At 69.2% G+C, this 55,618-nt stretch carries 56 protein-coding genes and 2 pseudogenes; 37 read left to right on the top strand and 21 right to left on the bottom strand.

The features are described from left to right. The first annotated feature begins 142 nt into the window (after positions 1–142). From A5680_RS11515 to A5680_RS11500, 4 genes are all read left to right on the top strand, one after another. A complete protein-coding gene (locus tag A5680_RS11515) occupies positions 143–1,201 on the top strand; it encodes a YncE family protein (protein ID WP_231977613.1) in 1,059 nt (352 codons plus the stop codon). A 128-nt stretch (positions 1,202–1,329) separates the two neighbouring features. Further along, positions 1,330–2,961: a long-chain fatty acid--CoA ligase gene (locus tag A5680_RS11510; protein ID WP_067819326.1), complete on the top strand. Its 1,632-nt coding sequence runs from the start codon at positions 1,330–1,332 to the stop codon at positions 2,959–2,961. A 34-nt stretch (positions 2,962–2,995) separates the two neighbouring features. Continuing rightward, positions 2,996–3,880 carry a class II glutamine amidotransferase gene (locus A5680_RS11505; protein WP_067819350.1) on the top strand — a complete coding sequence of 295 codons (885 nt, stop codon included), beginning with the start codon at positions 2,996–2,998 and terminating at the stop codon, positions 3,878–3,880. A gap of 3 nt (positions 3,881–3,883) precedes the next feature. Beyond that, positions 3,884–4,753 carry a patatin-like phospholipase family protein gene (locus A5680_RS11500; protein WP_067819322.1) on the top strand — a complete coding sequence of 290 codons (870 nt, stop codon included), beginning with the start codon at positions 3,884–3,886 and terminating at the stop codon, positions 4,751–4,753. Between the two features lie 26 nt (positions 4,754–4,779). Here A5680_RS11500 and A5680_RS11495 read toward each other — a convergent pair whose 3' ends face one another. Continuing rightward, positions 4,780–5,841, bottom strand: coding sequence for a patatin-like phospholipase family protein (locus A5680_RS11495; protein WP_156675073.1), 1,062 nt, complete (start codon positions 5,839–5,841; stop codon positions 4,780–4,782). 90 nt (positions 5,842–5,931) lie between these two features. Beyond that, entirely contained in the window at positions 5,932–6,366 is a 435-nt protein-coding gene (locus tag A5680_RS11490; protein WP_067819317.1) for a lipoprotein LpqV, read from the bottom strand. Between the two features lie 112 nt (positions 6,367–6,478). Here A5680_RS11490 and A5680_RS11485 point away from each other — a divergent pair, with 112 nt between their 5' ends. Both A5680_RS11485 and A5680_RS11480 read left to right on the top strand, forming a co-directional pair. Continuing rightward, positions 6,479–7,066 (top strand): cysteine dioxygenase family protein, encoded by a 588-nt coding sequence (locus tag A5680_RS11485; protein WP_067819313.1) that lies wholly within the window; start codon positions 6,479–6,481, stop codon positions 7,064–7,066. Beyond that, a complete protein-coding gene (locus A5680_RS11480) occupies positions 7,066–7,503 on the top strand; it encodes a rhodanese-like domain-containing protein (RefSeq protein ID WP_067819310.1) in 438 nt (145 codons plus the stop codon). Before A5680_RS11485 ends, A5680_RS11480 begins: the two co-directional genes overlap by 1 nt. On the opposite strand, the gene A5680_RS11475 is transcribed toward A5680_RS11480, so the two are convergent. The 3 genes from A5680_RS11475 to A5680_RS11465 are packed head-to-tail and all read right to left on the bottom strand — an operon-like array spanning position 7,504 to position 11,104. Continuing rightward, positions 7,504–9,243: an alpha/beta-hydrolase family protein gene (locus tag A5680_RS11475; protein ID WP_055404028.1), complete on the bottom strand. Its 1,740-nt coding sequence runs from the start codon at positions 9,241–9,243 to the stop codon at positions 7,504–7,506. 7 nt (positions 9,244–9,250) lie between these two features. After that, on the bottom strand, positions 9,251–10,042 hold the full coding sequence (locus A5680_RS11470; protein WP_055404027.1) for an enoyl-CoA hydratase: 792 nt from the start codon (positions 10,040–10,042) through the stop codon (positions 9,251–9,253). Positions 10,043–10,054: 12 nt separating this feature from the next. Next, positions 10,055–11,104 carry an enoyl-CoA hydratase/isomerase family protein gene (locus A5680_RS11465; protein WP_156349611.1) on the bottom strand — a complete coding sequence of 350 codons (1,050 nt, stop codon included), beginning with the start codon at positions 11,102–11,104 and terminating at the stop codon, positions 10,055–10,057. 177 nt (positions 11,105–11,281) lie between these two features. On the opposite strand from A5680_RS11465, the gene A5680_RS11460 reads away from it, so the two are divergent. From A5680_RS11460 to A5680_RS11450, 3 genes are all read left to right on the top strand, one after another. Beyond that, positions 11,282–12,133: a Bax inhibitor-1/YccA family protein gene (locus A5680_RS11460; RefSeq protein ID WP_055404042.1), complete on the top strand. Its 852-nt coding sequence runs from the start codon at positions 11,282–11,284 to the stop codon at positions 12,131–12,133. 140 nt (positions 12,134–12,273) lie between these two features. Continuing rightward, a complete protein-coding gene (locus tag A5680_RS11455; protein ID WP_067819307.1) occupies positions 12,274–13,434 on the top strand; it encodes an NAD(P)/FAD-dependent oxidoreductase in 1,161 nt (386 codons plus the stop codon). Continuing rightward, positions 13,431–14,324, top strand: a complete 894-nt coding sequence (locus tag A5680_RS11450; RefSeq protein ID WP_156675072.1) for an RNA polymerase sigma-70 factor — start codon at positions 13,431–13,433, stop codon at positions 14,322–14,324. Before A5680_RS11455 ends, A5680_RS11450 begins: the two co-directional genes overlap by 4 nt. On the opposite strand, the gene A5680_RS11445 is transcribed toward A5680_RS11450, so the two are convergent. Next, on the bottom strand, positions 14,321–15,538 hold the full coding sequence (locus A5680_RS11445; RefSeq protein ID WP_055404024.1) for an acetyl-CoA C-acetyltransferase: 1,218 nt from the start codon (positions 15,536–15,538) through the stop codon (positions 14,321–14,323). The genes A5680_RS11450 and A5680_RS11445 overlap by 4 nt on opposite strands. Positions 15,539–15,624: 86 nt before the next feature. After that, on the bottom strand, positions 15,625–16,587 hold the full coding sequence (locus tag A5680_RS11440) for an SGNH/GDSL hydrolase family protein (RefSeq protein WP_156669558.1): 963 nt from the start codon (positions 16,585–16,587) through the stop codon (positions 15,625–15,627). 243 nt (positions 16,588–16,830) lie between these two features. On the opposite strand from A5680_RS11440, the gene A5680_RS11435 reads away from it, so the two are divergent. From A5680_RS11435 to A5680_RS11420, 4 genes and pseudogenes are all read left to right on the top strand, one after another. After that, the gene (locus A5680_RS11435; protein ID WP_067819298.1) at positions 16,831–17,898 is read left to right on the top strand and encodes an alpha/beta hydrolase; all 1,068 of its coding nucleotides are present in this window, start codon (positions 16,831–16,833) and stop codon (positions 17,896–17,898) included. Positions 17,899–17,965: 67 nt separating this feature from the next. Continuing rightward, positions 17,966–19,360 carry a cystathionine beta-synthase gene (locus A5680_RS11430; protein WP_067819295.1) on the top strand — a complete coding sequence of 465 codons (1,395 nt, stop codon included), beginning with the start codon at positions 17,966–17,968 and terminating at the stop codon, positions 19,358–19,360. A 138-nt stretch (positions 19,361–19,498) separates the two neighbouring features. Beyond that, positions 19,499–20,086: pseudogene (locus A5680_RS11425) on the top strand (RDD family protein); the annotation flags it as partial. A 47-nt stretch (positions 20,087–20,133) separates the two neighbouring features. Next, positions 20,134–21,294, top strand: a complete 1,161-nt coding sequence (locus A5680_RS11420; protein WP_055404952.1) for a cystathionine gamma-synthase — start codon at positions 20,134–20,136, stop codon at positions 21,292–21,294. A gap of 40 nt (positions 21,295–21,334) precedes the next feature. On the opposite strand, the gene greA is transcribed toward A5680_RS11420, so the two are convergent. Together greA and A5680_RS11410 are read right to left on the bottom strand one after the other, a co-directional pair. Further along, complete coding sequence (gene greA, locus A5680_RS11415) at positions 21,335–21,829, bottom strand: transcription elongation factor GreA (RefSeq protein WP_055404951.1); 495 nt, start codon at positions 21,827–21,829, stop codon at positions 21,335–21,337. 212 nt (positions 21,830–22,041) lie between these two features. Further along, a complete protein-coding gene (locus tag A5680_RS11410; RefSeq protein ID WP_055404953.1) occupies positions 22,042–22,476 on the bottom strand; it encodes a DUF4307 domain-containing protein in 435 nt (144 codons plus the stop codon). Positions 22,477–22,589: 113 nt separating this feature from the next. On the opposite strand from A5680_RS11410, the gene mca reads away from it, so the two are divergent. From mca to A5680_RS11390, 4 genes are read left to right on the top strand one after another with little or no spacing between them, the layout of a single operon-like run. Next, positions 22,590–23,462 (top strand): mycothiol conjugate amidase Mca, encoded by an 873-nt coding sequence (mca, locus tag A5680_RS11405; protein ID WP_055404950.1) that lies wholly within the window; start codon positions 22,590–22,592, stop codon positions 23,460–23,462. Beyond that, positions 23,459–23,767 (top strand): hypothetical protein, encoded by a 309-nt coding sequence (locus A5680_RS11400; protein ID WP_055404949.1) that lies wholly within the window; start codon positions 23,459–23,461, stop codon positions 23,765–23,767. Before mca ends, A5680_RS11400 begins: the two co-directional genes overlap by 4 nt. Beyond that, entirely contained in the window at positions 23,754–25,766 is a 2,013-nt protein-coding gene (locus tag A5680_RS11395) for a thioredoxin domain-containing protein (RefSeq protein ID WP_055404948.1), read from the top strand. Before A5680_RS11400 ends, A5680_RS11395 begins: the two co-directional genes overlap by 14 nt. Positions 25,767–25,777: 11 nt before the next feature. Beyond that, positions 25,778–26,149 carry a nuclear transport factor 2 family protein gene (locus tag A5680_RS11390; protein WP_055404947.1) on the top strand — a complete coding sequence of 124 codons (372 nt, stop codon included), beginning with the start codon at positions 25,778–25,780 and terminating at the stop codon, positions 26,147–26,149. Here the strand turns inward: A5680_RS11390 and A5680_RS11385 are convergent. Next, a complete protein-coding gene (locus A5680_RS11385) occupies positions 26,136–26,915 on the bottom strand; it encodes a hemolysin III family protein (protein ID WP_067819292.1) in 780 nt (259 codons plus the stop codon). The genes A5680_RS11390 and A5680_RS11385 overlap by 14 nt on opposite strands. Positions 26,916–27,072: 157 nt before the next feature. Here A5680_RS11385 and A5680_RS11380 point away from each other — a divergent pair, with 157 nt between their 5' ends. From A5680_RS11380 to A5680_RS11370, 3 genes are all read left to right on the top strand, one after another. Continuing rightward, positions 27,073–27,861: a (2Z,6E)-farnesyl diphosphate synthase gene (locus A5680_RS11380; protein WP_055404945.1), complete on the top strand. Its 789-nt coding sequence runs from the start codon at positions 27,073–27,075 to the stop codon at positions 27,859–27,861. A gap of 19 nt (positions 27,862–27,880) precedes the next feature. Beyond that, positions 27,881–29,260: a hypothetical protein gene (locus tag A5680_RS11375; protein WP_055404944.1), complete on the top strand. Its 1,380-nt coding sequence runs from the start codon at positions 27,881–27,883 to the stop codon at positions 29,258–29,260. Between the two features lie 195 nt (positions 29,261–29,455). After that, entirely contained in the window at positions 29,456–29,881 is a 426-nt protein-coding gene (locus tag A5680_RS11370) for a hypothetical protein (RefSeq protein WP_067819288.1), read from the top strand. 3 nt (positions 29,882–29,884) lie between these two features. Here A5680_RS11370 and coaA read toward each other — a convergent pair whose 3' ends face one another. Continuing rightward, on the bottom strand, positions 29,885–30,823 hold the full coding sequence (gene coaA, locus A5680_RS11365; RefSeq protein WP_067819285.1) for a type I pantothenate kinase: 939 nt from the start codon (positions 30,821–30,823) through the stop codon (positions 29,885–29,887). A gap of 114 nt (positions 30,824–30,937) precedes the next feature. Between coaA and glyA the strand changes: the two genes are divergently transcribed. From glyA to A5680_RS11340, 5 genes are all read left to right on the top strand, one after another. Further along, positions 30,938–32,218: a serine hydroxymethyltransferase gene (glyA, locus tag A5680_RS11360; RefSeq protein WP_055404941.1), complete on the top strand. Its 1,281-nt coding sequence runs from the start codon at positions 30,938–30,940 to the stop codon at positions 32,216–32,218. A gap of 82 nt (positions 32,219–32,300) precedes the next feature. Further along, entirely contained in the window at positions 32,301–33,128 is an 828-nt protein-coding gene (locus tag A5680_RS11355) for an acyl-ACP desaturase (protein WP_055404940.1), read from the top strand. Positions 33,129–33,343: 215 nt separating this feature from the next. Beyond that, on the top strand, positions 33,344–34,645 hold the full coding sequence (locus tag A5680_RS11350) for a PhoH family protein (protein ID WP_067819282.1): 1,302 nt from the start codon (positions 33,344–33,346) through the stop codon (positions 34,643–34,645). Between the two features lie 131 nt (positions 34,646–34,776). Then, on the top strand, positions 34,777–35,652 hold the full coding sequence (locus A5680_RS11345) for a polysaccharide deacetylase family protein (protein ID WP_067819279.1): 876 nt from the start codon (positions 34,777–34,779) through the stop codon (positions 35,650–35,652). An 85-nt stretch (positions 35,653–35,737) separates the two neighbouring features. Next, positions 35,738–37,192: an adenylate/guanylate cyclase domain-containing protein gene (locus tag A5680_RS11340; RefSeq protein ID WP_067819276.1), complete on the top strand. Its 1,455-nt coding sequence runs from the start codon at positions 35,738–35,740 to the stop codon at positions 37,190–37,192. 6 nt (positions 37,193–37,198) lie between these two features. On the opposite strand, the gene A5680_RS11335 is transcribed toward A5680_RS11340, so the two are convergent. From A5680_RS11335 to glpX, 3 genes are read right to left on the bottom strand one after another with little or no spacing between them, the layout of a single operon-like run. Continuing rightward, positions 37,199–38,116, bottom strand: coding sequence for a hypothetical protein (locus A5680_RS11335; protein WP_067819272.1), 918 nt, complete (start codon positions 38,114–38,116; stop codon positions 37,199–37,201). 16 nt (positions 38,117–38,132) lie between these two features. Further along, the gene (locus tag A5680_RS11330; RefSeq protein ID WP_067819269.1) at positions 38,133–39,551 is read right to left on the bottom strand and encodes a class II fumarate hydratase; all 1,419 of its coding nucleotides are present in this window, start codon (positions 39,549–39,551) and stop codon (positions 38,133–38,135) included. Positions 39,552–39,588: 37 nt separating this feature from the next. Next, complete coding sequence (glpX, locus tag A5680_RS11325; RefSeq protein WP_156669636.1) at positions 39,589–40,641, bottom strand: class II fructose-bisphosphatase; 1,053 nt, start codon at positions 40,639–40,641, stop codon at positions 39,589–39,591. 55 nt (positions 40,642–40,696) lie between these two features. On the opposite strand from glpX, the gene A5680_RS11320 reads away from it, so the two are divergent. The 3 genes from A5680_RS11320 to A5680_RS11310 are packed head-to-tail and all read left to right on the top strand — an operon-like array spanning position 40,697 to position 43,754. Next, a complete protein-coding gene (locus tag A5680_RS11320; protein WP_067819266.1) occupies positions 40,697–41,395 on the top strand; it encodes a DUF4245 domain-containing protein in 699 nt (232 codons plus the stop codon). A gap of 13 nt (positions 41,396–41,408) precedes the next feature. Continuing rightward, positions 41,409–42,206 (top strand): dienelactone hydrolase family protein, encoded by a 798-nt coding sequence (locus A5680_RS11315; RefSeq protein WP_067819263.1) that lies wholly within the window; start codon positions 41,409–41,411, stop codon positions 42,204–42,206. A gap of 6 nt (positions 42,207–42,212) precedes the next feature. Beyond that, positions 42,213–43,754: a carboxylesterase/lipase family protein gene (locus tag A5680_RS11310; RefSeq protein ID WP_067819260.1), complete on the top strand. Its 1,542-nt coding sequence runs from the start codon at positions 42,213–42,215 to the stop codon at positions 43,752–43,754. Between the two features lie 8 nt (positions 43,755–43,762). On the opposite strand, the gene A5680_RS11305 is transcribed toward A5680_RS11310, so the two are convergent. From A5680_RS11305 to A5680_RS11285, 5 genes are all read right to left on the bottom strand, one after another. Further along, positions 43,763–44,908 carry an AI-2E family transporter gene (locus tag A5680_RS11305; RefSeq protein ID WP_067819257.1) on the bottom strand — a complete coding sequence of 382 codons (1,146 nt, stop codon included), beginning with the start codon at positions 44,906–44,908 and terminating at the stop codon, positions 43,763–43,765. Positions 44,909–44,987: 79 nt separating this feature from the next. Then, complete coding sequence (locus A5680_RS11300) at positions 44,988–46,091, bottom strand: NAD-dependent epimerase/dehydratase family protein (protein ID WP_067819254.1); 1,104 nt, start codon at positions 46,089–46,091, stop codon at positions 44,988–44,990. 73 nt (positions 46,092–46,164) lie between these two features. Further along, complete coding sequence (locus A5680_RS11295; RefSeq protein WP_067819251.1) at positions 46,165–46,404, bottom strand: exodeoxyribonuclease VII small subunit; 240 nt, start codon at positions 46,402–46,404, stop codon at positions 46,165–46,167. Continuing rightward, positions 46,394–47,644: an exodeoxyribonuclease VII large subunit gene (gene xseA, locus A5680_RS11290; RefSeq protein WP_067819248.1), complete on the bottom strand. Its 1,251-nt coding sequence runs from the start codon at positions 47,642–47,644 to the stop codon at positions 46,394–46,396. The genes A5680_RS11295 and xseA overlap by 11 nt, the downstream gene beginning before the upstream one ends. Next, positions 47,641–48,228 carry a lipid droplet-associated protein gene (locus A5680_RS11285; RefSeq protein WP_055405113.1) on the bottom strand — a complete coding sequence of 196 codons (588 nt, stop codon included), beginning with the start codon at positions 48,226–48,228 and terminating at the stop codon, positions 47,641–47,643. Before A5680_RS11285 ends, xseA begins: the two co-directional genes overlap by 4 nt. Positions 48,229–48,316: 88 nt before the next feature. Here A5680_RS11285 and A5680_RS11280 point away from each other — a divergent pair, with 88 nt between their 5' ends. Continuing rightward, positions 48,317–49,315, top strand: coding sequence for a 4-hydroxy-3-methylbut-2-enyl diphosphate reductase (locus tag A5680_RS11280; protein ID WP_055405114.1), 999 nt, complete (start codon positions 48,317–48,319; stop codon positions 49,313–49,315). An 11-nt stretch (positions 49,316–49,326) separates the two neighbouring features. Here A5680_RS11280 and A5680_RS11275 read toward each other — a convergent pair whose 3' ends face one another. After that, positions 49,327–50,472, bottom strand: coding sequence for a DUF6542 domain-containing protein (locus A5680_RS11275; protein ID WP_197499776.1), 1,146 nt, complete (start codon positions 50,470–50,472; stop codon positions 49,327–49,329). Positions 50,473–50,591: 119 nt separating this feature from the next. On the opposite strand from A5680_RS11275, the gene ychF reads away from it, so the two are divergent. The 4 genes from ychF (at position 50,592) to A5680_RS26255 (ending at position 53,117) form a co-directional block, all read left to right on the top strand. Next, entirely contained in the window at positions 50,592–51,665 is a 1,074-nt protein-coding gene (gene ychF, locus A5680_RS11270; RefSeq protein WP_067819243.1) for a redox-regulated ATPase YchF, read from the top strand. A 40-nt stretch (positions 51,666–51,705) separates the two neighbouring features. Beyond that, complete coding sequence (locus tag A5680_RS11265) at positions 51,706–52,284, top strand: dihydrofolate reductase family protein (protein WP_067819240.1); 579 nt, start codon at positions 51,706–51,708, stop codon at positions 52,282–52,284. A gap of 117 nt (positions 52,285–52,401) precedes the next feature. Continuing rightward, positions 52,402–52,830, top strand: coding sequence for a hypothetical protein (locus A5680_RS11260; RefSeq protein ID WP_231977612.1), 429 nt, complete (start codon positions 52,402–52,404; stop codon positions 52,828–52,830). Positions 52,831–52,976: 146 nt separating this feature from the next. Then, complete coding sequence (locus A5680_RS26255) at positions 52,977–53,117, top strand: hypothetical protein (RefSeq protein WP_231977611.1); 141 nt, start codon at positions 52,977–52,979, stop codon at positions 53,115–53,117. Between the two features lie 41 nt (positions 53,118–53,158). Here A5680_RS26255 and A5680_RS11255 read toward each other — a convergent pair whose 3' ends face one another. Next, a complete protein-coding gene (locus A5680_RS11255) occupies positions 53,159–53,653 on the bottom strand; it encodes a nitroreductase family deazaflavin-dependent oxidoreductase (protein WP_055405119.1) in 495 nt (164 codons plus the stop codon). A gap of 78 nt (positions 53,654–53,731) precedes the next feature. Between A5680_RS11255 and A5680_RS11250 the strand changes: the two genes are divergently transcribed. The 4 genes and pseudogenes from A5680_RS11250 to A5680_RS25180 all read left to right on the top strand — a co-directional run. Then, entirely contained in the window at positions 53,732–54,103 is a 372-nt protein-coding gene (locus A5680_RS11250; RefSeq protein WP_067819234.1) for a hypothetical protein, read from the top strand. Positions 54,104–54,182: 79 nt separating this feature from the next. Continuing rightward, a complete protein-coding gene (locus A5680_RS11245; protein ID WP_067819231.1) occupies positions 54,183–54,581 on the top strand; it encodes a VOC family protein in 399 nt (132 codons plus the stop codon). Between the two features lie 97 nt (positions 54,582–54,678). Then, on the top strand, positions 54,679–55,041 hold the full coding sequence (locus tag A5680_RS11240; protein ID WP_067819228.1) for a hypothetical protein: 363 nt from the start codon (positions 54,679–54,681) through the stop codon (positions 55,039–55,041). A gap of 74 nt (positions 55,042–55,115) precedes the next feature. Continuing rightward, positions 55,116–55,618 (top strand): annotated as a pseudogene (locus A5680_RS25180) (hypothetical protein); the annotation flags it as partial.

The following is a 55,618-nucleotide window of genomic DNA, read 5'->3' as shown; positions in this document are numbered from 1 at the left end:
GGCCGGTAGACTCGCAAAAACCAGTCGCTTCAGCGCCTTTCGGTGCTGAGATCCTCCTGGATCCGGAGGCCGATCGTCGCGCAAGTCCGGCGACTTCGCCCCCGTGCCGACAACATAGCAAAGGCGGTGCAGCGTGAGCGGTATGAATGACCGCAAGGCCTTCTCCGACGACCGGAATGAGCGGACGTTCCGATTCCACGACGCCCCGGTGGTGCAGATCCCGGTGCGAAACGGTCCGATCAGTGACATCCGCATCGACGGTGACGGCAGTCGGCTCGTGGTGGCCAACCATGGCGGCGACACGGTGTCGATCATCGACACCGATTCCCGTCGGGTGGTGCAGACGCTGGGCATCGACGAACCGTTCGCGATCGCCCTGAGCGGTGGGGACGCCCCACGCGCCTACATCAGCGCGGCGTCGGCGGCGTATGACTGGATCGCCGTCGTCGACCTCACCACCAACGCGCACGTCGCGACGCATCCGCTGGCGTCGCACGTCAGCGACCTGACCGTGAGCGCCGACGGGCGCTTCGTGTACGCCAGCCGCAACGGCGCTACCGGCGCCGACGTCGCGGTCGTCGACGCCACCACGGGCGACTTCGAGGTGGTCGACCTCGCCACCACCCCCGGGACCACCGCCGACTGCGTCCGCATCAGCCCCGACGGGCGGCACGTGTACGCCGCCACCAACGGGGCGTCCGGCGGCCAGCTGGTCGTCATCGCGACCGGGGCGCGGTCCGACGGCCGCGTCGTCGGCTCCTATGACCTGGGTCTGCCCATTCGCGACGTCGCGCTGAGCGCCGACGGCGGCACGGCCTACATCGCCAGTTGTGGCCCCGTCGTGGGCGCGGTGCTCGACGTCATCGACACCCGGACCCGCAAGATCACCGGCACGCGCAAGCTCAGCGAGGTGGCCGGCCCGCTCACCCGCTTGGCGCTGAGCTGCGACGGCCGACGCGCCTACCTGGTCAGCGACGACCGCGTCGTGGTGGTGTGCACGCGAACGCACGACGTCATCGCCGACATCGGCGCGGTCAAGCACCCGTCCTGCGTGGTCGAAAGCCCCGACGGCCGATACCTCTACATCGCCGACCACGCCGGCGCGGTCACCGTGCTGCCGATCGCCGCGGGCCCCGGGCCGGCCGAGGCGCCGACCACCGGACTCCGCGAGCTGCCCCAGCGCGAGCCCGTCTTCGCGTAGCGGCGATCGCCGGCGCCGGCGAGGCTTAGGGTGGAGGCTGCCGACGGCGCTTCGCCGCCGGCCCGCGGCGCGGTCGAACCGCGTCCCGCGGGTTGACATCAGGCGACGCTTGAAAAGGCGGTACCTCAATGGACAGCACGATGCAGGACTTTCCGTTGACGATCACCGCGATCATGCGGCACGGCTGCGGCGTGCACGGCGCGCGCACGGTCACCACCGCTACCGATGACGGCTACCGGCGCGCGAGCTACCGGGAACTGGGTCAGGACGCCGCGCGGCTGGCGAACGGATTGCGCCGCCTCGGCATCACCGGGGATCAGCGGGTTGCGACGTTCATGTGGAACAACGCCGAACACCTGGCGACCTACCTGGCGGTGCCGTCGATGGGCGCCGTGCTGCACACGCTGAACATCCGCCTCTTCGCCGAACAGATCGTCTATGTCGCCAACGAGGCCGAAGACCAGGTGGTGCTGGTCGACGCGTCGCTGGCCAAGCTGCTCGCCCCGGTGCTGGGCGACCTCAAGACCGTGCACACGGCGATCGTCGTGGGGGAGGGGGACACCTCCGCGTTCGAGGGCTCGGGCAAGACCGTGCTCCGGTACGCCGACGTGCTCGCCGGCGAGCCCACCGAGTTCGACTGGCCGGAGATCGACGAGAAGTCCGCGGCCGCCATGTGCTACACCAGCGGCACCACCGGCAACCCCAAAGGCGTGGTGTACAGCCATCGTTCGAGCTACCTGCACACCATGGCGGCCTGCACCACCAACGGCATCGGCGTGGGTTCCGTGGACAGCGTGCTGCCGATCGTGCCGATGTTCCACGCCAACGCGTGGGGCCTGCCCTATGCGGCGCTGATGGCCGGCGCCGACCTGGTGTTGCCCGACTGCCACCTGGACGCGCGGTCGCTGATCCGGATGGTGGAGGACGAGCGGCCGACCCTCGCGGGCGCGGTGCCCACCATCTGGAACGACGTACTGCATCGCCTCGAGGACGAACCCGATCACGACATGTCGTCGTTGCGGCTGGTGGTCTGCGGCGGCTCGGCCGTACCGGTCTCGCTGATGCGCACGTTCGAGGAAAAGCACGGCGTGCAGATCCGGCAGCTGTGGGGCATGACGGAAACCTCCCCGATGGCCACCATGGCGTGGCCGCCGCCGGGAACGCCCGACGACCGGCACTGGGCGTATCGCGCCACCCAGGGCCGGCCGGTCTGCGGGGTGGAAATGCGGATAGTCGACGACGACGGGCAGGTGCTGCCCAACGACGGCGAGGCCGTGGGCGAGGTGGAAGTCCGCGGCCCGTGGATCGCCGGCTCCTACTACCTGACGGCCGACGACTCCAAGTTCGACTCCGGCTGGCTGCGCACTGGCGACGTGGGGCGGATCGACGAGCAAGGATTCGTCACCCTGACCGACCGGGCCAAGGACGTCATCAAGTCCGGTGGCGAGTGGATCTCCTCGGTCGAATTGGAGAACGACTTGGTCGGGCATCCGCACGTGGTCGAGGCCGCGGTGGTCGGCGTGCCCGACGAGCGGTGGCAGGAACGGCCGCTGGCCGTCGTGGTGGCCAAGGAAGGCGCCGCGGTCAGCGCGGAGGATCTGCGAAAGTTCCTGGCGGAGAAGGTGGCTCGGTGGTGGCTGCCCGAGCGGTGGGCGTTCGTCGAGGAGATTCCCCGCACCAGCGTGGGCAAGTACGACAAGAAGGCCATCCGGGCGCGCTACGCCGAGCATGGCTACTGGGTGGTCGAGGCCCGGGACTGAGTTCCGGACTCGACGCTTGGGTACCGTCGAGACCATGTGTCGACTCTTCGGGCTCCATGCCGGGACGCGGGTCTGCTCGGCGACGTTCTGGTTGCTGGACGCCCCCGACAGCCTGGCCGAACAGAGCAAGAGGAACCCGGACGGCACGGGGTTGGGTGTCTTCGACGAAGGGCGCCGGCCACGGCTGGACAAGCAGCCCATGGCGGCCTGGGAGGACGCCGCGTTCGCCGCCGAGGCCCACGAGCTGACCGGCACGACGTTCATCGCGCACGTGCGCTACGCGACGACCGGTTCGCTCGACGTCCGCAACACCCACCCGTTCCTGCAGGACGGGCGGATCTTCGCGCACAACGGCGTGCTGGAGGGGCTCGACGTCCTCGACGAACGGCTGCGCGAGGTCGGCACGGACGCTTTGGTCCTGGGCGACACCGATTCCGAGCGCGTGTTCGCGTTGATCACGGCCTCGATCCGCGCGCTCGACGGCGACGTGGCCGCGGGCGTGGCCGACGCCATGAAATGGCTCGCGGCGAACGTGCCGATCTACGCGGTCAACGTGTTACTGAGCACGGCGACCGACATGTGGGCGCTGCGGTACCCCGAAACCCACGAACTCTACGTCCTGGACCGGTCCGGCGACGACCCCACCCAGGCCCCCGAATTCGACTTGCGCACCAAGCGAATTCACGCGCGATCGGAGCATCTGTGTACCCGCCCGTCGGTGGTGTTCGCCACCGAACGCATGGACACCGACCCGCGCTGGCGTCTGCTCGATCCCGGTGAGCTGGTCCACGTCGACGCCGCGCTGCGGGTCGAGAGGAGCGTGATCCTGCCCGACCCGCCCGCGCACCCGCTGCGGCGGGCGGATCTGAGCGCTTCGGTTCAGGACGCGCAGCACGCGCTGCCGAGCGCTCGGCGATAACCCGTGGCGAACAGACGGGCGCTTGTGCTGGCGGGCGGGGGAATTGCGGGAATAGCCTGGGAGACAGGCGTTCTGCGCGGCATCGCCGATGCGTCGCCGGCGGCGGCGGAACTATTGCTGGGCTCGGACGTGCTGGTGGGGACCTCGGCGGGTTCGGCGGTCGCCGCGCAGATCGGCAGTGGCAGCACGCTCGACGCGCTGTTCGACCGGCAGGTCGCCGAATCGTCGGCCGAGATCGATTCGGGTGTGGACGTCGAAACCATCACCGCGATGTTCCTGTCCGCCCTGGCCGAGCCCTACCCGGATCCCTCGGACCGGACGCGGCAGCAGCTGCGGCGGATCGGTGCCGTGGCCGTGGCGACGCAGACCGTTCCGCCGCCCGTGCGCCGCGGGGTGATCGCGCAGCGCCTGCCGTCGCACGACTGGCCGGACCGGGAGCTTCGGGTGACCGCAATCGACGTCGCCACCGGCGAATTGGTGGTTTTCGACCGCGATTCCGGCGTCGACCTCGTCGACGCGGTGGCGGCCAGCTGCGCGGTACCCGGCGCGTGGCCGCCGGTGGCGATCGCGGGCCGGCGCTACATGGACGGTGGGGTTGGCAGCACGATCAACCTCGGCGTGGCCGCCGATTGCGACGCGGCGGTGGTGCTGGTGCCCTCGGGTGCGGACGCGCCGTCGCCGTTCGGCCCCGCGCCGGCCGCGGAGGTCGCCTCCTTCGCCGGCGCGGCGCTCGCGGTTTTCGCCGACTCCGGCTCGCTGGCCGCGTTCGGGTCCAATCCGCTGGACCCCAAGTGCCGCGTCGACTCGGCGCTGGCCGGACGCGAGCAGGGCCGTCGCGAGGCGTCCGCCGTCGCGCGGTTCTTGGGTGTGTGATCAAAACCGTTGCGGTAGTGTGGGTTTCAGTCCTCGGTCGCGGGTAGCGCGGCGCGGTCGTTCTCGAAGGCGTCCAGCGCCTCGTCGGCCAGCGCGCGGCCCACGGCGATCACCTCGGCCGCCCGGTGAAACTCCAGGCCCCGGCACGTCGAGCGGGGGATCTCGATCAACAGATCGGGCGGGTAGACCGCCAGCGTATGGCGCGCCAGCGCGGCCTGGGCGATGTCGATCGTCCGATTCATCACCTCGAAGCTGCCCAGCTTCGGGATCTCCGGCCCGATCTCGGCCAGTTCAGCGGCCGTATCGTCTTCGGCCCCAGGCGATTCCGCGTCCAGATCCTCCGACCAGCTGTCCGCTTCCCCGGTGGACCCGCCGAACCTGCCCAGCACGGCTCGCGCGGTCGGCCGGTCGAGCAGCGACCGGGCGGCGGCGGTGTCGAGCAGCGCGGAGGTGCTGCGCACCATGCGATTCAGCCACTCGGCCGTGGCGCCGGCCTCGTCGTCGCGCGCCGCGATCGACTCGCTGCCGGACAGGCTCACCGCGATGGTCACGTCCGCGTTGACCGCCGACAGGGGGGCCATCGGCAGCGGGTCCAGGATGCCGCCGTCGGCCAGCAGGCGCCCGTCCACTTCGTGCGGGGCGATCACGCCCGGGATGGCGATGGATGCGCGGATCGCCTCGTCGACGGGACCGCGCTGAAACCACACCGACTTGCCGGCCAGCAGGTCGGTCGCCACCGCGGTGAAGGGGATGGGCAGCTCCTCGATGGCGACCGGCCCGAGAATGTCGCGCACGGCGTCCAGGATCTTCTCGGCCCGCATCACCCCGGCCGCGCTGATCGAAAAGTCGAGCAGCCGCAGGATGGTGCGCTGGGTCAGGGATTTCGCCCAGTCGGCGAATTCGTCGCGGCGCCCGGCCGCCTCCAGCCCGCCGACCAGCGCGCCCATCGACGAGCCCGCGATCCCGACGATCTCGTAGTCGCGGGCGCGCAGCGCCTCGATCACCCCGATGTGGGCGTAGCCGCGGGCCCCGCCGCTGCCCAGCGCCAGGGCCACGCGGGTGGGTGAGGATCGGCGTCCCTCCGGCATGCCTTCATTTTGCGCGGCGCGAGCGCCCGGCACCGGCCGGGTGGGCACTTTATGTACCCGTGAATTCAATCGCGCACGAGTTCGAACGGGCTAGCCGCATTCGTCGTTGGCGGCGGCCCGCGCGGCCGTGATCACGGCCGCCTGCCGGGCCGGCGTCAGGTCCGCCCAGCGGGCGTTCCAGCTGCCCGCGGTGCCCGACGGTGCGGCCTGGACCATCCCCAGATAGGGCTCGAACAGCGACTGACCGGTCCTGGGCTGGGCGTCCATCCACACTTTCGCGGCGTGACAGGCCTGGTAATACTCTTCCTCGGTCGAATTCGCGGGAACGTCGACCCGGGTCGTCACGCCGGCGGGGGACAGCCCGACCGCCCCCGGCGGCGCCGCGCCGGGGCCCGCCGGCCGCGCCGGCGAGGACGCGGGCGTGCCGGTCGGGGCGCCCGGCGAGCACCCCGCGACCGCCGACAACCCGACCGCAACGACGACGACCGTGCCCCACAGTCGGGGTCGATGACCGCACCAGCGCACCCTGCCAATCTATGCAACACTGGCGGCCGTGATGGAGCGCTTCGGATTTTGCGAGTGTTGTCGGCCCTAACCCGCCGCCGCCCGTCCGAACCCCTTTCTCTGGAGCTCCACCATGTCGTTGCCCTTAGCGAGCCGTGCGCCCGTCGCCGCCCCGGCCGCGTTGCGCCCGCGCACCATCTCGTCCCCGGCGTCCGGGCCCACCCGCCTGCGGGTTCCCGACCTCCTGCACGCCACCGACCAGGCCGCCGACGATGTGCTGAGCGGACGGTGCGACCACTTGCTGCCCCCGGGCGGGATCCCCGAGTCGCGCCGCTGGTTCACCCGCATCCACGGTGACGAGGAGCTGGACGTCTGGCTGATCAGCTGGGTCCCCGGTCATCACACCGAGCTGCACGACCACGGCGGATCCCTGGGCGCGCTGACGGTCGTGTCCGGGTCGCTCAACGAGTTCCGGTGGGACGGCCGCGCCCTGCGGCACCGCCGATTGGACGCCGGCGATCAGGCCGGGTTTCCCCTGGGTTGGGTGCACGACGTGGTGTGGGCGCCGCGCCCCGTGTCGGTGTCCGTCCCACCGCGGCCGTCGCTCAGCGTGCATGCCTACTCGCCGCCGCTGACCGCGATGTCCTACTACGAGGTGACCGGCCGAAATCGGTTGCGCCGCCAACGGACCGAACTGACCGACCAACCGGAAGGACCGTGATGAGCCGCATCGACGTCGTGTTGAGATCCGCCCGGCGCCGCCTCCGTCGTCTTCCCGCCGCCGAAGTGCCCGACGCGATCCGGCGCGGGGCGGTGCTGGTCGACATCCGGCCGCAGGCCCAGCGTTTGCGCGAGGGCGAGATCCCCGGCGCGCTGGTGATCGAGCGCAACGTCTTGGAGTGGCGCTGCGACCCGACCAGCGATGCCAGGCTGCCCGAGGCCGTCGGCGACGACGTCGAATGGGTGATCGTGTGCTCGGAGGGCTACACGTCCAGCCTCGCGGCGGCCGCGCTGCTCGACATCGGCCTGCACCGCGCCACGGACGTCGTCGGCGGCTACCACGCGCTCGCGGGTGCCGGTGTGCTCGAACAACTTTCTCCGGCCCCGGTGGACGCCGGGCCGGGACCGTTCGCCGACTCCGGGCGCCGCTGGCTCTAGCTACCCGGTGGAGGTGGCCTCCGAATGCAGCAGCGGCCGTAGCTTGTTGGTCTTCTCCGGCGTCCAACCCGGCGGGGAGAGCACCGCGGCCCAACCGTCGGCCGCGTCGGCGACGTAGTGGTGGCCGTGCCCCTCGGGCACGTCGACCGCCACCGCCATGTCCGCCGACACCTGCAGGAACGTCACCACCGGGATCCAATGTGTTTCGGGCAGCACGTCGTAGCCCCGCCGCTCCCGCAGCCAATCGGGTTGGCTGAACAGCAGATCGGGGGACCACCAGGCGATCGGATCCGAGGCGTGCTGCAGATAGACCACCCGCGGTCGGTCCCACGCGGAGTACGGGCGGCCCAAATTGCTTGGGCGCGCGACGAACCGGACGTACTTGCCGTGGTCGTAGATCGGCAGCCACTCCGGGGAACCGGCGTCGCGCGTGGACGTCAGGTCGGTCCAGATGGTGTTCTGGAACGTCGGTCCGCTGAACAGGGCGCCGTCGGTGCGCGCGAGGACGTTGTTGAGGCTCATGAACGGCGCCTCGCCGCCGAAAGATCCCAGGCTTTCGCCGAAGACGACGAGCTTGGGCCGTTGGGCCTCGGGCATCTGGCGAATCAGGCGATCGACGGCCTCGAACAGCGCCTGCCCGGCGTGCCGGGCGTTCTCCTTGTCCACCAGGAAGGACAGCCAACTCGGCAGGAACGAGTACTGCATGCTGACGATCGCGGTGTTGCCGTTGTACATGTACTCGAGCGCGTCGGCCTCCGCCTCGTTGATCCAGCCGGTGCCGGTGGTCGTGGCGACGGCGACGACCGCGCGCTGCAGTCCGCCGGTGCGCTGCAGCTCGCGCGCGGCGAGTTCGGCGGTCGCGGTGATGCCGTCCGCGGAGTTCAGCCCGGCGTAGGCGCGGATCGGTTCGGCCGCCGGCACGCCGTTGAACGCGCTGAGCTGGGCGACCGTCGGCCCGGCCTCCACGAAGATGCGACCTTGGTGGCCAAGGGATTCCCACGACACGAGCGACTCGGGGCCACCGGATCGCAGCGGCGTCTTCGGCGGCGCGGTGTCGGGATTCATCTCGTTGTTCGCCGAGGCGAAGGTGTTGTTCATGGTGCGCATCGCGAACTTGAGCACGACACCGTTGAGCAACGTGATGGTGAGCACCACCAGCAACGCCACCACAATGGTCGCTGACAGCCGGAACGGCGCGATGCGGTCGACCTGAGCGACCAGGAACCTGACCAGCAACCGGATGAACTGGCCGATCTCGACGAGCGTGAACAGCACCACCAGGGACAGCCCCGCGGCCACGGGGTAGTCGTACCACTGCAGGTGCGCGACGCCCATCAGGTCGCGCACGTTGTCCTGCCAGACGTGGAACCAGATCGCCATCAACACCATGCCGAGCGCACCGACCGGGATCAGCACCATCCACGCCCACCGCGGCGGCGGCGGGCTGTGATCCTTGGCGCGCATGTAGCGGACCAGCCACACGGCGAAAACGCCCAGCCCGTAACCGATGGCGCCGGAGATCCCGCTGACCAACGCCTGGAACAGCGCCCCGCGGGGCAGCAGTGACGGCGTCATGGAGAACCAGATGAAGACGAGCCCGACCGTGGTGCCGGTGAACGTGTAATGGCGTACCCACCAAGGCTTTCGGGTCGAGGGCGGTGCTTCGGCTTCCGGGGCGGCCTCGGGTCCGGCCTCCGGGCCCGGGGCTTGTTCGGTGACGGCTGATCCGGGTTCGCTCATCGCAGGCCTACCGGTGCGTGAAGTTGGGAGTGCGCTTTTCGATGAACGCCGTCATGCCTTCGGACTGGTCCTCGGTCGCGAAGGTGGAGTGAAAGAGCCGACGTTCGTAGAGCAGCCCCTCGGTCAGGGTCGATTCGAACGCGCGGTTGACGGCCTCCTTGGCCATCCGGGCCGCCGACCGCGACATTTGGGAGATGGTGGTGGCGACGGCCTTGGCCTCGGTCAGCAGGTCGTCGGCCGGCACTACGCGCGAAACCAGGCCGCTGCGTTCGGCTTCGGCGGCGCCGATGGTGCGCCCGGTCAGGATGAGGTCCATGGCCTTGGCCTTGCCGATGGCGCGGGTCAGCCGCTGCGAGCCGCCCATGCCGGGCAGCACGCCGAGTTTGATCTCCGGCTGACCGAATTTCGCGGTGTCCGCGGCGATCAGCAGGTCGCACATCATGGCGAGCTCGCAGCCGCCGCCGAGCGCGTGGCCGGCCACCGCGGCGATGGTCGGGGTGCGCACGGCGGCCAGTTTGGCCCAGGGGGCGAAGAAGTCCGCGTCGAACGCCTCGGCGAACGTCAGGCCGGCCATCTCCTTGATGTCGGCGCCCGCGGCGAACGCCTTGGCCGATCCGGTGATGATGATCGCGCCGATTCCCGGATCCTTATCGAATTCCGTTGCCGCCGCAGTGACTTCGTTCATCACCTGGGTGTTCAGCGCGTTGAGCGCCTTCGGCCGGTTCAGGGTGATGATGCCGACGCGCTCCTCGCGCTCGACCAGGATCGTTTCGTAGCTGCTGGAGGTCGTGTCTGTCACCGAATCGCCTTTCTAGAAACTCAGGTCGTCGTCGACCGGGGTGAAATACGCTTCGACGTCGGCCGCGGTCACCTCGGCCAGCGTCGCCGGCGACCATTGCGGGTTGCGATCCTTGTCGATCAGCTGCGCCCGGATGCCCTCCACCAGGTCGTGTGACCGCAGCGACGCCGACGACACCCGATAGTCCTGAACGAGAACGTCTTTCACCGTGTCGAGTTTCGCGGCGCGCCGGATGGCCTCCAAGGTCACCGACAACGAGATCGGCGATCGGGTGGCGATCAGGTCGGCGGCCGCGCCGGCGGGGCCGCCGCGCCCGCGAAGCGCGGCGACGATGTCCTCGACCGTGTCGCCGGCGTAGCAATCGTCGATCCAATCCCGTTGTGCGGCAAGCTCACTGGGCGGCGGCTCAACGGTGTGCCGGGACAGCGCGCTGTCGACCCCGTCGGCGACGATCGCGCGGGTGAACGCCTCGAGCTCACCGTGCGGCACGTAGTGGTCGGCGAACCCCATCGCGATGGCGTCGGCGCCGGTGAACGGCGCCCCGGTGAGCGCGGCGTGCCGGCCCAGCCCGCCGGGCGCCCGGGAGAGCAGGAACATCCCGCCGACGTCGGGCACGAAGCCGATGCCCACCTCCGGCATCGCGATCTTGGAGGTATCGGTCGCCACCCGGGTGTCCGCGTGCGCGCTGACGCCGACCCCGCCACCCATCACGATGCCGTCCATCAGCGCGACGTAGGGCTTGGCGAAGTCGGCGATCTGGGCGTTGAGCTGATACTCGTCGCGCCAGAACCGCCGCGCCTCGACCCCGTCCTTGCGGGCGCTGTGGTAGATCGAGACCACGTCGCCGCCCGCGCACAACCCGCGTTCGCCGGCGCCGGAGAGCACCACCGCCCGCACCGCGTCGTCGGCCGCCCAGCGGGTGAGAACGGCGCTCAGCGCGTCCACCATCGGCTGGTTGAGCGAGTTGATCGCCTTGGGGCGGTTGAGCGTGATCAGACCGACGTTGCCGTCGACACGGGTGAGAACTCCATCGGATCCGTCGGTCACGCCCTGGCCTCCCATCGCCGCCATCCTCGACGAAAAATCTAGATCGTGACGACCGGCGCGATACCCGCGGGTAAGGGTTATCTTTAACGCGACGACAGCAGCAAATACTCCAGGTCGGCCGGGAACCCGGACGGGACGCTGATCGTTGAGATTGTGTTCGCACAGCTCGAAGCCAATAGAGAGGATCCGACGGTGCGGGAGACAAGCAATCCGGTATTTCGTTCGTTGCCCAAGCAACAGGGCGGATACGCGCAATTCGGCACGGGCGCGGCCCCGATGCCCGGGTACGGTGCCGACCCCTACGCGGCCCCCTACCAGGCCCCTTACCAGGAGGCCAGGGCCTCGCGTCCGCTGACCATCGACGACGTCGTCACCAAGACCGGCATCACGCTGGCCGTGTTGGCGGTGTCCGCGGTGGTGTCCTACTTCCTGGTGGCGTCCAACCTCGCGCTGGCGATGCCGCTGACCATGATCGGCGCGCTCGGCGGCCTGGGCCTGGTGCTGGTCGCCACCTTCGGCCGCAAGCAGGACAGCCCGGCCATCGTGCTCAGCTACGCCGTGCTCGAGGGGCTGTTCCTGGGCGCCGTCTCGTTCGTGTTCGCCAACTTCTCGGTCTCGCACGCGAACGCGGGCGCCCTGATCGGGGAGGCGGTCCTGGGCACCTTCGGGGTGTTCTTCGGGATGCTCGTCGTCTACAAGACGGGCGCGATCCGGGTGACGCCCAAGTTCACCCGGATGCTGGTCGCGGCCATGTTCGGCGTGCTGGCCCTGATGCTGGGCAACTTCGTGCTCGCGATGTTCCACGTCGGCGGCGGCACCGGCCTGGGCCTGCGCAGCGGCGGGACGGTCGCGATCATCTTCTCGCTGGTCTGCATCGGCATCGCGGCGTTCAGCTTCCTGATCGACTTCGATGCGGCCGACCAGATGGTGCGCGCCGGCGCGCCGGACAAGGCGGCCTGGGGCATCGCGCTCGGCCTGACCGTGACCCTGGTCTGGCTGTACCTCGAGATCCTGCGGCTGCTCAGTTACCTGCAGAACGACTAGCCGCGACTGACACGAAAAAACCGGCACGCCCCGCCAGCGTGCCGGTTTTTTTGCGCGTTTGCGTGACCCGATGTCACAACCGCGACGGCTGGATGCGTCTGCTTGTTGTCAGCACACATTCGCTCGCGAAAGGCAGCATCATGAAGCACATCGTGATCATCGGCGCCGGCTACGCCGGCATGGCGGCGACCGCCCGCTTGGCGCGTCGGGTCAAGGGCCGCGACGACGTCCGCGTCACCCTGGTCAACCCCCAGGCTCGTTTCACCGAGCGGCTGCGCCTGCACCAGGCGGCTTCGGGCCAGCGGCTGGCCGACCTACAGATTCCGGACATGCTCGCCGGCACCGACGTCGAGTTCGTGCGGGGATGGGTCACCGGAGTCGACGCCGACGCGCGGACCGTCCGGCTCGACGACGAGCGCACCATCGGCTACGACACGCTGGTATACGCGCTCGGCAGTGTCGCCGACACCGAGGCCGTGCCCGGTGTCGACGAATTCGCCTACACCCTCAACACCGCCCACGACGCCGGGCTGCTGGCCCAGCAGCTGGATCGGCTCGACACCGGCACGGTGGTGGTCGCCGGCGGCGGCCTGACCGGAATCGAATCGGCGGCCGAGATCGCCGAGCGCCATCCGGGACTCGACGTCGTCCTGGTGAGCCGGCAGGAGCCTGGATCGACGATGGGCGCCGAGGCGCGCGCCCGCCTGAATTCCGGGTTGACCCGGTTGGGCGTGCGGGTCCGTGCCGGCGTCGACGTCGTCAAGGTGATGCCCGACGGGGTCGCCCTGGCCGACGGCGCGGTCGTCGCGGCGCGGGCGGTGCTGTGGACGACGGGAGTGCGGGTGTCGCCGGTCGCGGCCGCCGCGGGCCTGCGGGTCGACGAGCGCGGCCGGATCATCACCGACGCGGCGCTGCGTTCGGTGTCCCACCCGAACGTGTACGTCGTCGGCGACGCCGCGGCGGTTCGGCAGGGATACGGCCTCGTGCACGGCACCTGCCAGAGCGGCATCCCGACCGGCGTGCACGCCGCCGCCAACATCGTGCGAGAGCTGAAGGGCAAGCAGCCCAAGCGGTTCCGGTTCGGCTACATCCACCAGCCGGTGAGCCTGGGACGCCACGACGGCGTCATCCAGTTCACCCGGCCCGACGACAGCCCGACGCGTTTCTATCTGGCCGGCCGGTGGGCGGTGGCATACAAGGAGACGGTGAGCGCCAGCCCCTGGACGACCTACCGGCTGCTCAAGCTGCTGCCCGCGCTGGGCGCCGTGACATGGCGGCGCGGTGGGGGCTTCACCCGATGAGCACCGACGAGCGCACGTTCATTGAACACCGGAAACTGTTGTTCGCCATCGCCTATCGGATTCTGGGGTCGGCCGCCGACGCCGAAGACGTCGTTCAGGATGCGTGGCTGAAGTGGTCGGCGGCCGATCGCGGTCAGGTCGCCGACCCCAAGGCCTACCTGTCCCGCATCGTGTCGAATCTGTCGATGGAACGACTGCGCTCGACGCGGCGCCAACGGGAGACCTACGTCGGGCCGTGGCTTCCCGAGCCGATCCTCACGAGCGAGGACACGGCCGAGGACGTCGCGGCCGCCGAATCGGTGTCGATGGCGATGCTGGTCGTGCTCGAGACGCTGAGCCCGCTGGAGCGTGCGGTGTTCGTCCTCAAGGAGGTGTTCGACTTCAGCTACGCCGAAATCGCTTCGGCCGTCGAGCGTTCCGAGGCGGCCGTGCGCCAGGCGGGCCACCGCGCCCGCAATCACGTGCAGGCCCGCCGGCCCAGGTTCGAGGCCGACCGCGGCAAGAAACGCGCGGTCACCGAACGCTTCTTCGCCGCGGCGACCGGCGGGGACATCAACGACCTCATGCAGCTGCTCGCCCCCGACGTCACGCTATGGACGGACGGCGGCGGAAAGGTGCGCCAGGCGCTGCGCCCGGTCGAGGGCATTGCCAAGGTCGCCGCCTGGCTGGCCGGGGTCACCAAACGCCCCTACGAAGGCGTCGAAATCGCCGACATGACAGCCGAAGTCGTCGACATCAACGGCGGGCCGGGCATCGTTTTCTCGGCCGCGGGCCGCGTGATCGCCACGCTCACCGTCGAACTCGACGCGGACGGGCGCATCGCCACCATCCACAACGTGGCCAACCCGGACAAGCTGCGCGCCGTTGCCGATGGTGTTCGGCGCGGTTAGCTCAGCCGCTCGATGATCATCGCCATGCCCTGCCCGCCGCCGACGCACATGGTCTCCAAGCCCAGCGTCTTGTCGTGCGTCTGCAGGTTGTTGATCAGCGTGGTCGCGATCCGCGCGCCGGTCATGCCGAACGGGTGGCCCAGCGCGATCGCCCCGCCGGACACGTTCAGCTTGTCCTCGTCCATGCCCAGCTCGCGCGCCGAGCCCAGCACCTGGACGGCGAACGCCTCGTTGATCTCGTAGAGGTCGATGTCGTTGATCGACATCCCGGCGCGGGCCAGCGCCTTCTTGGACGCCTCGATCGGGCCCAGCCCCATGATCTCCGGCGAGAGACCGCTCACGCCGGTGGACACGATGCGCGCCAGCGGCGTCAGACCGAGTTCCTTGGCCTTGGTGTCGCTGGTGATCACCAGCGCGGCGGCGCCGTCGTTCAGCGGGCAGGCGTTGCCCGCGGTGACGGTGCCGTTGGGCCGGAACACCGGCTTGAGCTCGGAAACCTTCTCGTACGTGGTGCCCGCGCGCGGCCCGTCGTCCTTGGCCACGGTCGTGCCGTCCGGCAGGGTCACCGGGGTGATCTCCCGCTCGAAGAACCCGCTGTTGATCGCCTCCTCGGCCCGGTTCTGGCTGCGCACGCCCCAGCGGTCCTGCTCTTCGCGGCTGACGCCGGTCAGGATGGCGACGTTCTCGGCGGTCTGGCCCATGGCGATGTAGACGTCGGGCAGGTTGCCGTCGGCGCGGGGGTCGTGCCACTCGTCGGCCCCCGCGGCCGCCGCCGACGTCCGCTCCTGGGCCTCGTCGAACAGCGGGTTCTTGGTGTCGGGCCACGAGTCGGAGTTGCCCTTGCCGAACCGGGACACCGTCTCCACGCCGGCGGAGATGAACGCGTCACCCTCGCCGGCCTTGATCGCGTGGAACGCCATCCGCGTCGTCTGCAGCGAGGACGAGCAGTACCGGTTCACGGTGGTGCCGGGCAGGAAGTCGAAGCCGAGCTCGACGGCGACGACGCGGGCCATGTTGAAGCCGGACTCGCCGCCCGGCAGGCCGCAGCCCAGGATCAGGTCGTCGATCTGGTGCGGGTTGAGCGCCGGCACCTTGTCCAGCGCGGCCCGCACCATCTGGGCGGCCAGGTCGTCGGGCCGCATGGACACCAGCGACCCCTTCATCGCCCGGCCGATCGGCGAGCGAGCGGCGGAGACAATTACGGCTTCAGGCATGACGGTTCCCTTCAAATCCCTTCCGGATAGGACAAGCTCGCTCCGTACACCGGGTGGTGATTCCACGCCGACGGGCTAGCTCGAATCTAGTCGTTGCCGACCGGTGGGTGCGCAGACGGGGCGGGCCCCGGCGCCGGGCGCCGCCACAGCCGCGACATCACGCTGTGCCGGGTGTGGCGCGGGCCGAGGACCGGCTCCGTCATTGACGCCGCCAACTCCAGCGGCGGCAGGTCGACCTCGACGTCCAACGCTTCGCACAGCGCGCGTAGCAGCGCATCGGCCGCGATCGCGTACGCGGGGGCGGACGGGTGAAAGCCGTCCGGGGAGAACATCACGTGGGGCGTGGAGCGGAACTGCGGGGTCAGCAACTGCGCCAGCGGCACCGGCAGGCCGCCGGCGGCCCGAACCGCGGCGGCCTGGGCGCGCGCGAGCTGCGAACAGCGCTCGTGGGCGAGCGAGCGCAGCGGCTGCGGGATCGCGGTGATGACGCCCAGGTCCGGGCACGTGCCGGCGATCACCACCGCGCCGCGGGCGCGCAGCTTGCGGACGCTGAGCCCGAGCCGCTGCGCCGACTGGCTGACGCCGTTGAGGGCCGTCACGTCGTTGGCGCCGACCATGATGACCGCCGCGTCCGGCGGCGCCCCCGCCACGAACATCGCGTCCACCTGACCGCACACGCCCTTCGACGTCGCGCCGACGATGGCCTTGGTGCTCAGCCGGATCCGCTTGCCGGTCTGCTCGGCGAGGCCGCGCGCGATCCGCACGCCCGGCACCTCTTCGGCGCTCGCGCAGCCGTAGCCGGCGGCGGTCGAGTCGCCGAAGATCATCAGGCTCAGGTCGAAGGGCACGCCGCGGTGCCACCGTTCCACCGGCCCGCCGCCCGGGCTGTACACCCCGTCGGCGCGCGGGGGAATGTCCCACGACTTGGGGATGACCGTGCGCGCGTGCGTCGCCTGGCCGACTAGCAGGTTGCGCGCCCCCAGGTATGCGGTTCCTGTCGAGGCGAGTGCGCCTGCAGTGGCCAGGGCGATCGCCGAACGGCGAGGCACCCGCATGGTCACGACACCAGTTTAGTTCGGCTCGCATGTTTGCGGGGCCCGCTGACCAACAATGTGGTCACGGCCCGAACCGAAGTTGGTAACAAATCGGACTCTTTAAACGTTCTCTTAAGAAGTGGCTGTCAAGCTGAGTTCGCGGGGTTGGCTGAGCGCCCGGCGTGAATGGCTGAACCAGACGCTCAGCTGCCTCGTCACATGCTGTATCGCACTACAACGGCGTAGAAAGTGTTGAGCATGAGCGCACCCGGCAGAGTATCCGGCTCCCCCCGGAATGCCCTTCGTCCTCACGAAGTCCTTAGGGTCCGACGGGCCAAGACCCGCAAGTTCGCCATGAGCGATGGGGCGCCGGTCGAGGTTCTCGAATCGGGGCCAAGCGTTGCTGCGCGGGTGGCGAACCTGACGTCGCGGGTGACTATCCGGCCGGTGCTGTCCGCCGGCAGCCACGTCCCGAACTTCCCCTGGCCGTGGGGCCTGATCGACCTGGCGGCCCGCGTGGTCCTGCCGGTGTCGGCCACCGTCCGCGAGACGGTGAAGCTGCCGAACGCGTCGGCGCAGCTGGTGCGTGCGCCCGGTGTGCTGCCCGCCGACGGCACCCGCCGCGTGGTCGTCTACTTCCACGGCGGGGCGTTCCTGACCTGCGGGGCGAACTCGCACGGCCGGCTGGTCGAGACCCTGTCGAGGTTCGCCGACTCGCCGGTCCTGGTGGTCAACTACCGGCTGCTGCCCAAGCATTCGATCGGGATGGCCCTCGACGACTGCCACGACGGCTACCAGTGGCTGCGGCTGCACGGCTACCAGCCCGAGCAGATCGTGCTGGCCGGCGACTCGGCGGGCGGCTACCTGGCGCTCGCGCTGGCGCAACGCCTCCAGGCCGAAGACGAGGAGCCGGCGGCCCTGGTGATGATCTCGCCGCTGCTGCAGCTCGCCAAGGAAAACAAGCAGGCGCATCCCAACATCAACACCGACGCGATGTTCTCGCACCGGGCCTTCGATGCGCTGGCCGCCCTGGTGGCCAGCGCCGCCGACAAGCACAAGATCGCGGGGCAACCCGAGGAGATCTACGAGCCGCTGGAGCACATCAAAGCGGGTCTGCCGCGGACGCTGATCCACGTCTCCGGGTCCGAGGTGTTGCTGCACGACGCGCGGCTGGCGGCCGACCGGCTCGCGGCGGCCGGGGTGCCGGCCGAGGTGCGGGTGTGGCCCGGCCAGATCCACGACTTCCAGCTGGCCGCCCCGATGGTGCCGGAGGCGGTCCGCTCGCTGCGGCAGATCGGCGACTATATCCGCGAGGCCACCGAGTAGCGACCGCCGTCGCCCGCCGGGGCGAGCACATCGTGCACCCGCGGAAGCCGCCTGACACCATGAAGGCATGCGGATCGCCCAGCACATCAGTGAGCTCATCGGCGGCACGCCGCTCGTTCGCCTGAATTCCGTTGTTCCCGACGGCGCCGGAACCGTGGCCGCCAAGGTCGAGTACCTCAATCCCGGTGGTAGCTCGAAGGATCGGATCGCGGCGCGGATGATCGACGCCGCCGAGGCGAGCGGGCTGCTGAAGCCCGGCGGCACCATCGTCGAACCGACCTCGGGCAACACCGGCGTCGGCCTGGCGCTGGTGGCCCAGCAGCGCGGCTACAAGTGCGTGTTCGTCTGCCCTGACAAGGTCGGCGAGGACAAGCGCAACGTGCTGCTCGCCTACGGCGCGGAGGTGGTGGTGTGCCCGACGGCGGTCCCGCCCGAGCACCCGGACAGCTACTACAGCGTCTCCGACCGGCTGACCCGTGAGATCGACGGCGCGTGGAAGCCCGACCAGTACGCCAACCCGGAAGGCCCGGCCAGCCACTACGCCACCACCGGCCCGGAGATCTGGGCCGACACCGACGGCAAGATCACCCATTTCGTCGCCGGCATCGGCACCGGCGGCACGATCACCGGCGCGGGCCGCTACCTCAAAGAGGTGTCGGGCGGGGCCGTCCGCGTCATCGGCGCCGACCCCGAGGGCTCGGTGTATTCCGGCGGCACCGGACGGCCCTACCTGGTGGAGGGCGTGGGCGAGGACTTCTGGCCGGCCGCCTACGACCCGACCGTGCCCGACCAGATCATCGCGGTGTCCGACTCCGACTCGTTCGACATGACCCGGCGGCTGGCCCGGGAGGAGGCGATGCTGGTCGGGGGGTCGTGCGGGATGGCGGTGGTGGCCGCGCTGAAGGTCGCCGAGGAGGCCGGCCCCGACTCGCTGGTCGTGGTGCTGCTGCCCGACGGCGGCCGCGGCTACATGGCGAAGATCTTCAACGACGCCTGGATGTCGTCGTACGGCTTCCTGCGCAGCCGGCTCGACGGTTCCACCGAGGAGTCCACGGTGGGCGACGTGCTGCGCGGCAAATCCGGCGCCCTGCCCGACCTGGTGCACACCCATCCGTCCGAAACCGTGCGCGACGCCATCGGGATCCTGCGCGAGTACGAGGTGTCCCAGATACCCGTGGTCGGCGCCGAGCCGCCGGTGATGGCCGGCGAGGTCGCGGGCAGCGTCTCCGAGCGCGAGCTGCTGTCGGCCGTCTTCGAGGGCCGGGCCAAGCTGGCCGACGCCGTCTCGCAGCACATGAGCCCGCCGCTGCCGATGATCGGCGCGGGCGAGTTGGTCAGCGCGGCCGGCAAGGCGCTGCGCGACTGGGACGCCTTGATGGTGGTCGAGGAGGGCAAGCCGGTCGGCGTCATCACCCGATATGACCTGCTCGGATTCCTCTCGGACGGGCCGCGGCGACGCTAGCGGGCGCGCCACGCAAGTCTCGCCCGGCCGCTGTGCGCTCAGGTACTGTAATGCGGCCTGGTTCAGCTGGTCCGCAGTGGAAGGGTGCTCATGACCGATCAACCGCCGTCCGGCGGCGGTGGCGGCGGGTAGGAAGCGCCGGTGGGTGCGGGCGGTTCGTACCCCCCGCCCCCGCCTTCCTCCGGTGGCTACGCGCCGCCGCCTCCGGGACCGGCGATCCGCACGTTGCCGACGGAGTCCTACACCCCGTGGCTCACCAGGCTGGTGGCGTTCATCATCGACATCCTCCCGTACGCCGTCGTGCACGGCATCGGGACCGGGATCCTGGTCGCCACCCAGCAGACGTCGTGCGTCACCGACGTCACGCAGTACGCCGTCAACCAGTACTGCGCCACGCAGAACTCGACCATCGGCTTGGCCGTGCAGTGGTTGGCGTCGCTGGTGGGGCTGGCCTATCTCATCTGGAACTACGGCTACCGCCAGGGCACCACCGGGTCGAGCGTCGGCAAGTCGGTGATGAAGTTCAAGGTGGTCAGCGAGGTCACCGGCCGGCCGATCGGGTTCGGGATGTCCGTTGTGCGGTCGCTGGCCCACTTCGTCGACGCGATCATCTGCTTCATCGGTTTCCTTTTCCCGCTGTGGGATTCGAAGCGGCAGACGCTGGCCGACAAGATCATGACGACGGTCTGCCTGCCGCTCGACGGGACCGAGGAGCACGCGGGCTAGTCGTGCGGGCGCGGTCGGACCGTCGGCCGTCGCTAGGCTGATCGTCGATGAGCGCCGACCGCACCGGACACTTCACCGGACTCGCCACCAAAGCGATTCACGCCGGCTACCGGCCGGACCCGGCGACCGGGGCGGTCAACGCCCCGATCTACGCCAGCAGCACGTTCGCCCAGGACGGCGTGGGTGCGCTGCGCGGCGGGTTCGAGTACGCGCGCACCGGTAATCCGACGCGCGCCGCGCTGGAGGCCTCGCTGGCCGCGGTCGAGGAGGGCCGCTACGGTCGGGCGTTCGGTTCCGGCATGGCCGCCTCCGACTGCGCGCTGCGGGCGATGCTGCGGCCCGGCGACCACGTGATCATCCCCAACGACGCCTACGGCGGCACCTTCCGGCTGATCGACAAGGTGTTCACGCAGTGGAACGTCGGATACACGCCGGTGGCGCTGTCCGACGTGGACGCGGTCCGCGCGGCGCTCACCCCGCAGACACGGCTGATCTGGGTGGAAACCCCGACCAACCCGCTGCTGTCCATCGCCGACATCGCGGCGCTTGCCGAACTCGGCACGCAGTCGTCGTCAAAGGTCTTGGTGGACAACACCTTTGCCTCGCCCGCGCTGCAGCAGCCGTTGACGCTGGGCGCCGACGTGGTGCTGCATTCGACCACCAAATACATCGGGGGCCACTCCGACGTGGTAGGCGGTGCGCTGATCACCGACGACCCGGAGCTGGACGAGGCGTTCGCGTTCCTGCAGAACGGCGCCGGCGCGGTGCCCGGACCGTTCGACGCCTACCTGACCATGCGCGGCCTCAAGACGCTGGTGCTGCGGATGCAGCGGCACAGCGAAAACGCTTCGGCGGTGGCCGATTTCCTCGCCGGGCATCCGGCGGTGAGCGCCGTGCTGTACCCCGGCCTGCCCGGTCACCCCGGGCACGAGGTCGCCGCCCGGCAGATGCGCGGGTTCGGCGGCATGGTGTCGGTGCGGATGCGGGGCGGCCGGGAGGCCGCCCGGGAACTGTGCGCCCGCACCGAGGTGTTCATCCTGGCGGAATCGCTCGGCGGCGTGGAGTCGCTGATCGAGCACCCCAGCGCGATGACGCACGCGTCGACGGCAGGCTCCCAGTTGGAGGTGCCCGACGACCTGGTGCGGCTGTCGGTCGGCATCGAAGACGTCGCCGACCTGCTGGCCGACCTGGAGCAGGCGCTGGCCTAGACAGCCGAGCAAGGGGGCGGTGCCCCCAGCTCGCGTGCGGTTAGGAGTGGTAGGGCTCCGCGCTGACGAGCGTGACCTCGACGGTGTTGCCGTTCGGCACGACGTAGCTGCGGGTCTCGCCCACCTTGGCGTCGATCAGGGCGCCGCCGAGCGGGGAGTTGGGCGAGTACACCTCGAGCTTGCCGTCGTTGACGCCCTCCTGGCGGGTGGCGATCAGGAACGTCTCGCTGTCCGACTTGTCGCCGTTGTAGTAGACCTTCACCACCGAACCCGGCAGCGCGATGCCGGACTGCTTGGGCGCCTCGCCGACCTTGGCGTTGTTGAGCAGGTCCTGCAGCTGGCGGATGCGGGCCTCCTGCTGGCCCTGCTCCTCGCGGGCGGCGTGGTAGCCGCCGTTCTCGCGCAGGTCCCCTTCTTCCCGGCGGTCGTTGATCTCCGCGGCGATGACCGGACGATTCGCGATCAATTGATCGAGCTCCGCCTTCAGCCGGTCATGTGACTCCTGGGTCAGCCACGTCACCGAAGTGTCCGTCATCTCGTCGTGCTCCTCATGTTGTCGTTCCGCGTATTCGCGTAAGCCTGTTGACCCCGCCGCCGGAGGTATCCGGGTTCTCTCCCCGAGTGCTGCCGATCCGTTGTGCTCACGGCCTTAATGCAGCAATACACGGTCCCATCAGGAACCGTGCATTCACCCATGTTACCACCGCGCAAACAATTGATAACCCCAAATTCGCAGTTCGGCTGTTGTTACGGGCCGGCGCCCGGCCGCAGATAAGCCGGCACGTCGGTGCCGCACCCGTAGATGTCCGCCATCACCGGCGGTTTGCTGGACTTCACCGTGGTGGTCAGCTGCACGGTCGCCGCGTCGGACGGCGGAACCAGCACCTCCCGCCTGCCCGACTCGCCCCCGTCCTTGGCCCGCACCCGCACGATGCAGTCCACCGGCCGCGACGGATCCGATCGCGTCACGCTGATCGTTACTGAGGCCGTCTGGTCGTCGATCACCCGATAGCTGGCCAGCGTGCCCGTTACGGGACTGGTGCCCAGCCGGCGGTAGCCGACGATCGCGATCACCAGGCCCGCCGCGACCACCAGCACGCCCAGGCCGACGATCACCCAACGCCGGGGCACCCGCGAGCGCCCGTACCGGGCCTCGGGACGCGAGGGCGAAGTTTCGGTCATGTCTGGGTATGCCTGAACGGTCGGCTGCCCGGCACCGGCCGGCAGCATGCAACGATCTGAAGAACTGGAATTATAGGTTCGTACCGGCGACCAGTGGACCGACAAGGGGGCACGTGAGCGAACTGCGGTTGATGGCGGTGCACGCCCACCCCGACGACGAGTCCAGCAAGGGCGCGGCCACCCTGGCCCGCTACGCCGACGAGGGTCACCGGGTGCTGGTGGTGACGCTGACGGGCGGGGAGCGCGGCGACATTCTCAACCCGGCGATGGACCTGCCCGAGGTGCACGGGCACATCGCTGAGATCCGCCGTGACGAGATGGCCAAGGCCGCCGAGATCCTGGGCGTCGAGCACACCTGGCTCGGCTTCGTCGACTCCGGCCTGCCCAAAGGGGATCCGCCGCCCCCGCTGCCCGAAGGGTGCTTCGCGCTGGTGCCGCTGGAAGAATCGGTCGAGGCGCTGGTGCGCGTGGTCCGCGAATTCCGCCCGCACGTGATCACCACCTACGACGAGAACGGCGGCTACCCGCACCCGGACCACATTCGCTGCCACCAGGTTTCGGTCGGCGCCTTCGAGGCGGCCGGAGACTATCGGCGATTTCCGGACGCGGGCGAGCCCTGGACGGTGTCCAAGCTCTACTACATCCACGGGTTCCTGCGGGCCCGCATGCAGTTGCTGCACGACGAGGCCGTCAAACACGGTCACGAACCCCCGTTCGCCAAGTGGCTCGAGCACTGGGACGCCGCGCACGACCCGTTCGAGTCGCGGGTGACCACCCGGGTGGAGTGCTCGGCGTATTTCAGCCAGCGCGACGACGCGCTGCGGGCGCACACCACCCAGATCGACCCGGAGCACGACTTTTTCGCCGCGCCCATCGAATGGCAGCAGCGACTGTGGCCGACGGAGGAATTCGAACTGGCGCGCTCGCGGGTCCCGGTCAAGCTGCCCGAGGACGACCTGTTCGCCGGAATCGAGAGCGACGGGTGAACCACCTCATCCTGTTGGCGGGTGCGCTGGCCGACGGCGCGCCGCAACACACCGGGCCGGACTTCGGCAAGGCCAGCCCGATCGGGCTGTTGATCGTCGTGGTGCTGTTGATCGCCACCCTGTTGCTGTTGCGCTCGATGAACAAGCAACTGAAGAAGGTGCCCGAGTCGTTCGACCCCAAACACCCCGAGCCCGACCAGGCCGCCGACGAGGGCACCGACGCGGTCGACGACGCCGGCGGGCAGCCCCCGGGCCCGGCGGGCGGATCGCAACGGGCACCGGGACCCGGCGATGAGCCCGGCTGACCCTGCCGCGACGAACACCCTCGGGCTGGCCACCAGCCCGTACCTGCGTCAGCACGCCGACAACCCGGTGCACTGGCAGCAGTGGACCCCGCAGGCGCTGGCGGCCGCGGCCGAGCGCGACGTGCCGATCCTGCTCTCCATCGGCTACGCGGCCTGCCACTGGTGTCACGTCATGGCCCACGAGTCGTTCGAGGACGACGAGGTGGCCGCGGCCATGAACGCCGGATTCGTCTGCATCAAGGTCGACCGGGAGGAACGCCCGGACCTCGACGCCGTCTACATGAACGCCACCGTCGCGCTGACCGGGCACGGCGGCTGGCCGATGACGTGTTTCCTGACGCCGGACGGCCGGCCCTTCTTCTGCGGCACCTATTACCCGAAAGATGGCTTCCTGCAGCTTCTTTCGGCGGTGTCCGCCACCTGGGAGCAGCGTCGCGCGGAGGTTGAGGAGGCCTCGGATCACATCGCCGGCGAGCTTCGCGCGATGGCGGGCGGGCTGCCCTCCGGTGGGCCGGGCGTAGCGCCGGAGCTGTGCGACCACGCCGTCGCGTCGGTGCTGGCCGACCAGGACGCGGTGCACGGCGGCTTCGGCGGCGCGCCCAAGTTCCCGCCGTCGGCGCTTCTCGAGGCGTTGCTGCGCAACCACGAACGCACCGGGTCACCGGAGGCGTTGCGGGCGGTCGCGCACACCGCCACCGCGATGGCCCGCGGCGGCATCTACGACCAGCTGGCCGGCGGCTTCGCCCGCTACAGCGTCGACAACGCTTGGGTGGTACCGCATTTCGAGAAGATGCTGTACGACAACGCGTTGCTGCTGCGCGCCTACGCGCACTGGGCCCGGCGGACCGGAGACCCGCTGGCGCGCCGGGTCGCGGCGCAGACCGCGCGCTTTCTGCTCGAGGATCTCGCCGACGGCGCCATGTTCACCTCGTCGCTGGACGCCGACGCCGACGGCCGGGAGGGATCGACCTACGTCTGGACTCCCGAACAGCTGACGCAAGCGCTCGGTCCCGACGACGGACCCTGGGCGGCAACGGTTTTCGCGGTATCCTCGACCGGCAGCTTCGAACACGGCACCTCGGTGCTGCAACTGCCCGCCGACCCCGACGATCCGCAGCGGCTGGAGCGCGTCCGCGCCGCGCTGTTGGCCGCCCGGCTCACCCGACCCCAGCCCGGACGCGACGACAAGGTCGTCACGTCGTGGAACGGCCTCGCCATCACCGCGCTGGCCGAGGCCAGCGTGGCCTTGGACGATCCCGGGCTGGCCGACGCCGCGCAAGCCTGCGCGGCCGCCCTGCTGGGTTTGCACGTCGTCGACGGGCGGTTGCGGCGCGCCAGCCTCGCCCGCGTGGTCGGCGACAGCGCCGCGATCCTCGAGGACCACGCGATGCTGGCCACCGGCCTGCTCGCCCTCTACCAGCTGACCGCCGACGCGGCCTGGCTCACCGCGGCGACCGGCCTGCTCGACACCGCGCTGCAGCGCTTCGCCGATCCGCAGCAGCCCGGCCGCTGGTTCGACACCGCCGACGACGCCGAGCGGTTGATGCTGCGCCCCGCCGACCCGTTGGACGGGGCGACCCCGTCGGGCGCGTCGTCGATCACCGAGGCGCTGCTGACCGCGGCGCATCTCGTAGACGGTGAGCGCGCGGACCGGTATTTGCGGGCGGCGGCCGACGCGTTGGACGCGCATTCGGTGCTGCTGGAGCGCGCGCCGCGCTCGGCGGGGCACTGGCTGGCGGTGGCGGAGGCCGCGGTTCGCGGGCCGCTGCAGATCGCCGTCGCCGGCGATCCGGCGCGGTCGGCGCTGCTGGCGCACGCGCGCCGGTTGGCGCCCGGCGGGGCGATCGTGGTGGGCGGAGAGAAGGACTCGTCGGCGCTGCTGGCCGGCCGCGACCGGGTATCCGGCGCGGACGCCGCCTACGTCTGCCGCGGCCGGGTGTGCGACCTGCCGGTCACCGCCGCCGAAGACCTGGCGCGGGCGCTGGCCGCGCCACGGTAGCGTGACGTCTCATGCCGAGCGCCGAGCACATCACCGACACGGTCAACCGCTACATCGAACTGGTGGCCAAGGGCGCCGCCGACGAGATTGTCGAGCTGTATGCCGATGACGCCACCGTCGAGGACCCGGTCGGCGGCGAGGTGCACATCGGCCGCCAGGCCATCCACGGCTTCTACTCCGGGGTCAACGACCTGCAGCGCGAGTGCGAACTGGTGACGCTGCGCGTCTCGGGCAACGAGGCCGCCTTCCATTTCCGCCTCACGATCGTCGCGGGGGAGCACCGGATGGTGATCGAGCCGATCGATGTGATGGCGTTCGGTGAGGACGGCAAGATCGCCCACATGAAGGCGTACTGGTCGGCCGCCGACGTCACCCAGCAGTAGCCGCCAGCCAGGCGCCGGTCCCGGTGTAGAAGACCGCGAACCACATGGCGATGTAGTGCAGGATCGCCGCGACGGCGGTGAAGGCGTGGAAGATCTCGTGGTAGCCGAACGTGCTGGGCCACGGGTCGGGCCAGCGCAGCGCGTAGAAGATGCCGCCGACGCTGTAGAACACGCCGCCGGTGGCCAGCAGCACCATCGCGGCCACACCCGCTTCGTGCAGGATCGTGGGGCAGAACCACACGGCCACCCACCCGAGCAGGATGTAGAGCGGCACGCCCAGCCAGCGCGGGGACGTCGGCCAGCACACCTTGAGCAGGATGCCCGCCGCCGCGCCGCCCCAGACGATGCATTCGACCAGCATCCCGGTGTTCTGCGGCATGGCCAGCCGCGCGAACGGCGTGTAGCTGCCGGCGATGAACACGAAGATCATCGAGTGGTCGAGCCGCTTCATCAGGTTGCGGGCGGCCTCGGACTTCCAGTGCACCCGGTGGTAGGTGGCGCTGACGGCGAACATCGCCACCGTGGCCGCCGCGTAGACCAGCGTCGAGTGCCCGGCGCGCGGCGAGGAAACCGCCCACGACACCGAGACCAGCGTCGCGCCGGTGATCACGGCCAACCACGCCGAGTAGAAGTGGATCCAGCCCCGCATGCGGGGCTTGGTCAGGGCGTTGGCCGCGCTTTCGACAAGCTGTTCGACCGTATTGCCCGGCGTGATGGCCTCGGACTCGCGCTCCGGGCTGGCGGGTGTGCTCGTCTGGCTGCTCATATCTCCTGGGGCCTCGTCGTGCAGGTCGGGAAACTGACCAGTGGCTGATTACCCGCCACAGTAATGGCGAACCGTCGTCCGGTGCTGCCCGCCTCGCGGTGAGATCCCCTGATTGGCAGGGGGGAATTTGGTGTAGCTCACAGTAGGCTGAGTCTCCGTGGAAATTATCCCGCCGCGTCTCAAAGAGCCGCTGTATCGCGTCTACGAGCTTCGGCTGCGGCAGGGCCTGGCCTCCTCCAAATCGGACCTGCCCCGCCACATCGCGGTCCTGTGCGACGGCAACCGGCGGTGGGCCCGCGACGCCGGCTACGCCGACGTCAGCTACGGCTACCGGATGGGCGCCGCGAAGATCGCCGAGATGCTGCGCTGGTGCCAGGAAGCCGGCATCGAAATGACCACCGTCTACCTGCTGTCCACCGAGAACCTGCAACGCGATCCCGACGAGCTGGCGGGGCTGATCGAGATCATCACCGACGTCGTCGAGGAGATCTGCGCGCCGGCGAACCGCTGGAGCGTGCGCACCGTCGGCGACCTGGAGCTGCTCGGCGAGGAGCCGGCCCGGCGGCTGCGCGACGCGGTGGAGTCGACGCCCGTCACGGCGCCGTTCCACGTCAACGTCGCGGTGGGCTATGGCGGGCGGCGCGAGATCGTCGACGCGGTGCGGGCGTTGCTGAGCAAGGAGCTCGCCAACGGGGCGTCGGCCGAGGAGCTGATCGACGCGGTGAGCGTGGACGGCATCTCCGAAAATCTTTACACCTCTGGGCAACCCGATCCCGATCTGGTGATCCGCACGTCGGGCGAGCAGCGCCTGTCGGGGTTTTTGTTGTGGCAGAGCGCGTATTCGGAGATGTGGTTCACCGAGGCGCACTGGCCCGCGTTCCGCCGGGTCGACTTTCTGCGCGCGCTGCGCGACTACAGCCAGCGGCACCGCAGATACGGCAAGTAGTCCGTGCCAAACTAGGTTCATGGCTGCGCTGTCGGCGGTGGTGTTCACGCTGAGCGGGTGGCTCGGGTTGTACCTGCTGGCTCGCGATCCGCGTAAGCCGGTGCTCGTGTTGGCGGCGATCGGGTTGTGCGGCTTCGCGCTTGTGGTCGGGTTGGACGCGGTGCGGACGGCCAGCCCCGCGTACGCCCACGCGCTCAGCCGCGTCGAGATCTATCTGGTGGCCATCCCCGGCGTGGCGTGGTTCGCGGTGCTCGTCGAGCTGGCGCGGCCCAGCGACGGCGCGCGGGCGCGCACCCGCGAGTTGCTGCTCGTGGCCGGGGTCGCCGCGCTGACCCTGTTCGGGGCCGCGCTGGCCGGCAGCGTCGAGGGGCCGTTGCGGGCGGGCCACTGGGTGATGTTCGCGGTGATCTCGTTGTCCACCTTCGGCGCGATGGCGGTCGCGCTGCGGCAGCCGCGCCGGCCCCGGTCGGCCGTCGGGCTCGCCGTGGTCGCGACCCTGTTCTTCGCGCTGGGTAACGCCATCCTGATCATCCCGCTGGGCCTGGTGCCCAGCTGGGTCGCGCTGGCGTCGACGAGCCTCGACGTCCTCTCGCTCGGGCTGGCCGTCGCTCTGTGGGACGCCTTCGACGAGGGCCAGGCGTTGCGCGCCGACATGCTGCGCTCGTTCGCCGGCTCGGTGGCGGTGGCGGTGCTGTTCGGCGGCCAGGCGCTGATCGGCCTGGCGCTCACCCGCGCCGACGCGGCCGCTCAAACCGCGCTCACGGTGCTGTTGTTCACCAGCCTGGCGGTCGCGATCAGCGTGCAGGTGCTCGCCGATCCGCTGGCCGGCCTGCTCGACCGGCTGGCGTTCTCGAAATCGCCTGCGCTACGCGAGGATCGGGCGGCGCTGCGGAACACCGGCGCGGCGCTGCCGTTGCGGTCGGTGGACCCGCTCGACCACGTCGACGACGCGGCGTTCGCGCGGCTCACCCGGCGCGCCCTGGGTCACTACGGCGACCTGAGCAAGCTGGTGGCCAGCCCGTTGACCGCGCTGCCCGTCATCGACGAGCGGCTCGCCGCCCGGGGCGCGCCCGACCATCCGCTGGAGCGGGCCAACGAACTCAAGGCGGTGCTGGCCGAGGCGGTCGGGCGGCTCAAGCCGCGCGACGCCGGCGATTTCGGCACCACCGAACAGTGGCGGCACTACAACTCGCTGTACTTCCCCTACGTCGTCGGCGTGCGCGCGTACGCGCAAAACGCCACCGCCGCCGGGCTTGATCCGATCGCGCGGCAAGCCTGGCAGTGGTTGGTCACCGAGGTCCCGCAGCGCTCGCTGCACAACTGGCAGAACGCCGCCGCCCGGCTGATCGCCGCGGACCTGCGCGGCCGGGTCGCGGTGAGCACCGACCGGCCCCTGTGACTGCTGGGGCGGGTGAGCGCCAGGCTGGCGTCTGTCGAATAACAATTGCGATTCGGGCCCGCAAATGGGAATAGCCGGTCGAACTCGCTGGTCGTTGTATCCGTGGCAGTAGTTGGCAGTGCCACGAGTCGATATGGCAGTGCGCCGGCGGCACGCTGAACTTCGACCCAATTCGCCATCGCGAGGAGTAATCACATGATGTATGCATCTGGCGCACCCGGTCTGGCAACCCGCCCCCTGTACGACGCCACCGACTCGCTGCTGCGTTTCGCCATGCGCGCCGACGGGACGCTGACGGGGCTGTGCGGTTTGGCCATCGCCTTTCTCGCCGACCCGCTTTCGTCGCTGACGGGCCTGACGTCGCTGCAGGAGTACAGCCTCGGCGCCCTCTTCGTGCTCAGCGGCCTGGCCGTGTTCCTCGTCGCGGCGGCGCCGAACCTGCGCCGCGTCGGCATCGGGGTCATCGTGGCCAACATCGTGTTCACGCTGGCGGCGGTCGTGGCCGCGGGCGTGCTGCCGCTGTCCGCCACCGGGGTTGCCGCCACGCTGGCCGTCGGCGTGTACACCGCGGCGTTCGCCGGCCTGCAATACCTGGGGGTGCGCCGCCTCGAGACGGCGTGACCGCTAGAGCTTGCGCAACCGGAGCCGGTTGATGGAGTGGTCGGCATCCTTGCGCAGCACCAGGGTGGCCCGCGGCCGGGTCGGCAGAATGTTCTCGACCAGGTTGGGACGGTTGATGGACCGCCAGATCTCGCGCGCGGCCGCGACGGCCTTGGTGTCGCCCAGGGCCGAGTAGTGGTGGAAGTGTGATTCCGGGTCGGCGAAGGCCGTCCCGCGCAGTGACAGGAATCGCGACACGTACCACTGCTCGATGTCCTCGATGCGCGCGTCCACGTACAGCGAGAAGTCGAACAGGTCCGACACCATCAGGGTCGGACCGGTCTGCAGCACGTTGAGACCCTCGAGAATCAAGATGTCCGGATGCCGGACGACGTGCTTGGCCCCGGGGATGATGTCGTATTTGAGGTGCGAGTAGACCGGCGCGCATGCGTAGTCGGAACCGGATTTCACCAAGGTGACGAACCGCATCAGCGCCCTGCGGTTGTAGCTCTCCGGAAAACCCTTGCGATGCATCAGGTTTCGCCGATCGAGTTCGGCGTTCGGGTACAGGAATCCGTCGGTGGTCACCAGGTCCACCCGTGGGTGGTGATCCCAGCGGGCCAGTAGGGCCTGCAGCACACGGGCGGTGGTCGACTTGCCCACCGCGACGCTGCCGGCCACGCCGATCACGAAGGGCACCGGCCGATCCGGGTTTTGTTGCGGCTCGCCCAGGAACTCGGCGGTGGCGGCAAACAACCGCTGACGCGCGGCGACCTGAAGGTGGATGAGCCGGGCCAGCGGCAGATAGACCTCTTCGACTTCGAGCAGGTCGATCTGCTCGCCGAGTCCGCGCAGGCCAACGAGTTCTTCCTCGGTGAGGGCCAGCGGCGTCGACATGCGAAGCGCGCGCCATTGCTTTCGGTCGAACTCCACATAGGGGCTCGGCTCGCTAAGCCGCGGCATAGTGCAAGTGTTGCAGGGGCGGACGCGCCCCCGACGGCTGGGCTGGCTAAACCCTGGCTGGATAGACTGGCGCCCGTGACTGCTGCACCCGACGCCCGCCCGTCCACCTCCGTGATGTCCGCCCCGCTCGCCGAGGTCGACCCCGACATCGCCGAACTGCTCGGCAAAGAACTGGGCCGCCAGCGCGACACCCTGGAGATGATCGCCTCGGAGAACTTCGTGCCGCGCTCGGTGCTGCAGGCCCAGGGCAGCGTGCTGACCAACAAGTACGCCGAGGGCCTGCCCGGCCGGCGCTACTACGGCGGTTGCGAGTACGTCGACGTCGTGGAGAACATCGCCCGCGACCGGGCGAAGGCGCTCTTCGGCGCCGACTTCGCCAACGTGCAGCCGCATTCGGGCGCCCAGGCCAACGCCGCCGTGCTGCACGCGCTGATGACACCGGGGGAGCGGCTGCTCGGCCTGGACCTCGCCAACGGCGGCCACCTGACGCACGGGATGAAGCTGAACTTCTCCGGCAAGCTCTACGAAACCGGCTTCTACGGTGTCGATCCCACGACGCACCTGGTGGACATGGACGCGGTCCGGGCCAAGGCCCTCGAGTTCCGCCCGAAGGTCATCATCGCCGGGTGGTCGGCCTACCCGCGCATCCTGGACTTCGCGGCGTTCGCCTCGATCGCCGAGGAGGTCGACGCCAAGCTGTGGGTGGACATGGCGCACTTCGCGGGCCTGGTCGCGGCGGGACTGCATCCCTCACCGGTGCCGCACGCCGACGTGGTGTCCACGACCGTGCACAAGACGCTCGGTGGGCCGCGGTCCGGCCTGATCCTGGGCAAGCAGGAGTACGCCAAGTCCATCAACTCCGCGGTGTTCCCCGGCCAGCAGGGCGGTCCGCTGATGCACGTCATCGCGGGCAAGGCGGTCGCACTGAAGATCGCCGGCACCCCCGAATTCGCCGACCGCCAGCAGCGCACCCTGTCCGGCGCCCGGATCATCGCCGACCGGCTGACCGCCCCCGACGTGACCAAGGCCGGGGTGTCGGTGGTCAGCGGCGGCACCGACGTCCACCTGGTGCTGGTGGACCTGCGCGATTCCCCGCTGGACGGCCAGGCCGCCGAGGACCTGCTCCACGAGATCGGCATCACGGTCAACCGCAACGCGGTGCCCAACGACCCGCGGCCGCCGATGGTGACGTCGGGCCTGCGGGTGGGGACGCCGGCGCTGGCCACCCGCGGCTTCGGGGACGCGGAGTTCACCGAGGTCGCCGACGTCATCGCCACCGCCCTGGCGGCGGGCACGTCGGCGGATCTGTCCGCGCTGCGCCAGCGGGTGACGCGGCTGGCCCGCGACTTCCCGCTCTACGACGGTCTCGAGGAGTGGACGTTGGTCGACCGCTGACCGCGGAGGACCAAAGTCACCAGTTGGCGCGACACGGGCCGGGCAATTTCACACACCTGTGTACGCGAGTTACAGTAACCGCATGGCACAGAAACCTGTCGCTAACGCGCTGACCCTGGAACTCGAGCCGGTGTGCGAGGCCAACATGGACCGCCACCTCAACACCGAGGAACTCTGGTTCGCTCACGACTACGTGCCGTTCGACCGGGGCGAGAACTTCGCGTTCCTTGGCGGACGTGACTGGGACCCGTCCGACGCGACGCTGCCCCGGGAGTACACGGACGCCTGCGAGATCCTCCTGCTGCTGAAGGACAACCTGGCCGGCCACCACCGCGAGCTCGTCGAGCACTTCATCCTCGAGGACTGGTGGGGCCGCTGGCTGGGCCGGTGGACCGCGGAGGAGCACCTGCACGCCATCGCGTTGCGCGAGTACCTGGTGGTGACCCGCGAGGTCGACCCGACCGCCAACGAGGAGGCCCGGGTCCAATACGTCATGAAGGGCTACCGCGCCGACACCTACTCGCAGGTGGAGACCCTGGTGTACATGGCGTTCACCGAACGCACGCACGCCGTCTTCTGCGAGAACCTGGCCGCCAAGCTCGAGGAGCCCATCCTGGCCGGGCTCATCGACCGGATCGCGCGCGACGAGCGGCGGCACGAACTGTTCTTCTCCAACCTCGTCGAGCACTGCCTGTCCTACACCCGCGACGAGACCATCGCGGCGATCGCGGCCCGCGCGGCCGAGCTGCAGGTGCCCGGTGCCGACATCGACGCGTATCGGGACAAGCTGCGCAACGTCGCCGACGCGGGCATCTTCGATCAACAGCAGCTGCGGCAGGCGATCTCGGATCGCATCACCGCGTGGGGTGTGGCCGACGAGCCCGCCCTCAAGCAGTTCGTCATCGGCTAACCGATTGCCGCGCGCGACCATGCGTCGGCGCGCCTGCGCTGCTGCAAAGCGGCGACGAGAGTAGCGTCGATCTCGATGGTCAGCGTCATGCTCTGCTGCCAGGGCGGCACCTCCCGTCACCACAACGGAAGGACCGGCCCCGGTCCTGGTGTCGCAGTTCCCGCCGACATGCCTGTGCGGGTCCGCGCGGGCTCATCCCGCTCGAGGAGCGCTACGTGACCGAAATCCGGACCTACGTGATCGACACTTCCGTGCTGCTGTCCGACCCGTGGGCCTGCAGCCGGTTCGCCGAGCACGAGGTGGTGGTACCGCTGGTGGTGATCAGCGAACTGGAGGCCAAACGGCATCACCACGAGCTGGGGTGGTTCGCACGCCAGGCGTTGCGGCTGTTCGACGATCTCCGGTTGGTGCACGGACGGCTCGATCAGCCCATTCCCGTTGGGGCGCAAGGCGGTACGCTGCACGTAGAGCTCAACCACACCGACCCCGCGGTGCTGCCCGCCGGTTTCCGCAACGACAACAACGACTGCCGGATCCTCAGTTGCGCCGCCAACCTCGCCGCCGAAGGCAAGCGAGTCACGTTGGTCAGCAAGGACATTCCGCTTCGCGTCAAGGCCGCCGCGGTCGGCCTGGCGGCCGACGAGTACCACGCGCAGGACGTGGTGGCTTCCGGGTGGTCGGGGATGCGCGAGATCGAGACCGCCACCGAGGACATCGACGCGCTGTTCGCCGAGGGCGAGATCGACCTGGCCGAAGCGCGAGACCTGCCCTGCCACACCGGCATTCGGCTGCTCGGCGGCAGCTCGCACGCGCTGGGCCGGGTGAACGCCGACAAGCGCGTCCAGCTGGTTCGCGGTGACCGCGAGGCCTTCGGCCTGCGGGGCCGGTCCGCCGAGCAGCGGGTGGCGCTCGACCTGCTGCTCGACGAGTCGGTGGGCATCGTGTCGCTGGGCGGCAAGGCCGGCACCGGCAAGTCGGCCCTGGCCTTGTGCGCAGGCCTGGAGGCCGTGCTCGAGCGGCGGACCCAGCGCAAGGTGGTGGTCTTCCGCCCGCTCTACGCCGTCGGCGGCCAGGAGCTGGGTTACCTGCCCGGCAGCGAGAGCGAGAAGATGGGGCCCTGGGCGCAGGCGGTCTTCGACACGCTCGAGGGCCTGGCCAGCCCGGCCGTGCTCGAGGAGGTGCTCTCCCGCGGCATGCTCGAGGTGCTGCCGCTGACCCACATCCGGGGCCGGTCGCTGCACGACTCCTTCGTCATCGTCGACGAGGCCCAATCCCTGGAACGCAACGTCCTGCTGACGGTGCTGTCGCGGCTGGGCGCCGGGTCGCGGGTGGTGCTGACGCACGACATCGCCCAGCGCGACAACCTGCGCGTCGGCCGGCACGACGGCGTGGCCGCGGTGATCGAGAAGCTCAAGGGCCACCCGCTGTTCGCCCACATCACCCTGCTGCGCAGCGAACGGTCGCCGATCGCCGCGCTGGTCACCGAGATGCTCGAGGAGATCGCCGGGCCGCAGTGAGCGCGTCCAGGCGTGGATCGGCGGGGTATCCACGGCTTTCAGCGTGCGGGCAGGGCGCGAAAGTCGCGCCGAACCCGCCCTGAGGGCACGCGCGAGGCCGTGAGTGCACGCCGCGCAGGTAAACTTCGACGGTGCCGAAGAGACCCGACAGCCAGGCCTGGCGCTATTGGCGCACGGTCATCGGCGTCGTCGCGGCGGCCGCGGTGCTGGTGATCGGCGGCCTGACGGGTCACGTCACGCGCGCCGACAATCTCAGCTGCTCGGTGGTCAAGTGTGTGGCGCTGACCTTCGACGACGGACCCAGCCCATTCGACGGCCGGTTACTGCAGATTCTGAAGGACAACGACGCCAAGGCGACGTTCTTTGAGATCGGCAACAAGGTGGCGGCGAACCCGGCGGGGTCCAAGCAGGTGGCTGATGCGGGCATGGAGATCGGCAGCCACACCTGGGAACACCCGAACATGGCGACGATCCCGCCGGAGGACATCGCGCCGGAGTTCGCCAAGGCCAACGACGCGATCAACGCGGCCACCGGGCGGACGCCGACGCTGTACCGCCCCGCGGGCGGACTGTCCACCGATGCGGTCCGGCAGACCGCGGCCAAGTTCGGGCTGGCCGAAATACTGTGGGACGTCATCCCTTTCGACTGGGCCAACGACTCGAACACGGCGGCAACAAGGTACATGTTGATGACGTACATCAAGCCCGGTTCGGTGGTGCTGTTCCACGACACCTACTCGAGCACCGTCGATCTGGTCTACCAGTTCCTCCCGGTGCTCAAGGCCAACGGTTATCGGATGGTGACGGTCAGCGAGCTGCTGGGGCCGCGCGCGCCCGGCAGCAGCTACGGCGGCCGCGAGAACGGGCCGCCCGCAAATCAATTGCACGACATCCCGGCCGGCGACATCCCGACGCTGCCCAACACCCCCTCACCCAGGCCGATGCCCAACTTCCCGATCACCGACATCCCGGGCCAGAACTCGGGCGGGCCGAACGACGGTGCCTAACACAGGCTTTGCGGACTGGGCGGCCGACTGGCTTCGGAATCGGCGGCCCACCCCCGCCCCCGGCCAGCAAAAGTCTTTCCGGCGGTTGGCGATCCAATACGGGGCCGATCTCGCGCTGTCCTACTTTCTGGCCGTGATCGAGGCGGCCGCAATCTTGATCCCGCTGCGCGGCCACACGTCCATCGGGGACAACGCCGACTTCGCGAAGACCAATACGGCGGCGGTGTTGATCCTCGTCTCACTGAGCATCATCGGCGTCGCCAGTGCCGGGATCGCGAGCGCAGCCCCGACGCTGCGTTGGTACGCCGCAGGCGCCGAACCCGACCAGGCGCAGCGCGAGGCCGCGGTGAAGCTGCCCGGCCGGCAATCGGTGATCCTGTTCGGCGCCTGGGCCATCAGCGGAACCGTGTTCATGCTGCTCAACATGCGCGGCGGGGCGCAGCTGCTGCTGCCCGTCGCCCTCGGCGTGGTCCTCGGCGGGCCGGCCTCGGCCGGCACGGCGATGCTGCTGGCGCAGCGCGTCCTGCGTCCCGTCATGCGCGCCGCCACGCTGGGCTGCGAGCCGCGGCTGGCCGTGCCCGGCGTGTACGCGCGGCTGGTCCTGCTCTGGTTCATGTGCAGCGCCTTCCCCATTGGCGTGATCGCGACGCTGGTCGTCCTGCGCTCGTACGGCTGGCTGATCGAGAGGTCCACGTCGCTCGATGTGCCGATCCTGGTGGTGTCGCTGGCGGCGCTGGTGCTCGGAATGCCGACCATGATCTTGACCTCGCGATCCATCTCCGATCCGCTCGGCGAGATCGTCGACGCGATGGCGGAGGTCGAACACGGCCGCATGGGGACCTACGTCGGGGCCTACGAGCGCTCTCAAATCGGGCGGCTGCAAACGGGTTTCAACCGCATGGTAGCCGGGCTGGCCGAGCGGGACCGGGTGCGCGACCTCTTCGGGCGCCACGTCGGAACCGACGTCGCCCACCGTGCCATCGAGGAGGGCGCGTCGCTGTCGGGAGACGTCGTCGAGGCGGCGATCCTCTACATCGACCTGGTGGGCTCCACGCAGCTGGCGGAAAGCCGTCCGCCGCAAGAGGTTGCCGAAGTGCTCAACGATTTCTTTCGCCTCGTCGTCAACGCCGTCGACGAACACCACGGGCTGATCAACAAATTCGCCGGCGATGCGGCGCTGGCCGTCTTCGGGGCGCCGTTGCAAACCGGCGAGCCGGCGTCGGCGGCGCTGGCGACCGCGCGCGCCCTGGGCACCCAACTGCGCCGGCTGCCGGTCGACTTCGGCATCGGCGTATCGGCGGGCCGGGTGTTCGCCGGCAACATCGGCGCCGAAAACCGTTACGAGTACACGGTGATCGGCGACGCGGTCAACGAGGCCGCGCGGCTGGCCGACCTGGCCAAGACCGCCGACCGGCGCATCCTGTGCTCGGCGGCCGCCATCGAGCGGGCCGACGAATCCGAGGGAACGCATTGGGCGGAGTGCTATTCCACCGTGTTGCGGGGGCGCTCCGAAGCCACCCACGTCTCGGCGCCGGCGTAGGCCGCGTCAGGACTTGCCGACCTTCAGCGCGGCGATGATCCGGCCGATGATGTCCGCCGACGGGGCGTCCCCGATCGGGGTGCTGCCGATGAAGACGGTGACCGGCTTGGTGTCGACGGCGATGACGGTGACCGAGTCGCCCTTGACGCCGCGGGACGTGTCGGCGATCGTGATGTCGCCGTCGACGCGGGCGGCCTTGGTGCCGTCAACGGTGATCGACGACGTCTTCGCCCGGCCCAGCGTGGGCGTCGCGTTCGCATAGCCGGGCCCGTTGGCAATGCACTGCAACAACTTCGACGCCTGCGCTGAAACATCCATGCTGGCGACGAAGTTCGTGACACCGACCTCGGCCGTCATCATCCACTGACTGGCCCCCGGGACCTCCTGGGCGACGCCGACCGCACCGATCAGGTTCGGGTTCTGGTCGTCGGAGAACAGCTGCCAGTTGGGCGGAACCGCCGAGGCCGGGAACGACAGCTTGCCCGCGGCGATCGAGTCGGTCCGGGGGATCTCACCGCCGGACACGTTCGGGGTGCAATCGCTGGCGGTCTGCTGGCCCCTCGGTTGGCTGCTGGTGGTGGTGCTCGACGACGAGGGTGCGGCGGTCGACGGCTTGCCGTGGTTACCACCGCGCATCACGATCAGCGTGGCCACCAGCGCGATGACGGCCAGCAAGACGAGCCCCGCGATGATCAACCAGGGCAGCTTCGACCCGGGCCCGCGCGGTGGCGGCCCGGGCGGATATCCGGGCGGGAACTGCTGTCCCGGTTGCGGATACGGCGGATAGTACGGACCGGTCGGCGGGGGCGGGTATTGGCCGCCCGGGTATTGGCCGCCCTGCGGCGGGCCGCCCCAATAGGGCTGTTGCCCATAGGGGTTTCCGTAGGGCTCCTGGCCGTAGGGGCCGCCCGGAGGGGTCGTCATCGCTGAACCACCTCGCCTACTTCGCCGGCTTGACCTTGGCCATCGCCAAGACGTCCAGCCTGCGGTCGAGTTCCTCTTCCGAGAGCTTTTCGCCGATCAGGCCGCGATCGATCACGGTCTGGCGAATGGTCTTGCGCTCCTTGAGGGCTTGCTTGGCCACCGCGGCGGCCTCCTCGTAGCCGATCGCCGAGTTCAACGGCGTCACGATCGACGGCGACGACTCGGCCAGCTCCCGCAGGTGCTCGACGTTGGCCTTGAGCCCGACGATGCAGCGCTCCGCGAACAGCCGCGACACGTTGGTCAGCAGCTTGAACGACTCGAGGATGTTGCGAGCCATCATCGGGATGTAGACGTTCAGCTCGAACGCGCCACTCAAGCCGCCGACGGCGACGGCGGCGTCGTTGCCGATCACCTGAGCGGCCACCTGCGTAACCGCCTCGGGGAGAACGGGGTTCACCTTGCCCGGCATGATCGAGCTGCCCGGTTGCAGGTCCGGCAGCTGGATCTCGGCCAGGCCGGTGAGCGGGCCCGACCCCATCCAGCGGACGTCGTTGGCGATCTTGGTCAGCGACACCGCGATGGTGCGCAGCGCGCCGGACGCCTCGACCAGGCCGTCGCGGGTCGCCTGGGCCTCGAAAGAGTTGGCGGCCGTGCGCAATTCGTTCAGGCCGGTGGAGGCGATCAACGTCTCGACCACCTTGGCGCCGAAGCCGTCCGGGGCGTTGAGGCCGGTGCCCACCGCGGTCCCGCCGATCGCCAGCTCGCCCAGCCGGGGCAACGTGGCGCGCACCCGCTCGATGCCCGCCTCGATCTGCCGGGCATAACCGCTGAATTCCTGGCCGAGCGTCACCGGAACGGCGTCCATCAGGTGCGTGCGGCCCGACTTGACCACCGTGTGCCACTCGCGGGCCTTGCTCTCCAGCGCTTCGTGCAGCACCTCCAGCGCCGGGATCAGGTGCCGCACCGCGGCCTCGGTGGCCGCGATGTGGGTCGCGGTCGGGAACGTGTCATTGGACGACTGCGACATGTTGACGTCGTCGTTCGGGTGCACTTGAACAGGAGGGGTCGCCGTGGCCGCGATGCTCGCGATCACCTCGTTGGTGTTCATGTTCGAGCTGGTGCCCGATCCGGTCTGGAAGACGTCGATGGGAAATTGGTCGTCGTGTTGGCCGTCGGCGATCTCGGCCGCCGCGGCGATGATCGCGTCGGCCTTCTCCGGGGCCAGCAGCCCGAGGTCCTTGTTGACTTGCGCGCAAGCGCCCTTCAGCAGGCCCAGCGCGCGGATCTGGGTGCGCTCCAGGCCCCGTCCCGAGATGGGGAAGTTCTCCACCGCGCGCTGGGTTTGCGCGCGCCACAACGCTTTTGCGGGTACCCGGACCTCGCCCATGGTGTCGTGTTCGATGCGGTATTCGGTGTCGTTGGCATCAGAGGCCATAGATAGCAGTCCTTGTCTTTAAAGCGTGGTTCCGGGTTTAGGGCAGGGGATAGGCGGCGGTGCTGTCGCCGGTGAAGTCGATGGCGGAGTACTCGTTGAGCTTCGAGAGCCGGTGGTAGGCCTCGATCATGCGCACGGTGCCCGACTTCGACCGCATGACGATCGACTGGGTGGTGCAGCCGCCGGGGTAGTACTGCACGCCCTTGAGCAGGTCGCCGTTGGTCACCCCGGTGGCGCAGAAGAAGACGTTCTCGCCCGACACCAAGTCTTCGGTGGTCAGCACCCGGTCGACGTCGTGGCCGGCGTCGATCGCCTTCTGGCGTTCCTCGTCGTCCTTCGGCGCCAGCTGGGCCTGGATGGCCCCACCCATGCACCGGATCGCGGCGGCGGCGATGATTCCCTCGGGCGTGCCGCCGATGCCGGCCAGCATGTCGGTGCCGGACAGGTAGCGGCACGCCGAGATGGCGCCGGCGACGTCGCCGTCGGTGATCAACCGGATCCGGGCCCCGGTCGCCCGGACGTCCTCGATCAGCTGCGCGTGCCGAGGCCGGTCCAGGATGCACACGGTCATGTCGCGCACCGACAGCGCCTTCACCTTGGCGACGGCCTTGATGTTCTCGGCGATGGGCGCGGTGATGTCGAGCACGTCGGCGGCCTCGGGGCCGACGGCGATCTTGTTCATGTAGAACACCGCCGACGGGTCGAACATCGCGCCCCGGTCGGCCACCGCCAACACCGAGATCGCGTTCGGCATGCCCTTGCTCATCAGCGTGGTGCCGTCGATCGGGTCGACGGCGAAGTCGCATTCCGGGCCGTCGCCGTTGCCGACTTCCTCGCCGTTGTAGAGCATGGGCGCGTGGTCCTTCTCGCCCTCGCCGATGACCACCACGCCGCGCATCGACACGGTGTTGACCAGCTCACGCATGGCGTCGACGGCCGCGCCGTCGCCGCCCTCCTTGTCGCCGCGCCCCACCCAGCGGCCGGCGGCCATGGCACCGGCCTCGGTCACCCGGACCAGTTCCAGCGCCAGGTTGCGATCCGGGGCCTCACCCCGGGGCCGTCCAGGTGGGCGGTTGCCCTCAACTGTCATGGTTGGTGATTGTCCCAGAAGGGGATCGGTCCGCTGGAACTGGGATACTCGGGGGATGACCGAAGAGCCGTCGCCGAATGCCGAGGTAGCCGGGGAGCCGGCGCCGGCGGCCGGGCCGGCCCGGGGACCCGTCTCGAGGCCGGCCAAACCGCGGTTGCTGCAGGACGGCCGCGACATGTTCTGGTCGCTGATGCCGCTGGTGCTGGGCTGCATCCTGCTGGCCGGCCTGGTGGGCATGTGCTCGTTCCAGCCCGGCAGCCACCAGGGCGCCGTCCCGTCCTACGACGCGGCGGCGGCCCTGCGGGCCGATGCCACGACGCTCGGCTTCCCCATCCGGCTGCCCAAGCTGCCCGCCGGCTGGCAGGCCAACTCCGGCAGCCGCGGCGGCATTCAGGGCGGCCGCGTCGACCCGGCGACCGGTCAACGGCTGAACGCGGCCACCTCGGTCGTCGGCTACCTCAGCCCGACCGGCATGTATCTGAGCCTGACGCAGAGCAACGCCGACGAGGACAAGCTGGTGGGCTCGATCCACTCGTCGGCGTATCCCGCCGGGACGGTCGACGTCGCCGGGACCAGCTGGGTCGTCTACAACGGCACCGGCCAAAGCGGGGCGGACGCCGAGCCGGTGTGGACCACCCGGCTTTCCGGCGGATCCGGGGCCACCCAAATCGCCATAACCGGCGCCGGAACCACCGACCAATTCCGTACGCTGGCTTCGGCGACGCAATCGCAGCCGCCGTTACCCGCGCGCTGAAGGAAGGCCGAGCGTGACTGCACCCCAGGCGGATCTGTCCGGATGGTCGGCCGCGCCGTTCACCGGTGGCGGCTACACCCATGACGTCTACCGCAAGGGCAGCGGCCCCGGGGTGGTGCTGATTCCCGAGATACCCGGGATCCATCCCGGTGTGCTGGCCCTGGGCAATCACCTGGTGGACAACGGCTTCACCGTCGCCATGCCGTCGCTGTTCGGTGAGCCGGGCAAGCCGAAGACGGTCGGCTACATCGCCGCCACCATCGGCCGGGCTTGCGTGGCAAGGGAATTCGCGGCGTTTGCGACCAATAAACAGCGGCCGGTGTCGTTGTTCCTGCGCGCGCTGGCACGCGACCTCAACGCGTCGACGCCGGGCAAGGGCGTGGGCGTGATCGGCCAATGCTTCACGGGCGGTTTCGCGTTGGCCGCCGCGGTCGACGACAGCGTGCTGGCCCCGGTGCTGTCGCAGCCGTCGGTGCCGCTGCCGCTGGGCCGTGCCCGGCGCCGCGACCCGGGGGTCAGCGAGTCCGAGCTGAACGCGGTGGCCGCGCGCGCCGCGAACGACGGCCTGTGCGCGATGGGCCTGCGGTTCAGCGAGGACCCGGCCGTGCCGGCCGAACGATTCGCAGCGCTCAAGGAGCGGCTGGGCGACGCTTTCGAGGTGATCGAAATCGATTCGCGGCCCGGCAACGAATACGGCTTCGGCAAGACGGCGCATTCGGTGCTGACCGACGAGGTCCGCGAAGTCGACGGCCAGCCGGCTTACGAGGCCCGCAAGCGAGTAGTCGAGTTCCTCACCCAGCGTCTTGGTTGACCGGGCATGACGACGACGATCAACGACCGGGTGGTCGAGACCACGTTCGGCCCCGTCCGCGGCACGGACGACGGGCGCGTCAGCGCGTGGAAGGGCATTCGGTACGCCGCCGCGCCCGTCGGCGACCTGCGTTTCCGGGCGCCGCAGCCGCCCGAGCGGTGGACCAAGGTCGCCGACGCCACCCGCTACGGTCCGGCCTGCCCGCAGCCGGTCTTCCCCAACATGCCGCTCGACCTGGGCGCGCCGCAGGGCGAAGACTGCCTGCGGCTGAACGTCTGGGCGCCGTCCGGCACGCATGCCGGTGATGGCAAACCCGTGATGGTATGGCTGCACGGCGGCGCCTACGTCCTGGGATCCGGCAGCCAGGCGCTGTACGACGGGCGGCGGCTGGTCGGCACCGGCGAGGTCATCGTGGTCACGGTGAATTATCGGGTGGGAGCGCTCGGTTTCATGGACCTGTCGTCGTTTTCGACGTCGCGGCGGCGGTTCGACTCCAATGTCGGGTTGCGCGATGTGCTGGCGGCACTGAGCTGGGTGCGCGACAACATCGCGGCATTCGGCGGCGATCCCCGCAACGTGACGCTGTTCGGCGAATCGGCGGGTGCTGGGATTGTGACGACCCTGCTTGCCAGCCCGTCCGCTGACGGACTCTTCGCCCGCGCGATCGCCCAAAGTTCGCCGGCCACATCGGTATACGATCGGCGCAGGGCTGAGCGCGTCGCCGAAACCGTCCTCGACAGGCTTGACGTCGACGCGGACCGACTGCCCGACGTACCGACCGCGGTGCTGCTCGCCGCGTCTCAAGAGGTCTTCGACGAAGTGCCCGTGCGTAATCCAGGGCTGCTCGCGTTCGTCCCGATCATCGACGGCGAGCTGCTGGACGACTACCCGGTCAAGCGCGTGCAGGAGGGCCGTTCGCTGCCGGTCCCGTTGATCATCGGGACCAACAAGCACGAGGCGGCGCTCTTCCGGTTGATGCGTTCGCGGCTGATGCCGATCACGCCCCGCGCGATCACGTCGATGTTCGATCAGATCGCCGCCGAACAACCGGACCTGCAATTGCCCACCGACGAACAGATCGGATCGACGTATTCGGGGTTGCGGCGCAGGGCTAGAAGCCTGAGCATCGCAACCGATGTCGGATTCCGGATGCCTTCGGTCTGGCTGGCCGAGGGCCACGCCCGGGTGGCGCCGGTGTACCTGTACCGGTTCGATTATGCGACCCCGCTGCTGAAGCTGCTGCTGGTCAATGCCGCGCACGCCACCGAATTGCCTTACGTCTGGGGCAATCTCGGTATGCCGAAGGATCCGACGTTGAAGCTGGGCGGCGCCAAGACCGCCACGGCGGTCTCCAAGAGGATGCGGACGCGGTGGATCAACTTCGCCGCGCGGTCAAAGCCCGCGGGCCCGGACGGCGAACCGGACTGGCGTCCCTACCGGGAGGCGGATCGCGCGTGCCTGATCATCGACAAGCGCGACACCGTCGCGAGCGACGTCGATGCGAACATCCGCGCGGCCTGGGGTAGCGAGATGGTGGGCTTCCGCTAGCGCGGGCCCTACTCGGCGACTGACGGCGCGGCGCCCGAATTCGCCCGCCGGCGAAGCCAATTGCGGCGCACGGGCTGCTCGTCCTGGGCGTCGAATTCGGCTCCTCTGAACACGACCAGATACACCTCGACGGTGGTCACGATCAGGATCATCAACACCGGCCCGATGACGATGCCCCAGGGCCCGAACATGGCGATGCCCGAGAACACCGACAGCAGCATCAGCGCCGGGTTCAGCCGGGCGTCGCGCGGAACCAGGATGGGGCGCAGGAAGTTGTCGATGTTGGTCACCACGACGAGGTGCCAGAGGACGACGAACGCGCCACCGACGATGTTGCCGTAGAGGATCATTCCGATGCCGAAGGGGATGGTCACGATCCCACCGCCCAGCGGAATGATCGACAACGCCGTCAGCAGCACGGCGAAAATGAAGAAGCCGTGGTGAAAGCCCGCGACATAGATGGACGCGGCGCCCGCGACACCCTGACACAGCGCTATCACGAATTGGCCGCTGACGGTGCCGCGCACCATCGCTCCGGCCTTGCGCAGGTAGAGGTCCGTGACCTCGTCGCCGAGCGGGTTGAGGTCGGCGACCAGCTTTCGGATCCGCTCGCGGTGCACCAGCAGCGCGACGAACACGTACAGGAAGATGATGGCCGACGTCACGGCGCCCGCGACGCCGCCGAGTGCGCCCTGCAAGAAATGCAGGGCCCATTGACCGACATTGCGACCCACCGTGACCATCGCCTTGCGCAGCGACTCCGAGGTTACGGTCATGTGCGCGAAGGGAAGTCGGGACAGCAGCTCGTTCACCGCGTGCAGGGTGCGGTCGCCGAGCCCGCTCAGGTCCGTCGTCTTCACCCACTCGGTGATGCTGTCGATCATGCGGGCAATCTGGACGATCGCCAGCACCACCAGGAGCGTGACCGGCACGATGACGGCCGCGAGCGCGCACAACAGGGTGCAGGTCGCCGCCAGGGGCGTGCCCATGCGCCGACCGAACCAGTTGAACAGCGGCGTGAACAGGTAGGCGCCGACCGCGGCCACGACAATCAGCACGAAGTAGTCGCGCAAGAAGTACGCGCCGAAGAGCAAAGCGATCGCGGTCAGCACCGCGAGGGCGCGCTTCTGGTTGAGCGTGAATTCGGTGTCCACCGGACCGCCCTCCGCGTCGTCGCTGCTGAGGGAACCTTAGCCCCGGCCCCGTGTTTTCGTCAGCGACCCGCGCGCGGGTTTACTTCCCCCCGCCGGCCGGCGCGGGAGAGCCCGCCTGCGCCTGGCTCTTCATCCGCTGGAACATGTCGACGTAATACGGCAGGCATTCCGACATGGCACGTTCGGTGGTGTACGGGGGCTCGTATCCGAGGTCGCGGCGCGCCTTGGCGATCGAGAAGTAGTTGTCCAGATAGAGCCGCTCGACGGCGAGCGGCTCAAGCAGGGGCGCGGGGATGCCGAAGCGGAAATGCAGCCGCTGCCAACCGGTCATCGCCGCGCGGACCATCGGGCCGTTGATTCGCACCCGGGGCCAGTTCACGCCGCAGGCCTCGACCACGGGCCGGGCGAACTCGAACATGTTGATCGGGTCGTCGTCGTTGATGAAATAGGCCTGGCCGGGCGCGGTGCCGCCCGGGACCAGGTGCTGAGCGGCGAGGATGAAACCGTGAATCAGGTTGTGCACGTACGAGTTGTCCAGCTTCGCCGACTTCCGGCCGATCAGCACCTTGACGTGCCCGGCGATCACGCTTTCGAACAGCTTGCGGAACATCGTCTGATCGCCGCGGCCCCAGATGCCGCTGGGCCGGATCGCGCAGGTGAGCATGCCGCCAACACCGTTCTGCGACAAGACGAATCGCTCGGCGACGACCTTCGTTTCGGTGTAGAGGTCGTTGAACCGGGTGGTGTAGGGCAGCGTCTCGTCCCCGCCGGGGATGTTCTGGCCGCCCATCACCACGCTGTTGGACGACGTGTAGACGAAGCGCTTCACCCCGGCCGCCTGCCCGGCGTGCACCAGGTTCTCGGTTCCGCCGACGTTGACGCCGAAGCTGCGTTGCCGGTATGCCTCGGTCACCGATGCGCCGCCCATCAGCTCGATGATCGCCGCGGTGTGAAAGACGGTGTCGATGCCCTCGACCGCCCGGGCACAGACGTCCGTGTCGGTGATATCCCCCTCGAGCACTTCGAGTTGCGGGTGCTCGGCCAGCGGGGAGGGCGCGCGGTCGAACGAACGCACCTGGTGGCCGCGGTCCAGCAGGGTGCTGACGAGGTTGGCGCCGACGAACCCGGAGCCGCCGGTGACCAGGACGCGGCCGAGTTCGGTGGTCAGTGATGCATCAGCCATGCGCCGAATCCTAACTGAAACGTGTTCCAATTCGAAAGAAAGTCACCCATGCGCTTGTGCGAGGTGGCCGAAATCAGGGCTCGTCGGCCTGGCCGGCCGCCAGCGCGTCCTCGATGCGCTTGCGGGCTCCAGCTAAATGCTCCTCACACCTTTTTGCCAGCTGTTCGCCCCTTTCCCAGAGCTCCAGCGACTCATCGAGGTCGAGCCCACCCTGTTCCAGCAGGCGCACCACTTCGATCAGCTCGTCGCGGCACGCCTCATAACCGAGTTCACTAATGGGCGTAATCGACTTGTCCTCTTCGCTAGGCGCCATCGGTCCGTCCCTCGCTCACCGCGGCGATCGCGCCGTCGGCAACCCGCACCCGCAACCGGCGGCCGGCGGGCGCGTCGCTCACCGACCGCAGCACCGCCGGCGCCCCGGTGTCGGGCACCGCCTGGACCACCGCGTAGCCGCGGGCCAGTGTGGCCGCCGGGCCCAGCGTCGCCAGCCGCGCGCTCAGGTGGCCGACGCGCTCGGTCTCGGCGGCGGTCAGGCGGGTGACGTCGCGGCGAATCGCCGACCGCGCGCGGTGAATCTCGTCCGCGCGCGCCGTCAGGGCCGCCAGCGGCTCGGCGAGCACCGGTCGGCTGCGGACCTGCGCCAGCGCGCGTTGTTCGCGAGACACCCAGCTGCGCAGCGCCTGCGCGCTGCGCCGGCGCAGGTCAGCGACGAGGCGCTGCTCGGCGGCGGTGTCGGGCACCACCTTCTTGGCGGCGTCGGTGGGGGTGGCGGCGCGCAGGTCGGCCACCAGGTCGCACAGCGGGTTGTCGGGTTCGTGACCGACCGCGCTGACCACCGGCGTGCGGCAGGCCGCGATCGCGCGGCACAGCGTCTCGTCGGAAAACGGCAACAGGTCCTCGACGCTGCCGCCGCCGCGGGCCACCACGATGACGTCGACCTCGCCGTGGCGGTCCAGTTCGTACAGCGCCTCGACGATCTGCGCCACCGCGTTGGGCCCCTGGACCGCGGTGTTGCGCACGGCGAACCTTACGCCGGGCCAGCGCCCGGTGGCCACCGTCGTCACGTCGCGTTCGGCCGCGCTGGCCCGGCCCGTGATGAGGCCGATCATGTTGGGCAGGAATGGGATTGGCCGCTTGAGCCGCGGATCGAAGAGCCCTTCGGCGTCCAACAGCCGGCGTAGCCGATCGATCCGTGCCAGCAGCTCGCCCACGCCGACGGCGCGAATCTCGGACAGGCGCAACGAGAACGTGCCGCGACCGGTGTAGAACGACGGCTTGCCGCAGACCACCACCTGCGTGCCCTCGGCCAGCTTCACCGGCGCGTTGGCCACCAGGTCACGCGAGCACGTCACGGTCAGCGACATGTCGGCGGCCGGGTCGCGCAGCACCATGAACACCGTCTTGGAGTCGGGGCGCGCGCTGATCTGGGCCAGCTGGCCCTCCACCCATACCGTGCCGAGTTTGTCGATCCAGCCCGCGACTCGAATTGCCACCGCGCGCACCGGAAATGGGTTCTCGGCGGAGTTGGGTTCGGATTGTGCGGCCGGGGTCACTTCGCGTTCGCGCGGGTGATCCTGTTGGCGAGCAGCGTCTGGAACGGCGCGCGCGCCTTGGTGGCCTGCTCGTAGGCCAGCAGGGCTTCGAGTTCGTCGACGCTCAGCGATTGCAGGCGGGCCCGCAGCTGCGCCAGCGTCAGCGTCGCGTAGTCCAGCTCGGCCACCACCGACGGTTGCGGAACCGACGGCGCGTCCGAGGACTTCCTGCCCTGCTTCAACGGGGCGGCGTCGGAGGCGGCGTCGGCGAGCGTGTACAACGCGAACCGCCCCTCGGTGCGGCGGTCGCCGTCGCCGTTGCCGTTCTCGGCGGGGCCGGGCGCGTCGACGGCGTCGGGCAGGTCCTCGTCGAACGTCGCCCATTCCGGCTGCTCGTCCTTGGGCGGGAAGATGTTCTCCAGGGTGCTGTCGCCCTTGATCGCCAACTCGGCGAGATTCTGCTGAAATCGCATCACAAGGTGGGCCGCCTGACTGGCTAAGGTCATGGGGTACATCAGGATGGTTTTCGGCAGCTTCATGGTCTCCTCGACGGCGACTGTCGCCGCGCCGACCAATAGTCGAACTCCATACGGTGCAGTGGCCATGGGTCCAAGATTGCCCTACGCGACGGCTAACTCCAAGCCCGCCCGCGCGAGTTGGCAAGCCCGCGGCGGCAGAACGTACCCTGGTGTCATGCCGCCGACTGTCGACATGGGAATTCCCGGCGCGTCCAGCTCGGTAGCCAGCGATCCAGCCCGCAAGCGAGTGCTTCTGGCCGAGCCGCGTGGTTACTGCGCGGGCGTGGATAGGGCCGTCGAGACGGTCGAACGCGCGCTGGAAAAGCACGGCCCGCCGGTGTACGTGCGTCACGAGATCGTGCACAACCGGCACGTGGTGAACACGCTGGAAAAGGCCGGTGCCGTGTTTGTCGAGGAGACCGACGAGGTGCCCGAGGGCTCCATCGTGGTGTTCTCCGCACACGGGGTCGCGCCGACGGTGTACGCCGCGGCCGCCGAACGCAACCTGCACACCATCGACGCCACCTGCCCGCTGGTGACCAAGGTGCACAACGAGGCCAGGCGGTTCGCGCGCAACGACTACGACATCCTGCTGATCGGCCACGAGGGGCACGAGGAAGTCATCGGGACCTCCGGCGAGGCGCCCGACCACGTGCAGCTGGTCGACGGGGTCGCGGCCGTCGACAATGTGACGGTCCGAGACGAGAACAAGGTGGTCTGGTTGTCGCAGACCACGCTGTCGGTCGACGAGACCATGGAAATCGTCGAGCGGCTGCGGCAACGGTTCCCGAAGCTGCAGGACCCACCCAGCGACGACATTTGTTACGCGACCCAGAACCGCCAGGTTGCCGTCAAGGCCATGGCGCCCGAATGCCAGCTGGTGATCGTCGTCGGGTCCCGGAATTCGTCGAACTCGGTGCGGCTGGTCGAGGTGGCGCTGGGCGGCGGCGCCGCGGCCGCCCACCTGGTCGACTGGGCCGACGACATCGACCCCGCCTGGTTGGAGGGTGTGACCACCGTGGGCGTGACCTCCGGCGCATCCGTGCCCGAGGTGTTGGTGCGCGGTGTGCTCGAGCGGCTGGCCGACTGCGGCTACGACGTGGTGCAGCCGGTCACCACGGCGCAGGAAACCCTGGTGTTCGCGCTGCCGCGCGAGATCCGGTCACTTATCTGACCTCACGGCGCTCAGCCGTCGTATTCCCATTCGGTCGGGGGCCGCTGCGGCCGGCCATACGTCCGGGAGCGGTCGCGCTGCTCGTCGGACGCGCCGGCATCCCGGTAGCGGACCTGAGAGATCGGGTGATGGGTGCCGTTGTTGCCGGTTGGGGCGGGCCGCCGGCGCCTCGGCTCGTAGCGGTCGTAACTGTCGTAACGGCTGGGCGGCGGGTCGTAGGAGTCGCCGTAGAAGTCCCCGCCGTCGAAACGGCTGCCCCGCGGCCTGGGCTGGTCGTTGTAGGGCCGCTCGTAGGGGCTGCGGCGGGTGCGCGGCTCGCGGCGGCCCTCCCGGGGAGATTGGCCGCGCGGGTCCGGGTCGCCCTCCGGCCGGGGTCGGCGCCGCGACCGGCGGGGCGGCTCGGCGGCGTCGTAGTCCCGGGCGGTCGCCGAGCTTCTGCGCTTCGAGCGGCGCTCGCCCGGCTCACCCGTGTCGTCCAGCGGCTCCCGGGTGCGCCGGGAATGGGTCCGCGCGGAGCGGGCCGCGGTTCGATCGCCGTTGGCCGTCCGGCGGGTCCGCGAGGAGGACTTGCCACCGCGGCCGCGACGCTCCTTCGCGGGGGCGTCGGCGTCGACGTCGTCTTCGTCGGGGTGCAGCATCGCCCGCAGCCTGGCGACGATGCCGCCGAGTGTGGCCTTGCGTTTGGCGGGCTCCGCGTCGTCGGGGGTGTTCGTCGTCGCGGTCGTCCGTTGCGACATGCCGAAGTACCACCGGACCAGCCCTATCAGCAGCACCACGCCGGCCGTGCCCAGCATCAGCGGGAAGCGCTCGATGAGGGGATAGCCGCAGTTGATCAGCAGGTCCTTGACATGGCCGACCTTGCCGTCGTGGAACAACCAGTAGGCGCCGGGCACCGCGCCGAACAGGATCAGCGGGGGTTGGATGATCGCGGTGAACAACCCGTCCTGGCGCACCGCGAGCACCGCCGCCACGCAGCCGGCTATATAGAAGCCCGCGAAGACGTGGGTCAGCTCCTTGTGGCCGGCGTCAATCCCGTACCCGATGGCGGTGGCGGTAACGGCGAGGAGCAGGGCGGCGTACCACGGCACACCTGGGATATCTGGGTGAATCGAGCGGTGGGAGGCGTCCACCTTCGACGTTGCCCGCTGTCCTGACACATGTAGACCGTACCGGCAATGGGCCGAAAGGCCCGTAAATGCCTCGTCGGGATGCCGGGCGTGCCATGCCCCGGAGCCGGAGGGGCGGCGCCCCCGCCGACCCCTAGACTTGAGTCCCTGTGAGCCTGAGCCTGGGAATCGTGGGTCTGCCCAACGTGGGTAAGTCGACGCTGTTCAACGCCCTGACCCGCAACGACGTGCTGGCGGCCAACTACCCGTTCGCGACGATCGAGCCGAACGAGGGCGTCGTTCCGCTGCCCGATCCGCGCCTGGACAAGCTCGCCGAGCTGTTCGCGTCGCAGCGCACCGTCCCGGCGCCGGTGACGTTCGTGGACATCGCCGGCCTGGTCAAGGGCGCGTCCGAGGGGGCCGGCCTCGGCAACAAGTTCCTGGCCCACATCCGCGAATGCGACGCCATCTGCCAGGTGGTCCGGGTGTTCTCCGACGACGACGTGACGCATGTGGCCGGTGAGGTGGATCCCCGCTCCGATATCGAGGTCGTGGAGACCGAGCTGATCCTGGCCGACCTGCAGACCCTGGAGCGCGCGCTGCCGCGGCTGGAGAAGGAGGCTCGCACCAACAAGGAGCGCAGGCCGGTGTACGACGCGGCGGCCGCCGCCCAGGAAACCTTGAACGGCGGCAAGACGCTGTTCGGCGCCGGGGTGGACGCCTCCGTGCTGCGTGAGCTGAACCTGTTGACCACCAAGCCTTTTCTGTACGTCTTCAACGCCGACGAGGCGGTGCTGACCGACGCGGCGCGCATCGCCGAGCTGCGTGAGCTGGTGGCGCCGGCCGACGCGGTGTTCCTCGACGCGGCCATCGAGGCGGAGCTGAACGAGCTCGACGACGAGTCGGCGGCCGAACTGCTCGAGTCGATCGGGCAGACCGAACGCGGCCTGGATGCGCTGGCGCGCGCGGGTTTTCACACCCTGAAGCTGCAGACGTTTTTGACGGCGGGCCCAAAAGAGGCGCGCGCCTGGGTGATTCACCAGGGCGATACCGCACCCAAGGCCGCCGGGGTGATTCACACCGACTTCGAGAAGGGCTTCATCAAGGCCGAGATCGTGTCCTACGACGACCTGATCGCCGCGGGCTCCATGGCGGCGGCCAAGGCGGCCGGCAAGGTCCGGATGGAGGGCAAGGACTACGTCATGGCCGACGGCGACGTCGTCGAGTTCCGCTTCAATGTCTAGGGCTCGATGACTTCTGCTCATCGCGCAGGTCTTTAATACCGTGGGAACCCTCTGTTACACCGCGACGGTGTCTCTCGACGGCTACGCTGCCGACGGCAGCGGCGACTTCCAGTGGTCGGCCCCGAGTGATCCGGTGTTCGCCGCCCATATCGACCGCATGGCTGAGGTGTCGACCGAAGTGTTGGGGCGGAAGACTTTCGCGCTGATGCAGTACTGGGAGACCGACCCGGAGGACGAAGAGTGGGGCGCGGCGGAGCGGGAGTTCGCCCAGCGCTGGCGGTGCATCCACAAAGTGGTGGTTTCGTCGACGCTGACGCGCGAGGAGATCGACTCGGACCGCGTTCGTCTGGTACCCGAACTGCGCTTGGCCGAATTGAAGCGGATCGTCGCGCAGGCCGAGGGCATAGTCGAGATCTTCGGACCCACCACCGCGGCCGCCGCGATCCGAGCTGGCCTGATCGACGAGTTCCAGTTCTTCGTGGTGCCGAAGATGGTGGGCGCAGGCCTACGTGCCCTACCCGACGGCGTGCGCCAGGATCTGAGTCTCGCCTCGCACAGCGTATTCGACGACGGCACCGTTCACCTGCGATTCCTGTCTCGCCGAGACGTTGCTCGGTGACGGCACGCGGTGGAGTTCCGCTTCAACGTGTAGTCAACCGGCGAAGCAGGGCTTCCAAACTGGACAGGTGTCCAGCTATCGTGGCCATCATGTTGCCGGAAACGGAGATGGGTAGAGATGAGCAAGGTCCCTAGTCGGGAGGCTCGCTTGGCGCACGCTGCCAAGCACGCCGAGCTGTGGAATGCGGGCAAGAAGGACGAGTGGGTGGCGTCGTGGCGCACCATCTGTCCCGGCGAGGTTCGCATGTTCGACCCGGTCGGCACCGAGGAGAAACACGGCTTCGAAACCGCCACGTCGGATGCTTTTGACATGTTTCAGTCGATCCTCAAGATCAAGATGATCACGGTTCAGGTCAATGGGAACGAGATGGCATGGGTGTGCGAGAACCACTTCGGCAAGGAGCCGAACGTTGGGGTTGCACACAGTATCGAGACCTTCGCGTGGGACGACGACGGCAACCTGCTCATCAAGACGTACTATCCGATGCCGGAATCCGTTGGGGCCGAAGCGGACCCGTACGCCCACCTGCTCGAAGGACAGCAGTAGTCGCATTGGCCGACGGCGGCGTGGTCGAGTTCCGGTTCACCGTCTAGTCGCATTCCGCTTCAGCGTCGGCTGTCGACGGCCGTCTTCGTCTGCGACGATGAAGTCGATGATCGGGGGGGCGATCCCAGGGGTGTCGGAGGCAAGTCATGGATGAATACACCGAGCCGCACTGGGGCGCAGCGGCGCTCGTGGTGATCGAGCTCCAGCGGGATTTCCTCGATGACGGTCGGGTTTCTTCGATTACTGTCTGGCGCACAACGCTTTCGGCATCAGCGGCGAAGCAGTGAGTGGGCCCCATGTTGCGGGGGGCCGGAAGCCCGGCCCGGCGCTAGCGCGGTTTCAGGCGAAAGATCGGGATGTCGCGGCCCGCGGGCGCCGCCTTGTCCCGGTAATGGGCGTAGCCGGAGTAGATCCGGTTGGCCAATTCGAACAGTCGGGCGTACTCGTCGGGATCGGCGACCTGCTGGGCGGTGAACGGCTCGCCGCCGAACTCGCAGTCCGGATGCGCCTTCAAGTTGTGGTACCACTGCGGGTGTTTGGTGCCGCCGAAGTTCGAGGCCACCAGGATGACGTCGGGCCCGTCATGGAAGTAGGTGAGTTGCACCTCGCGCTTCTGGCCGGACTTGGCGCCCGTGGTGACGAGCGGCGCGTTGATGATCGCACCCATGTTGACCCGCCCCCCGGTGAGACGAAACAGGTACGGATCGGTATGGCGCGCGATGTGACGGGCCATGAACTGCCCCGCTCGCGAACGTCCGAATCGAACACTGGCCCGATACAACGCGCCCCGTCGCTTATGCGGGTCCACGTACCGCAGCGGCATATCCCGACAATACGTGCGGGGCATCGATGCAGACTTTGGGGCTTGCCTGGATTCCGGTCTGAGGGAAATGCTTTAGGGATGGTGGAACAAGTGCGGCCGTGGGTCCGGCGGTTCACTGGCACGGTGGTGGGCTGCGCGTTGGCGCTGTCTGGCCTGGGGATGGCGGGCGGCGTCGCCCACGCGGCCCCGACCTCGCACTGGTGCCCGGGCAATCCATGGGATCCGAGCTGGGGCACCGTCTACAACTGGGACTGGCATCAGTGCCACGACTGGCAAGGGCCGGCGGGCCAGAGCTTCCCGGCGGGTGCGGGACCCTGGGGGCCGACGCCCTTCTGGGCGCCGCCGCCGCCACCCCCACCCCCGTGGGCGCCCGGGGCCAAGCTGATGTGGAATCCGACCGGCAACGGCAATTGGGGATTCTGGAACAACGGGATCTGGACCCCGGTCTAGCCCCCGGTCCTTGTCGGGGGTGCTTCGTAACATGCCCTCGTCGCCGTGCACACACCGTCGCGGCAGTCAGGAGGGCACCGTGAAGTTCGTTTCCAGCCGCATCATCACCGCCGACGTCGGCCGGCTCGTCGATTTTTACGAGACGATCACCCAGGTTCCAGCGGTATGGGCCAACGAGCTTTTCGCCGAGATTCCGACGCCGGTGGGCACGCTCGCGATCGGCAGCGACAAGACCGTCGGGCTGTTCGCGGCCGGATCCGCCGAGCCGGCGGCCAACCGCAGCGTGATCGTGGAATTCATGGTCGACGACGTCGACGCGGAATACGAGCGGCTGCACGAGCGCGTCGCCGACGTGGTGACCAAGCCGACCACCATGCCGTGGGGCAATCGGGCACTGCTGCTGCGGGATCCGGACGGAAATCTCGTCAACTTGTTTACTCCCGTCACAGACGAGGCCCGCGCCAAGTTCGGAATCTGACTGGCGCGCAAGCAAATTGCGGCACGCTCGGACAACACTAGCCGGCTCAGCTCGGGCGCAGTTGCGCTCGACCGGCGTGGCGGCGTTAGAGTAAGTCGTGGTCACCGGGGACAACCCTGACAAGGCCGACGAGCTCGAACGCCGGGCCGCCGCGCTCGATGAGCGCGAGGATGCGGTCGAAGAGCGTGAGGTCGAGCTCAAGAGGCGCGAATGGCTGGCCGGCAGGCGCGATCGGGTCGCCGATAATCGTGATCGAATAGCCGATGACCGCGAACGGGCGGCGGACGAGCGGGAGCGGCGCGCCGATGAACGCGAGGGCACGGCCGCGGAGCGCGAGCGCGAGCGCATGCGGCGCGAGGACGACCGGACGAAGCGGTCGGAGGCCCGCGAGAAGCGTGACCAAGCCAGTATCGACCGTGAGATGGCCGAGTCCGAACGAGGCTACGAGCCCGACCGGTAAGTTTGCTGGCTAGCGATCTGCGGCGCGGGCGCATTTGCGCTAATGTGGGGCGTAAGCCATTATCCGATTAGCGAATGACGTACGCCACAATTTTTGGCGAACATTCGCAGCTATTGCTAGCGTCCCCGGCCATGGTAGTACTTGCAACATTGATGTCATTGATCAATCAGGTGTCCGGGACGCCTTATATCCCGGGCGGAGATTCTCCCGCCGGGACGGATTGCTCGGGGCTCGTTTCCTGGGTTGCCAATGCAGCATCCGACCGCCCGGTCTTCGGCAACCGGTTCAACACCGGAAATGAAGAGGCGGCTTTGTTGGCGCGCGGCTTCCAGTACGGAACCGCCCCCAACGCCCTCGTGATCGGGTGGAACGGCGGCCACACGGCCGCCACCCTGCCGGATGGGACCCCGGTAGCCAGTGGTGAGCGCGGTGGCGTGCACATCGGTGGCGCCGGCGCCTACCAGGCGGGCTTCACCCACCACATGTTCCTGCCCATGCCCGACGCCGATGAAGATCATGGCCGGCCCCCGTCTCGCTCGTCTGGAAGATGTGCCGCGACGCCACCGAGCAGGCACCA

It is taken from the genome of Mycobacterium sp. E2989 (genome assembly GCF_001667595.1).
GTDB lineage: Bacteria > Actinomycetota > Actinomycetes > Mycobacteriales > Mycobacteriaceae > Mycobacterium.
This window is presented reverse-complemented; position numbering and strand designations above follow the sequence as displayed.

Bases quoted from the DNA above. Each gene is read 5' to 3' on its own strand.
- A5680_RS11410 (WP_055404953.1), bottom strand. From the start codon at position 22,476: ATGACCGAAACTTCGCCCTCGCGTCCCGAGGCCCGGTACGGGCGCTCG.
- A5680_RS11295 (WP_067819251.1), bottom strand. From the start codon at position 46,404: ATGGCGCCTAGCGAAGAGGACAAGTCGATTACGCCCATTAGTGAACTC.
- coaA (WP_067819285.1), bottom strand. From the start codon at position 30,823: ATGCCGCGGCTTAGCGAGCCGAGCCCCTATGTGGAGTTCGACCGAAAG.
- A5680_RS11505 (WP_067819350.1), top strand. From the start codon at position 2,996: ATGTGTCGACTCTTCGGGCTCCATGCCGGGACGCGGGTCTGCTCGGCG.
- A5680_RS11320 (WP_067819266.1), top strand. From the start codon at position 40,697: ATGACCGAAGAGCCGTCGCCGAATGCCGAGGTAGCCGGGGAGCCGGCG.
- A5680_RS11390 (WP_055404947.1), top strand. From the start codon at position 25,778: ATGCCGAGCGCCGAGCACATCACCGACACGGTCAACCGCTACATCGAA.
- greA (WP_055404951.1), bottom strand. From the start codon at position 21,829: ATGACGGACACTTCGGTGACGTGGCTGACCCAGGAGTCACATGACCGG.
- A5680_RS11475 (WP_055404028.1), bottom strand. From the start codon at position 9,243: ATGAGCGAACCCGGATCAGCCGTCACCGAACAAGCCCCGGGCCCGGAG.
- A5680_RS11300 (WP_067819254.1), bottom strand. From the start codon at position 46,091: ATGGCTGATGCATCACTGACCACCGAACTCGGCCGCGTCCTGGTCACC.
- glpX (WP_156669636.1), bottom strand. From the start codon at position 40,641: ATGACAGTTGAGGGCAACCGCCCACCTGGACGGCCCCGGGGTGAGGCC.
- A5680_RS11445 (WP_055404024.1), bottom strand. From the start codon at position 15,538: ATGCCTGAAGCCGTAATTGTCTCCGCCGCTCGCTCGCCGATCGGCCGG.
- glyA (WP_055404941.1), top strand. From the start codon at position 30,938: ATGTCCGCCCCGCTCGCCGAGGTCGACCCCGACATCGCCGAACTGCTC.
- A5680_RS11355 (WP_055404940.1), top strand. From the start codon at position 32,301: ATGGCACAGAAACCTGTCGCTAACGCGCTGACCCTGGAACTCGAGCCG.
- A5680_RS11260 (WP_231977612.1), top strand. From the start codon at position 52,402: ATGAGCAAGGTCCCTAGTCGGGAGGCTCGCTTGGCGCACGCTGCCAAG.
- A5680_RS11280 (WP_055405114.1), top strand. From the start codon at position 48,317: ATGCCGCCGACTGTCGACATGGGAATTCCCGGCGCGTCCAGCTCGGTA.
- A5680_RS11430 (WP_067819295.1), top strand. From the start codon at position 17,966: ATGCGGATCGCCCAGCACATCAGTGAGCTCATCGGCGGCACGCCGCTC.
- A5680_RS11285 (WP_055405113.1), bottom strand. From the start codon at position 48,228: ATGGCCACTGCACCGTATGGAGTTCGACTATTGGTCGGCGCGGCGACA.
- A5680_RS11395 (WP_055404948.1), top strand. From the start codon at position 23,754: ATGAGCCCGGCTGACCCTGCCGCGACGAACACCCTCGGGCTGGCCACC.
- A5680_RS11310 (WP_067819260.1), top strand. From the start codon at position 42,213: ATGACGACGACGATCAACGACCGGGTGGTCGAGACCACGTTCGGCCCC.
- A5680_RS11370 (WP_067819288.1), top strand. From the start codon at position 29,456: ATGATGTATGCATCTGGCGCACCCGGTCTGGCAACCCGCCCCCTGTAC.
- A5680_RS11495 (WP_156675073.1), bottom strand. From the start codon at position 5,841: ATGCCGGAGGGACGCCGATCCTCACCCACCCGCGTGGCCCTGGCGCTG.
- A5680_RS11455 (WP_067819307.1), top strand. From the start codon at position 12,274: ATGAAGCACATCGTGATCATCGGCGCCGGCTACGCCGGCATGGCGGCG.
- A5680_RS11480 (WP_067819310.1), top strand. From the start codon at position 7,066: ATGAGCCGCATCGACGTCGTGTTGAGATCCGCCCGGCGCCGCCTCCGT.
- A5680_RS11330 (WP_067819269.1), bottom strand. From the start codon at position 39,551: ATGGCCTCTGATGCCAACGACACCGAATACCGCATCGAACACGACACC.
- A5680_RS11485 (WP_067819313.1), top strand. From the start codon at position 6,479: ATGTCGTTGCCCTTAGCGAGCCGTGCGCCCGTCGCCGCCCCGGCCGCG.
- A5680_RS11510 (WP_067819326.1), top strand. From the start codon at position 1,330: ATGGACAGCACGATGCAGGACTTTCCGTTGACGATCACCGCGATCATG.
- A5680_RS11420 (WP_055404952.1), top strand. From the start codon at position 20,134: ATGAGCGCCGACCGCACCGGACACTTCACCGGACTCGCCACCAAAGCG.
- A5680_RS26255 (WP_231977611.1), top strand. From the start codon at position 52,977: ATGGATGAATACACCGAGCCGCACTGGGGCGCAGCGGCGCTCGTGGTG.
- A5680_RS11515 (WP_231977613.1), top strand. From the start codon at position 143: ATGAATGACCGCAAGGCCTTCTCCGACGACCGGAATGAGCGGACGTTC.
- A5680_RS11450 (WP_156675072.1), top strand. From the start codon at position 13,431: ATGAGCACCGACGAGCGCACGTTCATTGAACACCGGAAACTGTTGTTC.
- A5680_RS11335 (WP_067819272.1), bottom strand. From the start codon at position 38,116: ATGACGACCCCTCCGGGCGGCCCCTACGGCCAGGAGCCCTACGGAAAC.
- A5680_RS11435 (WP_067819298.1), top strand. From the start codon at position 16,831: ATGAGCGCACCCGGCAGAGTATCCGGCTCCCCCCGGAATGCCCTTCGT.
- A5680_RS11465 (WP_156349611.1), bottom strand. From the start codon at position 11,104: ATGGGAGGCCAGGGCGTGACCGACGGATCCGATGGAGTTCTCACCCGT.
- A5680_RS11250 (WP_067819234.1), top strand. From the start codon at position 53,732: ATGGTGGAACAAGTGCGGCCGTGGGTCCGGCGGTTCACTGGCACGGTG.
- A5680_RS11255 (WP_055405119.1), bottom strand. From the start codon at position 53,653: ATGCCGCTGCGGTACGTGGACCCGCATAAGCGACGGGGCGCGTTGTAT.
- A5680_RS11385 (WP_067819292.1), bottom strand. From the start codon at position 26,915: ATGAGCAGCCAGACGAGCACACCCGCCAGCCCGGAGCGCGAGTCCGAG.
- A5680_RS11375 (WP_055404944.1), top strand. From the start codon at position 27,881: ATGGCTGCGCTGTCGGCGGTGGTGTTCACGCTGAGCGGGTGGCTCGGG.